Source organism: Acetobacter thailandicus, assembly GCF_011516655.1.
Taxonomy (GTDB): domain Bacteria; phylum Pseudomonadota; class Alphaproteobacteria; order Acetobacterales; family Acetobacteraceae; genus Acetobacter; species Acetobacter thailandicus.
On record NZ_WOSV01000008.1, the window covers coordinates 56,870 to 111,670 of the forward strand.

The 54,801-nt window shown below is 49.0% G+C and carries 56 protein-coding genes, 1 tRNA gene and 1 pseudogene (1 of these 58 running past the window's edge); 28 read left to right on the top strand and 30 right to left on the bottom strand.

Annotated elements, in window-relative coordinates; translation table 11 throughout:
* From GOB58_RS10475 to GOB58_RS10485, 3 genes are all read right to left on the bottom strand, one after another.
* A protein-coding gene (locus GOB58_RS10475; RefSeq protein ID WP_086634896.1) for an Ivy family c-type lysozyme inhibitor crosses the window boundary here: on the bottom strand, positions 1–85 show its beginning. 344 nt of this gene lie to the left of the window's left edge; the window shows 85 of its 429 coding nt (coding positions 1–85); it begins with the start codon at positions 83–85; its stop codon lies off the left edge, out of view.
* 121 nt (positions 86–206) lie between these two features.
* A tRNA-Arg gene (locus GOB58_RS10480) sits at positions 207–283 on the bottom strand.
* Between the two features lie 59 nt (positions 284–342).
* Positions 343–798 (bottom strand): hypothetical protein, encoded by a 456-nt coding sequence (locus GOB58_RS10485; protein WP_233127520.1) that lies wholly within the window; start codon positions 796–798, stop codon positions 343–345.
* Between the two features lie 238 nt (positions 799–1,036).
* Between GOB58_RS10485 and guaA the strand changes: the two genes are divergently transcribed.
* The 3 genes from guaA (at position 1,037) to GOB58_RS10500 (ending at position 3,106) form a co-directional block, all read left to right on the top strand.
* On the top strand, positions 1,037–2,638 hold the full coding sequence (gene guaA, locus GOB58_RS10490) for a glutamine-hydrolyzing GMP synthase (protein ID WP_086555456.1): 1,602 nt from the start codon (positions 1,037–1,039) through the stop codon (positions 2,636–2,638).
* Positions 2,625–2,792, top strand: coding sequence for a hypothetical protein (locus GOB58_RS10495; protein ID WP_158092829.1), 168 nt, complete (start codon positions 2,625–2,627; stop codon positions 2,790–2,792). Before guaA ends, GOB58_RS10495 begins: the two co-directional genes overlap by 14 nt.
* A 206-nt stretch (positions 2,793–2,998) precedes the next feature.
* Positions 2,999–3,106: an Arm DNA-binding domain-containing protein gene (locus tag GOB58_RS10500; protein WP_456304153.1), complete on the top strand. Its 108-nt coding sequence runs from the start codon at positions 2,999–3,001 to the stop codon at positions 3,104–3,106.
* A 65-nt stretch (positions 3,107–3,171) separates the two neighbouring features.
* Here GOB58_RS10500 and GOB58_RS10505 read toward each other — a convergent pair.
* Positions 3,172–3,936: pseudogene (locus GOB58_RS10505) on the bottom strand (IS5 family transposase).
* Between the two features lie 772 nt (positions 3,937–4,708).
* On the opposite strand from GOB58_RS10505, the gene GOB58_RS10510 reads away from it, so the two are divergent.
* On the top strand, positions 4,709–5,323 hold the full coding sequence (locus tag GOB58_RS10510; protein WP_173560158.1) for a hypothetical protein: 615 nt from the start codon (positions 4,709–4,711) through the stop codon (positions 5,321–5,323).
* Positions 5,324–6,580: 1,257 nt separating this feature from the next.
* Here the strand turns inward: GOB58_RS10510 and GOB58_RS10515 are convergent.
* Both GOB58_RS10515 and GOB58_RS10520 read right to left on the bottom strand, forming a co-directional pair.
* Positions 6,581–6,733, bottom strand: a complete 153-nt coding sequence (locus GOB58_RS10515) for a hypothetical protein (protein ID WP_173560159.1) — start codon at positions 6,731–6,733, stop codon at positions 6,581–6,583.
* Positions 6,733–6,996, bottom strand: a complete 264-nt coding sequence (locus GOB58_RS10520; protein WP_086555275.1) for an HNH endonuclease signature motif containing protein — start codon at positions 6,994–6,996, stop codon at positions 6,733–6,735. The genes GOB58_RS10515 and GOB58_RS10520 overlap by 1 nt, the downstream gene beginning before the upstream one ends.
* An 81-nt stretch (positions 6,997–7,077) precedes the next feature.
* Here GOB58_RS10520 and GOB58_RS10525 point away from each other — a divergent pair, with 81 nt between their 5' ends.
* The 3 genes from GOB58_RS10525 (at position 7,078) to GOB58_RS10535 (ending at position 9,675) form a co-directional block, all read left to right on the top strand.
* A complete protein-coding gene (locus GOB58_RS10525; protein ID WP_198911785.1) occupies positions 7,078–7,461 on the top strand; it encodes an IS5 family transposase in 384 nt (127 codons plus the stop codon).
* A gap of 199 nt (positions 7,462–7,660) precedes the next feature.
* Positions 7,661–8,548 (top strand): DUF2272 domain-containing protein, encoded by an 888-nt coding sequence (locus GOB58_RS10530; RefSeq protein WP_086634893.1) that lies wholly within the window; start codon positions 7,661–7,663, stop codon positions 8,546–8,548.
* An 89-nt stretch (positions 8,549–8,637) separates the two neighbouring features.
* The gene (locus tag GOB58_RS10535; protein WP_173560160.1) at positions 8,638–9,675 is read left to right on the top strand and encodes a cysteine synthase A; all 1,038 of its coding nucleotides are present in this window, start codon (positions 8,638–8,640) and stop codon (positions 9,673–9,675) included.
* A 63-nt stretch (positions 9,676–9,738) separates the two neighbouring features.
* Here GOB58_RS10535 and GOB58_RS10540 read toward each other — a convergent pair whose 3' ends face one another.
* The gene (locus GOB58_RS10540; protein ID WP_173560161.1) at positions 9,739–10,848 is read right to left on the bottom strand and encodes a glycosyltransferase family 61 protein; all 1,110 of its coding nucleotides are present in this window, start codon (positions 10,846–10,848) and stop codon (positions 9,739–9,741) included.
* A 31-nt stretch (positions 10,849–10,879) separates the two neighbouring features.
* Complete coding sequence (locus tag GOB58_RS10545) at positions 10,880–12,097, bottom strand: glycosyltransferase family 32 protein (protein WP_173560162.1); 1,218 nt, start codon at positions 12,095–12,097, stop codon at positions 10,880–10,882.
* Positions 12,098–13,006: 909 nt separating this feature from the next.
* On the opposite strand from GOB58_RS10545, the gene GOB58_RS10550 reads away from it, so the two are divergent.
* Positions 13,007–13,840 (top strand): integrase core domain-containing protein, encoded by an 834-nt coding sequence (locus GOB58_RS10550; protein ID WP_173560163.1) that lies wholly within the window; start codon positions 13,007–13,009, stop codon positions 13,838–13,840.
* On the opposite strand, the gene mtnA is transcribed toward GOB58_RS10550, so the two are convergent.
* Entirely contained in the window at positions 13,788–14,915 is a 1,128-nt protein-coding gene (gene mtnA, locus GOB58_RS10555; protein ID WP_173560190.1) for an S-methyl-5-thioribose-1-phosphate isomerase, read from the bottom strand. The two genes, GOB58_RS10550 and mtnA, sit on opposite strands and share 53 nt — an antisense overlap.
* A gap of 297 nt (positions 14,916–15,212) precedes the next feature.
* Here mtnA and GOB58_RS10560 point away from each other — a divergent pair, with 297 nt between their 5' ends.
* A complete protein-coding gene (locus GOB58_RS10560) occupies positions 15,213–15,902 on the top strand; it encodes a histone (RefSeq protein WP_173560164.1) in 690 nt (229 codons plus the stop codon).
* Positions 15,903–15,936: 34 nt separating this feature from the next.
* Here the strand turns inward: GOB58_RS10560 and GOB58_RS10565 are convergent, their stop codons facing one another.
* Positions 15,937–16,476, bottom strand: a complete 540-nt coding sequence (locus GOB58_RS10565) for a transcriptional repressor (RefSeq protein ID WP_173560165.1) — start codon at positions 16,474–16,476, stop codon at positions 15,937–15,939.
* A 255-nt stretch (positions 16,477–16,731) separates the two neighbouring features.
* On the opposite strand from GOB58_RS10565, the gene GOB58_RS10570 reads away from it, so the two are divergent.
* From GOB58_RS10570 to GOB58_RS10580, 3 genes are read left to right on the top strand one after another with little or no spacing between them, the layout of a single operon-like run.
* The gene (locus tag GOB58_RS10570; protein ID WP_233127518.1) at positions 16,732–17,556 is read left to right on the top strand and encodes a metal ABC transporter solute-binding protein, Zn/Mn family; all 825 of its coding nucleotides are present in this window, start codon (positions 16,732–16,734) and stop codon (positions 17,554–17,556) included.
* Positions 17,553–18,371, top strand: coding sequence for a metal ABC transporter ATP-binding protein (locus GOB58_RS10575; protein ID WP_173560166.1), 819 nt, complete (start codon positions 17,553–17,555; stop codon positions 18,369–18,371). Before GOB58_RS10570 ends, GOB58_RS10575 begins: the two co-directional genes overlap by 4 nt.
* Positions 18,358–19,155, top strand: a complete 798-nt coding sequence (locus GOB58_RS10580; RefSeq protein ID WP_173560167.1) for a metal ABC transporter permease — start codon at positions 18,358–18,360, stop codon at positions 19,153–19,155. Before GOB58_RS10575 ends, GOB58_RS10580 begins: the two co-directional genes overlap by 14 nt.
* A gap of 187 nt (positions 19,156–19,342) precedes the next feature.
* On the opposite strand, the gene GOB58_RS10585 is transcribed toward GOB58_RS10580, so the two are convergent.
* Positions 19,343–19,681, bottom strand: coding sequence for a hypothetical protein (locus GOB58_RS10585; protein WP_173560168.1), 339 nt, complete (start codon positions 19,679–19,681; stop codon positions 19,343–19,345).
* A gap of 92 nt (positions 19,682–19,773) precedes the next feature.
* On the opposite strand from GOB58_RS10585, the gene GOB58_RS10590 reads away from it, so the two are divergent.
* On the top strand, positions 19,774–20,799 hold the full coding sequence (locus GOB58_RS10590; RefSeq protein ID WP_173560169.1) for an enoyl-CoA hydratase/isomerase family protein: 1,026 nt from the start codon (positions 19,774–19,776) through the stop codon (positions 20,797–20,799).
* Positions 20,800–20,816: 17 nt separating this feature from the next.
* Here GOB58_RS10590 and GOB58_RS10595 read toward each other — a convergent pair whose 3' ends face one another.
* Complete coding sequence (locus tag GOB58_RS10595; protein ID WP_086555263.1) at positions 20,817–21,263, bottom strand: hypothetical protein; 447 nt, start codon at positions 21,261–21,263, stop codon at positions 20,817–20,819.
* Between the two features lie 99 nt (positions 21,264–21,362).
* Between GOB58_RS10595 and GOB58_RS10600 the strand changes: the two genes are divergently transcribed.
* Entirely contained in the window at positions 21,363–22,439 is a 1,077-nt protein-coding gene (locus GOB58_RS10600) for a glycosyltransferase family 61 protein (protein WP_173560170.1), read from the top strand.
* Between the two features lie 7 nt (positions 22,440–22,446).
* Here the strand turns inward: GOB58_RS10600 and GOB58_RS10605 are convergent, their stop codons facing one another.
* The 5 genes from GOB58_RS10605 to GOB58_RS10625 form a co-directional block, all read right to left on the bottom strand.
* Positions 22,447–23,238, bottom strand: coding sequence for an META domain-containing protein (locus tag GOB58_RS10605; protein ID WP_173560171.1), 792 nt, complete (start codon positions 23,236–23,238; stop codon positions 22,447–22,449).
* A gap of 51 nt (positions 23,239–23,289) precedes the next feature.
* Positions 23,290–24,309: an SDR family oxidoreductase gene (locus GOB58_RS10610; RefSeq protein ID WP_173560172.1), complete on the bottom strand. Its 1,020-nt coding sequence runs from the start codon at positions 24,307–24,309 to the stop codon at positions 23,290–23,292.
* A gap of 101 nt (positions 24,310–24,410) precedes the next feature.
* On the bottom strand, positions 24,411–25,022 hold the full coding sequence (locus GOB58_RS10615; RefSeq protein ID WP_086634883.1) for a YqaA family protein: 612 nt from the start codon (positions 25,020–25,022) through the stop codon (positions 24,411–24,413).
* Between the two features lie 138 nt (positions 25,023–25,160).
* Positions 25,161–25,760: a histidine phosphatase family protein gene (locus tag GOB58_RS10620; protein WP_086555258.1), complete on the bottom strand. Its 600-nt coding sequence runs from the start codon at positions 25,758–25,760 to the stop codon at positions 25,161–25,163.
* A 6-nt stretch (positions 25,761–25,766) separates the two neighbouring features.
* On the bottom strand, positions 25,767–26,699 hold the full coding sequence (locus tag GOB58_RS10625; RefSeq protein ID WP_086555257.1) for a ribose-phosphate pyrophosphokinase: 933 nt from the start codon (positions 26,697–26,699) through the stop codon (positions 25,767–25,769).
* A gap of 371 nt (positions 26,700–27,070) precedes the next feature.
* Between GOB58_RS10625 and GOB58_RS10630 the strand changes: the two genes are divergently transcribed.
* Positions 27,071–28,528, top strand: a complete 1,458-nt coding sequence (locus GOB58_RS10630) for an MATE family efflux transporter (RefSeq protein ID WP_233127517.1) — start codon at positions 27,071–27,073, stop codon at positions 28,526–28,528.
* Between the two features lie 114 nt (positions 28,529–28,642).
* Here GOB58_RS10630 and GOB58_RS10635 read toward each other — a convergent pair whose 3' ends face one another.
* Complete coding sequence (locus tag GOB58_RS10635) at positions 28,643–30,697, bottom strand: glycosyltransferase (protein WP_173560173.1); 2,055 nt, start codon at positions 30,695–30,697, stop codon at positions 28,643–28,645.
* Positions 30,698–31,843: 1,146 nt separating this feature from the next.
* Between GOB58_RS10635 and GOB58_RS10640 the strand changes: the two genes are divergently transcribed.
* The 3 genes from GOB58_RS10640 to GOB58_RS10650 all read left to right on the top strand — a co-directional run bounded on the left by GOB58_RS10640 (position 31,844) and on the right by GOB58_RS10650 (position 34,353).
* Positions 31,844–32,401 (top strand): DUF1643 domain-containing protein, encoded by a 558-nt coding sequence (locus GOB58_RS10640; RefSeq protein ID WP_173560174.1) that lies wholly within the window; start codon positions 31,844–31,846, stop codon positions 32,399–32,401.
* Between the two features lie 188 nt (positions 32,402–32,589).
* Positions 32,590–33,807 (top strand): aminopeptidase, encoded by a 1,218-nt coding sequence (locus GOB58_RS10645; RefSeq protein ID WP_242005317.1) that lies wholly within the window; start codon positions 32,590–32,592, stop codon positions 33,805–33,807.
* Between the two features lie 18 nt (positions 33,808–33,825).
* The gene (locus GOB58_RS10650) at positions 33,826–34,353 is read left to right on the top strand and encodes a hypothetical protein (protein ID WP_086555252.1); all 528 of its coding nucleotides are present in this window, start codon (positions 33,826–33,828) and stop codon (positions 34,351–34,353) included.
* A 5-nt stretch (positions 34,354–34,358) separates the two neighbouring features.
* Here the strand turns inward: GOB58_RS10650 and GOB58_RS10655 are convergent, their stop codons facing one another.
* Both GOB58_RS10655 and aspS read right to left on the bottom strand, forming a co-directional pair.
* A complete protein-coding gene (locus GOB58_RS10655; RefSeq protein WP_173560176.1) occupies positions 34,359–35,180 on the bottom strand; it encodes an EipB family protein in 822 nt (273 codons plus the stop codon).
* 62 nt (positions 35,181–35,242) lie between these two features.
* Positions 35,243–37,045: an aspartate--tRNA ligase gene (gene aspS / locus GOB58_RS10660; protein WP_173560177.1), complete on the bottom strand. Its 1,803-nt coding sequence runs from the start codon at positions 37,043–37,045 to the stop codon at positions 35,243–35,245.
* Between the two features lie 216 nt (positions 37,046–37,261).
* Between aspS and GOB58_RS10665 the strand changes: the two genes are divergently transcribed.
* The 7 genes from GOB58_RS10665 (at position 37,262) to GOB58_RS10695 (ending at position 42,669) form a co-directional block, all read left to right on the top strand.
* On the top strand, positions 37,262–37,882 hold the full coding sequence (locus GOB58_RS10665) for a 50S ribosomal protein L25/general stress protein Ctc (RefSeq protein WP_086555249.1): 621 nt from the start codon (positions 37,262–37,264) through the stop codon (positions 37,880–37,882).
* Positions 37,883–37,956: 74 nt separating this feature from the next.
* Positions 37,957–38,538 carry an aminoacyl-tRNA hydrolase gene (gene pth / locus GOB58_RS10670; RefSeq protein WP_173560178.1) on the top strand — a complete coding sequence of 194 codons (582 nt, stop codon included), beginning with the start codon at positions 37,957–37,959 and terminating at the stop codon, positions 38,536–38,538.
* On the top strand, positions 38,538–39,632 hold the full coding sequence (ychF, locus tag GOB58_RS10675) for a redox-regulated ATPase YchF (protein ID WP_086555247.1): 1,095 nt from the start codon (positions 38,538–38,540) through the stop codon (positions 39,630–39,632). The genes pth and ychF overlap by 1 nt, the downstream gene beginning before the upstream one ends.
* A 63-nt stretch (positions 39,633–39,695) precedes the next feature.
* Entirely contained in the window at positions 39,696–40,982 is a 1,287-nt protein-coding gene (locus GOB58_RS10680; RefSeq protein WP_173560191.1) for a glutamate-5-semialdehyde dehydrogenase, read from the top strand.
* A gap of 5 nt (positions 40,983–40,987) precedes the next feature.
* A complete protein-coding gene (locus GOB58_RS10685; protein ID WP_255406290.1) occupies positions 40,988–41,656 on the top strand; it encodes a nicotinate-nucleotide adenylyltransferase in 669 nt (222 codons plus the stop codon).
* Entirely contained in the window at positions 41,653–42,168 is a 516-nt protein-coding gene (rsfS, locus tag GOB58_RS10690; RefSeq protein WP_086555246.1) for a ribosome silencing factor, read from the top strand. Before GOB58_RS10685 ends, rsfS begins: the two co-directional genes overlap by 4 nt.
* A 45-nt stretch (positions 42,169–42,213) precedes the next feature.
* Positions 42,214–42,669 (top strand): 23S rRNA (pseudouridine(1915)-N(3))-methyltransferase RlmH, encoded by a 456-nt coding sequence (locus GOB58_RS10695; RefSeq protein ID WP_173560179.1) that lies wholly within the window; start codon positions 42,214–42,216, stop codon positions 42,667–42,669.
* Positions 42,670–42,676: 7 nt separating this feature from the next.
* Here the strand turns inward: GOB58_RS10695 and GOB58_RS10700 are convergent, their stop codons facing one another.
* Positions 42,677–43,591, bottom strand: coding sequence for a LysR family transcriptional regulator (locus tag GOB58_RS10700; RefSeq protein ID WP_173560180.1), 915 nt, complete (start codon positions 43,589–43,591; stop codon positions 42,677–42,679).
* Positions 43,592–43,844: 253 nt separating this feature from the next.
* On the opposite strand from GOB58_RS10700, the gene GOB58_RS10705 reads away from it, so the two are divergent.
* Genes GOB58_RS10705 through GOB58_RS10715 form a run of 3 tightly spaced genes read left to right on the top strand, consistent with a single transcriptional unit; the run spans position 43,845 to position 46,563 of the window.
* Positions 43,845–44,588 (top strand): (Fe-S)-binding protein, encoded by a 744-nt coding sequence (locus GOB58_RS10705; RefSeq protein ID WP_173560181.1) that lies wholly within the window; start codon positions 43,845–43,847, stop codon positions 44,586–44,588.
* A complete protein-coding gene (locus GOB58_RS10710) occupies positions 44,585–45,976 on the top strand; it encodes a lactate utilization protein B (RefSeq protein ID WP_086635505.1) in 1,392 nt (463 codons plus the stop codon). The genes GOB58_RS10705 and GOB58_RS10710 overlap by 4 nt, the downstream gene beginning before the upstream one ends.
* Entirely contained in the window at positions 45,976–46,563 is a 588-nt protein-coding gene (locus GOB58_RS10715) for a LutC/YkgG family protein (protein ID WP_173560182.1), read from the top strand. Before GOB58_RS10710 ends, GOB58_RS10715 begins: the two co-directional genes overlap by 1 nt.
* 37 nt (positions 46,564–46,600) lie before the next feature.
* Here GOB58_RS10715 and GOB58_RS10720 read toward each other — a convergent pair whose 3' ends face one another.
* The 9 genes from GOB58_RS10720 to GOB58_RS10760 all read right to left on the bottom strand — a co-directional run.
* Positions 46,601–47,674 (bottom strand): hypothetical protein, encoded by a 1,074-nt coding sequence (locus GOB58_RS10720; protein WP_173560183.1) that lies wholly within the window; start codon positions 47,672–47,674, stop codon positions 46,601–46,603.
* Between the two features lie 91 nt (positions 47,675–47,765).
* Entirely contained in the window at positions 47,766–49,028 is a 1,263-nt protein-coding gene (gene murA / locus GOB58_RS10725) for a UDP-N-acetylglucosamine 1-carboxyvinyltransferase (protein ID WP_086635503.1), read from the bottom strand.
* Positions 49,029–49,037: 9 nt separating this feature from the next.
* Positions 49,038–49,592, bottom strand: a complete 555-nt coding sequence (dcd, locus tag GOB58_RS10730; protein WP_086555238.1) for a dCTP deaminase — start codon at positions 49,590–49,592, stop codon at positions 49,038–49,040.
* 1 nt (position 49,593) lies between these two features.
* A complete protein-coding gene (locus tag GOB58_RS10735; RefSeq protein WP_086555237.1) occupies positions 49,594–49,785 on the bottom strand; it encodes a hypothetical protein in 192 nt (63 codons plus the stop codon).
* Between the two features lie 86 nt (positions 49,786–49,871).
* Positions 49,872–50,714 carry a hopanoid biosynthesis-associated protein HpnK gene (gene hpnK / locus GOB58_RS10740; RefSeq protein WP_173560184.1) on the bottom strand — a complete coding sequence of 281 codons (843 nt, stop codon included), beginning with the start codon at positions 50,712–50,714 and terminating at the stop codon, positions 49,872–49,874.
* Positions 50,715–50,841: 127 nt separating this feature from the next.
* The gene (hpnJ, locus tag GOB58_RS10745; RefSeq protein WP_086555235.1) at positions 50,842–52,266 is read right to left on the bottom strand and encodes a hopanoid biosynthesis associated radical SAM protein HpnJ; all 1,425 of its coding nucleotides are present in this window, start codon (positions 52,264–52,266) and stop codon (positions 50,842–50,844) included.
* Positions 52,263–53,519, bottom strand: coding sequence for a bacteriohopanetetrol glucosamine biosynthesis glycosyltransferase HpnI (gene hpnI / locus GOB58_RS10750; RefSeq protein WP_086635501.1), 1,257 nt, complete (start codon positions 53,517–53,519; stop codon positions 52,263–52,265). The genes hpnJ and hpnI overlap by 4 nt, the downstream gene beginning before the upstream one ends.
* Before the next feature lie 76 nt (positions 53,520–53,595).
* A complete protein-coding gene (locus GOB58_RS10755; protein ID WP_086555233.1) occupies positions 53,596–54,258 on the bottom strand; it encodes an ABC transporter substrate-binding protein in 663 nt (220 codons plus the stop codon).
* A partial coding sequence (locus tag GOB58_RS10760; RefSeq protein ID WP_277876805.1) for a transketolase C-terminal domain-containing protein occupies positions 54,255–54,801 on the bottom strand: 547 nt, incomplete at its 5' end. The genes GOB58_RS10755 and GOB58_RS10760, both read right to left, overlap by 4 nt.

The window sequence follows — 54,801 nt, forward strand, 5'->3', positions numbered from 1 at the left end:
CTGACAGAGGAGCAGGGGTGCTTTGTGCCTGGGCAAGGCCCGGAGCAGCAATACAAAAAGCAGCAGCTAATGTAAGGAAACGCATTTTTTATCCAGTCATTTTGCAAGTCGTGACCGAATACTAAATAAAATGTAAGGCGACAATAAGATTACTTGCAAAAGCTCTTATATATCAGAAATTATTTTTTATTTTTGGGATTTTTTATTGGCGCACCCGAAAGGACTCGAACCTCTAACCCCCAGATTCGTAGTCTGGTGCTCTATCCAGTTGAGCTACGGGTGCGCCGTGAGGTGGGTTCTATTATAAGAACGGGGGTGTGGCAACCCCCTTTTTTTGTTTTTTTAATTAATATCGAGAAAATTTTTCCAGGCATTATGTTCAGGCCTGGTCAGAGTGATATGAGCTCTGCATTCGGGGGTGCCGTAAACCCCCTCAAATGTTGTTCCTGAAGGGTGTGCTTCAAAAACTATCGGGAGGGGTTTGTGGGCTGCGTCTTCCAGCAATAACTGCGCATGATAATGTTGCGTGGCTTTATTAGGGACCCCGCGTAAAATTAAAGAGCCGGTGGCTGGCACGAAAACCATACGATGTGGTTCAATCTGCATAAGAGACTGAGCATATGTCGGGCAGTTATGCCCTTTTTCGGCAACAAGTGTCCCTACCCAGTCACCATACGGGTCGTTAGCGGCCAGAGAGGCCGCAGCAGCCGTGTGTGCCCAGGCTGAGCTGAGCATCAGGCCAGCCATGGTAAAGATTCGCCAGGATGAGGCTTTTTTTGAAACACGAAAAAAAGGCATATCTGAAGGTCTGTCCCGTTATGATTTGCTTAAGTGCTCTGCCAGATGTGATGTTTTTACAATCTGTCTTCAAGGTAACATCGCCACAGGTGGCAGGATTGTTTGGTTGTTGCGAGATATTGGGTGACGTCGTGCTGTTGTCGCTTTATATCGGCACAGAGTGCTGTGTTACATTATGTAATGCGGTTTTTTTGATCTGTTATGCCGTTCAGGCCCCGACCAGAAAGACGAGTAGTCCATGTCCGTTGATGACACCACGTCAGCCACTTCCGCCAGGCTGGATGAAACTTTGCACCAGGACCGGATCCTGATCCTTGATTTTGGAAGTCAGGTGACTCAGCTCATTGCACGACGTGTGCGTGAGAGTGGTGTTTATTGTGAAATCTGGCCCTTTACCGTTGATCCTGCCCGTATCGTTGCTTTTGCACCGCGTGGAATTATTCTTTCCGGTGGTCCTGCCAGTGCGATCCAGGCAGATGCTCCACGTGTACCCGATGTTGTTTTTGAAATGGCGATCCCTGTTCTGGGTATCTGCTATGGCCAGCAGGCTATGTGTCTGCAGCTTGGTGGTAAGGTCGAAAGTTCTGACCACAGAGAGTTTGGCCGGGCTTTTGTTGATATTGTTGAAGATTGTTCTTTGTTTCGTGGGGCATGGGCCCGTGGTGGTCGCGAACAGGTATGGATGAGCCATGGTGATCGTGTCACCAGTCTTCCTCCTGGTTTTCGTACTGTGGCAACCAGTGAAGGCGCACCGTTTGCCGTGATTGCCGATGAAGGTCGTCATCTTTACGGCGTGCAGTTTCACCCTGAAGTTGTGCATACTCTGCATGGTGCAGCGCTGCTGCGTAACTTTACTCATAATGTTGCTGGTTGCTCTGGCACATGGACGATGGCTGGTTTCCGCGAGATGGAAATTGCCCGCATCCGTGAGCAGGTTGGCACAGGTAAGGTGATTTGTGGCTTGTCAGGTGGTGTTGATTCATCCGTTGCAGCTGTTTTAATCCAGCAGGCTATTGGTGATCAGCTGACCTGTATTTTCGTTGATCATGGTATGCTGCGTGCCGGTGAAGCTGAGGAGGTTATGGAAACCTTCCGTGGTCGCTTCAACATTAATCTTGTGCACCGTGATGCGTCTGATATCTTCCTGAAAGCTCTTGACGGAGTTACTGACCCTGAAGTGAAGCGTAAGACGATTGGTCGCCTGTTCGTTGAAGTGTTTGAAGAGGAAGCCTCTCGTCTTGGTGGTGCGCAGTTCCTGGCGCAGGGCACGCTTTATCCTGACGTGATTGAGAGTGTCAGTTTCACAGGTGGTCCTTCAGTTACAATTAAGTCTCACCACAATGTTGGCGGCCTGCCCGAGCGCATGAACATGAAGCTCGTAGAGCCGTTGCGTGAGCTTTTTAAAGATGAAGTGCGTGCGCTTGGTCGTGAGCTGAATATTCCTGAGGTGATTGTCGGGCGTCATCCGTTCCCAGGTCCTGGTCTTTCCATACGTATTCCTGGTGCTATTACCCGCGAAAAACTTGATTTGTTGCGTCGTGTTGACACGGTATTCCTTGAGGAAATCCGTGCGGCAGGCCTGTATGATGCGATCTGGCAGGCTTTTGCTGTTCTGCTGCCGGTGCGCACGGTGGGTGTGATGGGAGATGGCCGTACATATGATCAGGCCTGTGCTCTGCGCGCTGTAACCAGCACGGATGGTATGACGGCTGAAGTTTACCCGTTTGATATGGGTTTTCTTAACCGTGTGGCAAGTCGCATTGTAAATGAAGTACGTGGTATTAACCGTGTTACTTATGACATTACGTCTAAACCACCAGGAACGATTGAGTGGGAATGATCTCACGTCTGGCATAGGTGGTATTGCCCGGCATGAAAGTGCCTTAAAGCCCGCAGAAATGCGGGCTTTTTTGTTTTTGGGTCCGGCATTGTCTGGCACCAAGCGGTATCGCCAGGCAGCAACTTTTTATGGCATGGTGCATGGCACTGACTGAGTCTGATGCTATGTTTTTTATAGATACCATGTCAGGCACTCTATGGGTGTTATGGTATCTATAAGAAGTAACTATATGAATAATAAGATTTTTAGCCAGTTATTTTAATGGTTTTCAATCATGGTATCGCTGTTTGGAGTGCCACGAACTGATGTTGACCGATACCAAAACTGCGCAACCTTAAGCCGACGGATAAGCTCTACAAGGTGAACGACCGCGATGGGTTGTACGTCGCCGTGACGTCTGCGGGTAGCATTTCATTCCGATACAACTACGCAATCCACGGCAGGCAGGAGACCCTGACCTTCGGGTGATATGGCGTTGGGGGCATCACTCTGGCCGAGGCGCGTGAGCAGCTGGGAGAGCCTAGGCTCAGGACTCATTCTTTGAGATAGGAAATGAAGCTTGCTGCGATATGGATTGCAGACATGAAGGTATGAGCGCAGCGGTCGTATCGTGTTGCCACCCGTCGCCAGTCTTTGAGCTTTGCGAACATGTTTTCGATCAGATGGCGCTTTTTATACAGATGCCAGTCGTAAGGTAGTTTTAATTTTCGGTTTTTCTTCGGCGGAATACAGGCTGTGATAGTGCGTTCTGCAAGCCATAACCTGATCCTGTTGCTGTCATAACCTCTGTCCCCGATGATTTCTTCTGTCTTGTCGGGGAGATCTGCCAGCAGCACGTCCGCGCCTTTGAAGTCACTGACCTGCCCTGCAGTCAGATAAAGTCGGACTGGTCGCCCCTGATCATCGGCAAAGGGCATGAAGTTTTGAGTTCAGACCGCCTTTTGTGCGTCCGGTATGGCGGGGAAAAGCCCCTTTTTGAGAAGGGACGCTGCCGTTCTGTGCGCTTTAAGGTGCGTCGCATCGATCATCAGGCGCTTCGAACTGCCCGCCTGTTCTGCCAGGGTTTTAAAGATCCTGTCAAAGACACCCAGGCGGCTCCACCGGATAAAGCGATTATATAAAGTCTTGTGCGGGCCATACGCTTTGGGAGCATCTTTCCACTGAAGCCCGTTGCGGATCACATAAACGATCCCGCTCAGAACACGTCGGTCATCCACACGGGGCATGCCGTGCGCCAGAGGAAAAAACGGCTCAATCCGCTTCATCTGACGTTCAGACAACAAAAATACATCACTCACAGGCTCATCCCCCATCGGTAAGCCTGTGAATCACAATCTCTCGCTCAGTTCAATAAATTAACAGGCCCTGAGCTTAAGTGCCATTTTGTCAGCGAATATAATTCTCAAAGAAATATTTTATTAGAAAAGCCCCGTTCAAAGAATGAATGGCTCGATCTGATAGCTTCATGGAACGCTTTTCCATCGAGCAGTTAACTCATTTTATAAAAAATCATCTCAATGACAGATCAAAAACTGTTCAGAAAAAAGAGCCTGTAAAAACCTATACCGTGTTGTTATAACTGTACGGGGTACAAAAAGACTACAACGTAGCTACGTCAGGGATATAATTGTATCGTTCACACATATTTTTCTATCTGGATAATCATATGATGAACATCCGTTATACCTATCAGCAGCTTGCAGAGCAGTGGGCTATAACTGTTCCGGCCGTTAAACAAAGAGTCAGGCGATCAGGGTGAAAAATATGGAGTGAAGTAATAAAAACAGTAGTTTATGATTTTGAGAGTAATGAAGAAGAAATATATTATTTTTAAAAAAAATTATAATATTGTAAATGAATTATCAATTCATTTAGATAAAATGGAATCATAGAAAAGATCTCAAAACTAAGAATTTTTTAGAACCCTCCAGGTTACAGTGCAAATTTTGCACAATAGGGAATGAAGATATAAGAAAAATACCTCATAGACTTGAAGAATATCGGCATATTATCAGGTTGATTTTATTAGGATTGCCTTCTGAAGAGGCTGGATACAGAGAAAGTTAAATTATGACATCAATGAATAAATTATTTGATGAAATGGGATATGGAGTCTGGGATGTTGTAACATCTCTTTTTAATGGAATATTAAGAACTCTTGATGATATTGCTCCATATACATCATGGGGGGATTTAAATCCTGAAAGAACATATAATCAAGTAAAAATTAATGATGAAGAAGATAAACGAGCTTGGGAAATTTTTAAAAAAATAATTAGAGATAGAAATCAAATTATAAAAACATTAAAAAAAATCATTGAATATAAAATTAAACATATGAACTATCAAAAATTTAAAGAAATTGAAGATAAGATGGAAGAAAAAGGGGTTAAATTTGCCACAAAAACACAACTTAATAGAATAATAACTGATAAAATATTAATGTATATTATTAATGATGCATCAGTATCTCTTACTATAACAAGAATTTGTTCTATAGGAGCATCAAGCATGTTAATGATTATTAATATACAAGGGTTACTTCAAACAGCTGCCAATGCATCTCATCGTCTTAGATTAAAAGATCCTGGACTTTGGTATCAGCTTTCCACAGATGGTTCTGATATGATATATTTCATATTTGAGGATAGTTTTGAACAATTAAATACCATTGTTGAGAAATAAATCATTAAAATGATAAAAAAAACATTGAAATCATTAAAAGAATTTTTATTGTCAATTTTAATAGGGTTAGTAACTTTGGTTACTACATTTTTTATGTTATATACAGCAGCTTTTTTTGATGGATGGAAGAAATTTTTTCTTCCTTTAATTGTTTTTTTATTAGGTTGTTTAATTTATGTAATTCTAGATTATTATAGAAAAAACGATTAGATTTTTTTTACTACATATTTTCTCTTAAAAGATTTTTTTGTTCCTTGTTATAACTATATTATTTATTTTTCAGTCATTACTAATGTCTTATAATTTTCTAAAAACTCTGTCTAGGGTTTTTAAAGCGGGTTCAAAACTTCTTTTTTGACTGATGATTATAGTCTCGAAGGAGCTATAGATAAATGATAATAAAAAATTTTCATTTTAGAGAGTATTGTTTTTTTTCTTTCTGCTTTTTGTTTGATTTTAGGCGCACTATTACATGTAAGTGCCTGGTTGGCTGGACCTGAGTGGATGGCTGAATTAGGTGCTCCACCGTCCATAGTTTTATCTACAGCTGCAAGAAGTTATCTGGCAATATTAGTGACCTTAGGTATTACTTTAATTCTTTGTATTCTGTCTTTGTGTTGCGTCTTAATCGCCCGTAATTCAAAAAAAATATTTTAATTCGTATATTACTAACAGTATGGGAAATTATGTGCTTATTACGAGGCTCTATAGTTTTCCCTGTTATCATTACTGGAAAAAAAGATTGGTACACGCTATTTGGTAATTTTTCTATTGCAGGACAATGGTTTGCAACAGAAAGTATGGCCGTTCTTATAATTGGAATTTTAATAAGTATAGGCCTCGTATTACCTGGAAAATGCACATAGGTTGACAACTCATTTAGTATAAGGTTTCTCATGCTATGAGCGAACTTTATAAATTATTGTTTTACGCTTCCATAGAGAATATATTTTTCAATAAAAATTACATTAAGATAATTATTCTTTTATTGAATTTATAATAAGCTCTTCAGGAGTTTCATATCTTTCAAATACATCGTAACATATTGGATCAACAACTTTCTACTCTTTATTTTTAATATTATAAACAAAATATGAAACATCATCTATTTTACCAAAAAATATACTCTCCATTATTATTTTCTTTGAATAGTTTGTTTGCTTCAATAAAATAATCAATAAAAGATCTAGATACTTCTCTTCTTCTGCCTGCTATATAGAAATTTAATCCGTTTTCACTAATGCCATCAGACCTAAGTCAAATATCTGGCCAAATTTTAGGGAGAGTAATCTTAAATTTTTTTATTAAATAATCATTTACGATATTAATATCTTCTTGTGTAGCAGGTGGCTCTGCACATCCTCTTTGCTTATCGATTTTATCTAAAAGTATTGAAATTTCAGGAATCATTAATTCTCTCCTTTCGAAAATGTAGCAGATAAATTATTTGATGGTGGCCATATAAGATATCCTTTACGTGGATAGGGCCACTCAATTAAGCGACTATCTCCATGTATCATACCTTTTGTTGTTAAATTTTGATAATTTGTAAGTAACTTATGCTCTGGATTTTTTCTCATAAGAATAAGATTTGACGAATTATTTGTACCGCCATCATCTAAAGGCTCTATATGATGAAGATCATACCTTTCGGGATTTAATCCATTTTTCATTCTTGATATATCATTCCTGCTTAAAAAAGGGGCTTCCCCCCCATACCGGGCGAACCAAAGGCGGTCTGAGCTCAAAACTTCATGCCCTTTGCCGATGATCAGGGGCGACCAGTCCGACTTTATCTGACTGCAGGGCAGGTCAGTGACTTCAAAGGCGCGGACGTGCTGCTGGCAGATCTACCCGACAAGACAGAAGAAATCATCGGGGACAGAGGTTATGACAGCAACAGGATCAGGTTATTGCTTGCAGAACGCACTATCACAGCCTGTATTCCGCCGAAGAAAAACCGAAAATTAAAACTACCTTACGACTGGCATCTGTATAAAAAGCGCCATCTGATCGAAAATATGTTCGCAAAGCTTAAAGACTGGCGACGCGTGGCGACACGATACGATCGCTGTGCTCATACATCCATGTCTGCAATCCATATCGCAGCAAGCTTCATCTTCTGTCTCAAAGAATGAGTCCTGAGCCTAGATAAGGAATGAGACCTCTGCGCGACACTGCAGAGGTCTTTTTTTACAACAGGTAAAGAATCTTCATCCCCCTCTTTTCCCATGGTTCTGAGCAGCCTATGCTCAGCCCAGATGTTCATTTTTCCTGTTTGCAATACAATCTGATATTGCAATGTTGCCCAAATCACTGTGTCTGTCTGGAGACAAGATGTCACGTGCTCTCTCTGCCATAGCCCTGCTGGTACCCCTGTTTCTGACAAATTGTGCCAGTCGGCCAGATCAGGAGCACTCTGCCACAACCGCCGGGGCAGGATCATCTTACAGCTACAACCCTCATGTGCCAGATTTTGCGACGCACAATTTTGAGCCTTTTAACCGCCAGGATGTCGTCGCTATCGCTTTACGCGAATGGCGCATGTTTGGCAGCCCGGTCAATGATGATGACCCGACTACACGCCCTGAACCACAAAATGCTTCCCTGAAGCCCGAGCGCACCCCCGGCCTGTGGCAACGCGTTGGCGAATACTGGTGGGTAGGTATTGATCCTGACTCAACAGAAACAGCATGGACCGGCAAACACGATGCCAGCGGCCGAATGACAGACTTTGTGCATGATGGCGACTATGCCTGGTCAGCAGCCTTTATCTCCTATGTGATGCGTATTGCCGGGGCAAATAACCGCTTTCCCTACTCGCCTAACCACGCCACTTATATCAATGCCGCAGCTTCGGGGCAGTCACCTGTTTTACGGGCACAGGACCCAGCGCGTTATGCTCCCAAGCCTGGTGACCTGGTATGTGTCGCACGAGGCAAAGCAAAATCTCTCATTCGCTACTCCAGCCTGCCAACCTCTTATGGTTTCCCCGCCCATTGTGGTTACGTTGTCGCCACCAACCAGCAGGGGCAGCCTTTTGGCCATCAGCTGAGCACAATCAGTGGCAATATCGACGACAGCGTTGCGCTGACTCATGTACCAACAGACACTGAGGGGCACATAGCCGCACCATCAGGAAAAAGCTATGATGAGCGCTACCCGTGGTGTGTTGTACTGGAAGTGCTGTATGACGCTGAAGCAGAACCGGATGCTGGCAGGTAACACAAACTGACTTTTGCAGTTTTCTGTTGAAGTCACCTGCACGCGACCCTACCTATGACTTCGTCGGAACTCTATTAAGGTGTAACCAGATGACTGAAAGCGCACATTCCTCTCTGCCGGGCTGGAGCAACCCTTCCTTCTCCATGCCTGGTGCTATTGGTGGCACGCCTCTGATCCGCCTGCGCAAAGCATCTGAACTCACCGGCTGTGAAATTTATGGTAAAGCCGAATTCATGAATCCTGGCGGCTCGGTCAAAGATCGTGCCGGACTGGCGATTATAGAGGACGCTGAAGCACGTGGCCTGCTTAAACCCGGGGGGACATTAGTTGAAGGAACGGCCGGGAATACCGGTATTGGCCTGACCCTGGTTGCTAACGCACGCGGTTACCGCAGCATTATTATTATGCCCGAAACGCAAAGTCGCGAAAAAATTGATTTTTTGCGCATGATCGGCGCTGATCTGCGTCTGGTACCAGCTAAACCCTATAAAGATCCGGGTAATTATGTGCATGTCTCGCGCCGTCTGGCGGAAGAAGAAGGACATGTGTGGGCCAACCAGTTTGACAACCTGGCAAACCGTGAAGGACATCGTCAGACAACAGCTCCTGAAATCTGGCACCAGCTTAACGGCAATGTTGATGCATTTACATGCGCATGCGGCACCGGGGGTACATTAGCCGGTACAGCTATGGGGCTGCATGACGCAGCAAAACAAGCCGGTCGAAAATTACCTCATATTGTTCTGGCAGATCCGGAAGGCTCTGGTCTTTACGGCTGGGTTAAAAATAATGACCTGTCAGCCAGTGGCTCATCCATCACTGAAGGGATTGGCCAGTCCCGCGTGACCGGCAACCTGGAAGGAGCGCCAATTGATGATGCAGAGCGTATTCCTGACACTGAAGCACTGGACATTATTTATAGTCTGCTGATTGATGAGGGGCTGTCGGTTGGAGGATCGTCAGGCATTAATGTTGCTGCCGCCATTCGTACAGCACACAAGCTTGGCCCGGGCCATCGTATTGTAACCATTCTGTGTGACAGCGGTGCACGCTACCAGTCAAAACTGTTCAACCCTGAGTTTCTGCACAGCAAAAACCTGCCTGTCGCTCCCTGGCTTAAATCGTAAGCCCTGCTACCACATAATTAAAAAGCCCTTTTTATAAGGGCTTTTTAAAATTATACACCAGACTTAGGCTGATGCAGCCTCTTCTGATGCTATGGCCTCTGTTTTATCAAGAAACGACATCAGATCAGCATCTGAGCAATCAATCCAGAATTCATTACGATCTGGTGTGGGCCACTGGCAGCCTTTGGTCAGATAAACATTATGATGTTCCATCAGGTAGCCAATGTGAAGCTGCACAGCGTTCCAGAAACCCAGGCACCCGACAACAGTTCCCTTACCTGCAAACAACGCATTATGCATACCCGAACCGTGCTCACCAATAATAATGGCAGCTTCAGAAAAAACTTTAACCTGCTCTTCTAAAGAAAGCTCCTCAGGACGTATAATTTCATAACCGCGCTGTACTGCACTGGCTTCAAAAGCAGCACGCTGAACAAACTGACGGTTACTGTGTAAAAAATCTCCCCGGGAAACCAGAATTTTACGTGTTTTTTCTGTCGGAGTGAATGGCCGGGTGATGCCATTATAAAACTCTCGGACAAAACTATGAAAAGAAAATTCTCTCGTATAGCAATATGATGGCAGAATAGCTTTTTTGCACAGCACAATATCTGTGTCAGGGTTATAGGTAATAATATTCTCTCGTTTAACATCACACGTCACGATAAGGGTGTGATAAATCCACTCAGGTGTATAAGAAGGCAGGAGAATTTTAAGATCTGAAAAACGTTCCTCCAACGCGCTTTTAATCACACCATAACGAGGCAGATAATCAACAAGCCAGTGCCCCCAGACATTAAAAGCAACACCATCTCCTGCGATCACATCCGCCTCAATAATAATTTTATTTTTTGGCGAACCCGAAAAATAACTCTGGTGCTCTGGTATACTTCTCTGCGTATCAAGGCCGGTCGCACAATTAAAACCAAAATGAGTGCTTACTATTGTACCCCCGGGCTGCGTAACTATCAGATCATCTATCTCATAGAATCCTACAGGTTTCAGAAGAGATGATGGTTTTTTCCAGTGATAATCATGAACCCATCCACGACTATCCGTCAGCTCCCACACCTTAAAAGGCCCCTGCACACGCTCGCCGGGCCTTACCTCACGAAACTCTGAAATGCCACAGGTAACAGTTTTTTTGCCAGAAGAGAGGTCGAAGAACTTCATGATATAAACCTCACTATAATGAAACCGCTTATCATAAAGGAAATTTATAAATCACTTTATCAAATGCTGCTTCATCATAAATTTTCAACGTCTCTTTAATCTTAAAACCCTGTATTTTACGCCAGATACGACGATTAACAGCCCGATTAAAAACCCCGGATCCTGTTTTGTAGGCTGTAAACATTACAGGGTGTAAATAGCAGTTTCTGTAGAGAGAAAGGAGGCAATCCTCTCCGATCATACTCCCCGGTATTGTACCATAACAGTCAGTATGAATAATATTATTGCCAGTTACAAAGAAAACATCAGAAGCATCCTGAGATGTCATAAAATCTGCTGCAGCGTCATCTCTGATGCGATGATCTGCATTCATCCACCAGCCACCATACAGCTGCGTTACATGCACTCGCAGTATATCCGCGGCTTCAGCAGAGTTGCGGGCATTAAGAAAGATCGAGCGGGCTTCAACGCCATAGTTTGAATATAACCACTCAGTAGCTTCTTCTTTATCAAAAATACGAAAATTAAACTGCTTCATATTTCTATGAATTGCGAAATTATCAAGAACTTCAGGAGGCGGGCTTTTATCCCAGTACATGAAAAGGTTATTAGGAATTTTTTCTTTTTTCTCTGCCTCCGGAGTAGGGTCGAGCAGCTGCGGTGCAGACTTCAGAACAATCTCGAAATAAAGTCTGTCAATCTCTTCACCGGTATGAAACTCTTCATAAGCATTTTTCATATGCTTCAGAGCTTCCTCGCCCTTATTCTCTCTCCATGCGAGGGCAATACCTTCAATATAATTTGCATACGGAATATTATATCCTCGCAGCAGATCAATTTCATGCCTGGGAGGCTCTATCCCCGCTTTAAGCAAACAAAGAAGCCGTTTTTGTAAAAAAGTCTGAGCAAGCGGATATTTATTTGGCTCTTTTGAATGAAGTCTGAAACCAAGGCCATAGATAACAGCAGCTTCTTTGACACTCTTGTTTGCATGCAGTATATTGGCAATATTGAAAGAATCTTCTATGCTATTAATACCATTTTTCTGAAAATATTCTTTTGCATTTATGTCGAAACCGATTGACTTAATATCAAATTCAGTTACGGATTTATTATCCGAAGAAACAGGAATTTCTTCCTCTAAAGGCGGGGTGTTAATACTTTCATTTATCGGCGTATTATTTCTGCTTCTGTTTCTGTAATTTCTAAAAGTATGAATACTTGCAGAAGTCTCAATAATTTCTGACATTACACAACCCTTAAATATGCAGGAATGAATTTTTCTTGCCATACCTGAAAATAGTTTACAACTCATTTCCCAGGTGGGTGAAGATATGTTTCAAACTCGAAATGTAAGCGACTGAACAACAAAGTCTTAATGACCGGGATGGTATGCAAAACAAGACGTTTTTTACGAAAACCAGCCGTTAAAACAACGAATACACGATACCCCTGATGCCCGATGGCAAGGGAGCAGAACGTATGTAAAAAACCTAAGGAAACAACAAAAATACATCACTCACAGGCTCACCTCCATTGGTAAGCCTGTGAATCACAACGGCTCGTTCAGTTCAATAAATTAACAGGTTCTGAGCCTAACAATACGAGTTAAGTATGAAGTTTCCAGTCAACTTTTTTGTTCAGTAATTTTCTTTAGAATAACTTCTAATCTTTGAGCGTCATTGGCCATATCTGACTATTTATCCGCTGTTTCATCATTTGGTGTAATGCTACATACATATTTAATCCAAGATGATACAGCATCTTCCACAAAAACCCATTTTTTATCCGAAAGAGTTATAGAGAGCTTGCTCGGGTCTGGCGAATTTTTAAGCATTTTGCAGCTATCTCCCCCAGGTATCCAATAAATTTAGAAAGTGGCATAGTTTTAACTGGAACTATCATATAATGATCAGAATGATTGTTATATATTTTTACATAATTAATAATATAAGTCCATTTTTTAAACACTAAGTATATGGTTTATTGCTGTCAGTATAAAATAAATATATTCCATTGTTGTCTGCCATTATGTGATTAATACCATTTATATTAACAATGGTAATATCTTCTGGCCTTACATTAGAAAGCTTAGAACTAGTTGTTTGGTCCCGGAGTTTGATGGTGTGATATTTTCACGAGAGTGGAAAGAAGCCTTATGAGACAGATACGTCATGGGAGCGCCACGACCACGCACGCCGTGCGGGCAGCAATACAGCGATCGCAGGCTTCGCTCGCGGCGCTGAGCAGGGAGTTCGGGATTAATCCAAAAACAGGTGCAAAATGGCGGAAGCGTCAAACGGTTGAGGATCAGAAGGCAGGCCCCAAAGAGCCGCGCTCAACAGTCCTTTCCGAGACTGACGAAGCGATGATCGTGGCCTTTCGTCGGCACACCTTACTGCCGTTGGATGATTGCCTTTACGCATTGCAGGCCAGCATTTCTCATCTGACACGCCCGGCCCTGCATCGCTGTCTGCAGCGTCACGGAATTTCACGCCTGTCTGATGTCGAAGGAGGTAAGCCGAAACAACAGCACTTCAGGTGCTATCCGATCGGGTTCTTTCACCTCGATATTGCCGAAGTCCAGATCGCTGAAGGCAAGCTTTACCTTTTCGTTGGCATAGACCGCATAAGCAAGTTTGCGGTAACGCAGCTTGTGGACAAAGCCAACAGACGAACAGCCCGGGAATTTCTCGAACATCGTCTGACGAAACTCAATCATCCCTGGGCCAATGGTCAGGTCGAGCGAATGAACTGCACGATCAGGGAAGCAACTGTCAAACGCTTCCATTACGACAGCCATGAGCAGTTGAGGACACACCTCAACGACTTCATGGCGGCTTATAATAACTTCGGGCGACGGCTTAAGACACTCAAAGGCCTCACACCCTATGAATACATCTGCAAAATATGGACTTCAGAGCCAGAAAGATTCATTATCAATCCAACCCATCAAACTCCGGGACAAACAGCTGGTTTTCAGGAAACATAGCACGTAGCCCTTCCGTTGTTGCCGGGCAGCAGCCCCGTTCGGTAATCAGGCCGGTAACCAGTCGGGCTGGTGTGACATCAAAGGCAGGGTTAGCAGCTTTGCTGCCATCCGGGACCAGTTGCACAGAGGTTATTTCACCTTTGGCTGTACGTCCTGCAATATGTGTCACCTCACTGGCTGAGCGCTCTTCGATAGGAATTTCTTTCACACCGTCAGAAACGGTCCAGTCAATGGTGGTGGAGGGCAGGGCAACCCAGAAAGGTACATTGTTGTCTCTGGCGGCCAGTGCTTTGAGGTATGAGCCAATTTTGTTGGCAACATCGCCCGTGCGGGTAACACGATCTGTTCCTACAATAACAAGATCCACCTGCCCGTGCTGCATCAGGTGCCCGCCTGCGTTGTCGGCAATAACGGTATGCGGCACGCCATGGCCACCAAGTTCCCATGCTGTCAGAGCAGCGCCCTGGTTGCGCGGGCGGGTTTCGTCAACCCAGACATGCACCTTCAGCCCCTCGTCATGTGCCATGTAGATGGGGGCAAGAGCTGTGCCCCAGTCAACGGTTGCTATCCAGCCGGCATTGCAGTGGGTAAGAATGTTAACCGGTGACTGGTTTTTACGTTTGCTGGCAATGTCACGTATCAGTTCCAGGCCATGGCGCCCGATAGCTTCGTTCTGGGCTACATCTTCATCACATATTTTTCCGGCCTCTGCATAAGCCGCTTTTACGCGTTCTTGCTCTGGAAGAGGGCGCAGATATGTCAGAAGCCGGTCAATGGCCCAGCGCAGGTTAATGGCGGTGGGGCGTGTGGCCGCGAGCATAGCCGCCTGTGTTTCCAGAGCATGGTCTGATGCGTTATTGCGCAAAGCAAGAGCCAGACCATAAGCGGCAACTGCGCCAATCAGCGGTGCACCTCTGACCTGCATGCTGCGTATTGCATGCGCAACATCATCAGGTGTTGTCAGTCGCAGGATGTTTCGTGAAAAAGGAAAAAGAGTCTGATCAAAAATGTTTACTGACCACCCATCTTCCTCATTGATCCAGACGCTTCTGTAAGAGACACCATCAATTTTCATTGTCATAGCTTTCGAGTGAATATTTGCATATAGCATCGCAATTTCAGGTTATTCTGAAAAGCATTTTACAGCCTGACTGTCAGCTTATTTTTGTTTGTGACGCTGAGGGTCATAATCTGGAACATTCTTAATGTCTGAAAGATAAAAGTATTTTTTGCAATTTTCCTGATATTTGTTATGTAGGGGAAGTAAACCGGGTTCATTATGAACTCCGGAGTGCGTTATGTACATTGCTGTATATTCGTCATATTTTAAAACATGCTGATGTTTTTTATAATTTAAAAAAGAGAGGGTTTCATGAGCGGCAGAGAAAAACGTAAAGTTACAACGCGTGCAAAAGCAACACCGGTAAAGAAAACAACGTCTTCTCGTCGTAGTCGTGTTGTGGAGGCAGTAGCTGAGGAGGATATTTCTTCTCAGCGTCCATCACGTCGTGCAACTGTTAAAAAAGTAGCAGCCGCTAAAGCTGAGGCACCTGTTAAGACAAAAACTTCTAAAAAAGTTGCACCTGCAAAAAGTGCAGCGCTGGCTCCGGTTAAAAGCAGCAGGGCTGCGCCGGTGAAGAAAAAAGCAGCTGCGCGGGTTGCAGCTCCTGTGGTGAAGGAGGAAGTTGTCGCGCCTGTGGTTGTGAAGAAGAAAAGAGTGGCAAAGGCAAAGCCTGAGGTTGCTGCTCCTGTACCGGCAGCGCGTGGCCGGGCAGCTGCCACGACCAAAAAAGTAACAAAGGCAGTCAAAATTATTGAGCCGGTTGTTGAAAAGCCCAAAGCGGTAAAGAAAAAAGTGGTTCAGGCTGAAGAGACCAGAGTTCGTCTGTCAGCTGTAGAAAAGCTGCGTATTGTTCAGGAAACACGGCGCCGTAAGCGTTATGAACGCCTGGCCGCTGAAGCCGAAAAAGCCAGTGCAGCTAAGACATCACGCAGCCGTAAGGTTGCGTCTAAACCTGCCGCCAGAGCAAAGACGAAAACAACCCGCAGTCGTAAAGCGTAAAATTTCTTTATAGTTTTTGTGTTTCCAGGGGGCGTCATTTTTTTCCGGCGCACCCTGAACACAGCCCCTCAATTTCTATAAAAGCATTTTGTGCGATAAAGCCCCGGGGCTGGCATGATTGTTTTATGGCTTCAAGAATATGTGGTGTGCTGATCTCTGACGTGCTTTTGCATTCGCGGCAGATCAGAAACTGCGCTGTATGTAAATGAGGCGTGTCATCTTTATATTTTTGTGAGCAGTCGTCTGTATGATGCGCATGCAGCAGATGCACACAGGGAACAAAAGCAGAAAGACGCTCAATACGGTGAATGAGACCGTGTTCAAGCAGAAATTCTAAAGCACGGTAGACCGTCGGCGGGGCTGGCTTACGTTCTGGTGTTTTAATTTGCTCAAGCAGATCATATGCCCCAACAGGCTTGCCTGCGCTGAGGATAAGGCTAAGAATTTCTCTGCGTTGTGGTGTAAGGCGACTGCCATTGCGGGCACAAAGTGCTGCGGCTTTATCGAGTAATTCTTCTACAGGTGTTGTTATCTCGCTCTGACAGTCAGATGAGCAGGATGTGTGGCCGGGCATGATGCAGGGTGTCCCTTATCGTTTTTGACTGATGTCAGAGCTTATAAAGCAGATATGTGTAACAGGCGATTCAGTTCAGCATATGAAGCGTTTTGTCTTGTTTACAAGATATGTTATAATATCACATTCTCTGAGTGATGCCGTTTAGTAAGCAGTCACTGTATATAAGGGCCGGAATAGCCGGGGCAGGGTAGTTTTATGCGGTTTTTGTCACTGACGGTGCTTGGCTTAACCGTATGGAGTTTTCTGCCGTCTATGGTTTTGGCTTCTGTGCAGGATAAGCCTTCTGTTGTTGCAGCTGAAAATATGTGGGCTGACCTGGCTGCCCAGATTACCGGCCCTGATATGACAGTGACCTCTGTTCTGTCGCGACCTGTGTCAGATCCGCATCTTTATGAGCCTGGCCCGGCAGAAGGGCGTATGGTGAGTGATGCCACTCTCGTTATCGCCAATGGTGCCGGGTATGATGCATGGATGGAGCGCCTTGCCCGTACACGTTCTCCCGCTGCATTCCCTGTGCTGCGTGTGCAGGATGTGGCTGACTGGCATGAGGGGGATAATGTTCATTTATGGTATAATATCAGTGCAGTTGAGGCCTTCATAAAGGCTTTTGTCGCGGCGTGTCAGAAGGCTGATCCGTCACATGCTTCGGCTTATGCTGTACGGGGGCAGAGGCTGCAGGCAGCAGTGGATCAGGTTAAAAATGTAATAGCTACAGCACGTTCTGAAGTGTCCGGGCAGCCTGTTGCAGCGACTGAACAGGTTTTTACGCCTCTGGCTGATCGTATGGGCCTCAGGATGAAACGGCAGGGTTTTCAGCTTGCAGTGATGAATGATGTCGAGCCGGCACCATCCGAAGTGGCGATGTTTGAAGATGATATCAGGCAACATCGGATTAACCTGCTTATTTATAATTCCCAGGTTAATCGTCCTTCAGTTGAACGTCTGGTCGCAATGGCAAAGCAGGAGGGAGTGCCGGTTCTGGCTGTGTCCGAAACGATGCCACAGGGTTTACACTGGCAACAATGGGTGAGTGATACAGTGGAGCAGGCTGCCGGCTTGCTTGAGGTAAAAAAGTGACGATACCTGCACTTGAGTTTTCACACGTGACACTTTCACGCGGTGGTCACGATGTTTTGCGGGATGTCAGCTTTAAAGTTCCCCAGGGGAGTTTTGTTGGCGTTCTTGGTGCTAATGGTGCGGGAAAAACAACTCTGTTTCGTGGTATTCTGGGGCTTGAGGCACCAGGAGCCGGCACGATATTGTTTGAAGGTCGCAAGGTCCGCCGTGGTAATTCTGCTGCCGGCTATATGCCCCAGATGAGAAACATGCCGGGGGGGCAGCTGAGTGGTCTGAGCATGGTCGAGGCGGCTTACCGCGGGCAGGTGCCCGGGCTGCCATGGGGAGGGCGCAAGGGGCGCGCTGCCGCCGAGGCTGCTCTGGCGGCCGTTGATGCTCTTTCTCTCGCTCATCGTCCAGTTGCTACTCTTTCTGGCGGGCAGCGTCAGCGCCTGCTTCTGGCGCAGGTGTTGCTTGATGATCCGTCCCTCCTGCTGCTTGATGAGCCGATGGCCAGCCTTGATCCGGCCAGAATGTCTGACACAGTCACACGTATCCACACTCTCGCCCGCAAGCGTAATATGACCGTGTTGCTGTCAGCACATGATATTAATCCGCTTCTTGGGTTTATGGATTACGTTTTATACCTGGCCGGAGGCAAAGCCTTACTTGGGCCGGTGCGTGAGGTTATTACGTCAGAGACCCTGACGGCACTTTATGGTGCACCGGTTGAAGTGCTTAAGGTTGGTCAGCGTTTATTTGTTGTTGCTGAAGGAGGCGGTGGCCTTTTTCAGTCTCATGATTGTACAGGGCATCACCATAATGCTTCATTATGAGTTTATGCAGATTGCATTTCTGGCGGCCTTTCTGGTGGCTATGGTGTGCGGGCCTGTTGGCTGGTTTCTGGTGTTACGTGGGCAGACTTTTGCCAGTCATGCACTCTCTCATGTTGGTTTTGCCGGCGCGACCGGTGCTCTGCTGCTTGGTTTGTCGCCTTTAACAGGCATGGCTGGTGGAACGCTCGCCGGTGGCTTGCTTATGGGGCTTGCCGGTGAGCGTATTGCTGGGCGAGATGTTGTGATCGGGCTGGTTCTCTCGCTTGCTCTGGGGCTGGGTGCCTTGTTTCTACACTTTTTTACGCATGCAGCAGGCGCATCTGCAGCTTTGCTTTTTGGTGATATTTTTGGTGTGAGCTGGTCTGTACTCACCTGGCTCGCAGCTTTAAGCATGTTGAGTCTGGCTGTCCTGGGTTTCTTGTCGCGTCCGCTTTTATTTGCGACGCTTCAGCCTGAGCTGGCAGAAGCCAGGGGTGTTAACCTGCGTGTAATGGGCATTTTGTTTTTGATGCTCGTGGCTATTACAACGGCTGAGTGCGCTCAGGTAACCGGCATATTGCTTGTTTTTACGTTGATGGTCGCACCGGCGGCGGCTGTTCTTCGTCTTGGTCTGCCACCATTCGCAGGCTTGCTCTGTTCTGCCCTTCTGGCTGTTACGGAAGCCTGGGCAGGGCTGGTGCTTTCCTGGTATACGAATGCACCCGTGTCATTCTGGATTGTCCTGATGGGAGGGGTGTTCTTTGTTACGGCAGAGACCGTTATGCGCGTGGTTCGCAGGGCATAATGTCGCCTGAAATCTGATCGTTATTGCGGTATAGACCAGCAGACCCAGCTGCCTAATGCCAGAAAAATTGCGATGAATATATGAATAATGATAAGCGCTTTTACTGTAATGACAGGTACATCCTGGCTTGGAGATTTATTGTCGGGTTGCTGAGCCATCTTTTTTCCTTAAAGGGTGTCCGGGCAGGTTATGAAACCGGAGTATGTAGCAGCGGGTGATGATTACGGTTGAAATAAACCAGCCCTGCGGCTTTTTCATGAATGGTCAGAGCCTGCACTGTATAAATACATACACTATGTATGCTGTCTTCTACAACACGCTGAAGAAGACAGTCAAAAAAGTTCAGGCCGCGTTCGGGACAGGTGCGTTTGTGGTCAAAGCTGCGTGTATTTGATAGTTGCTGTTGACACCGGCCCGTAAAATAGGTGGCATATTTGTATATTGCATACTGCTGAAGAAGTGCTGTCCGTAACATTGCAGAGTTATCCGTCATGATAACATTAACGGCAGCATCAGGGCGCGACATAGCAGTGTGGCAGGAGTGACTTTGAGGGAATATTTATCCTCCTCTGGTATAGTATTCGGGTGTTTTGCGTGTAGGAATAAAGAAGGAAAGTAATGACAGAAACGCATCTTTCTCTCACCCCGGTGGTGCTTACACAGCAAAAAGGTCACCTTGGCCGCATCATTCTTAACCGCCCCCGCCAGCTTAATGCTGTTGATTATGAGATGGCCTGCGGTATTGGTCGCGTGCTTGATGCCTGGGAACAGGATCTTTCGGTTCGTGTTATAGTTTTACAGGGGGGTGAAGCCCGCGCTTTTTGCGCCGGTGGAGACCTGAAAGCGATTTATGCTCATATTGCCCGGGGTGAGACGGCAGAGATCTATCAGAAAATGCTGGCAACCTATGCTGTGATGAGGCGCATTGCTGCGTTTTCCAGGCCGGTTGTATCGCTCATGGATGGTATTGCCATGGGGGGTGGTATTGGTCTGGGTGGTCATGCTGCTTATCGCGTTGTTACAGAGCGTTCTGTGCTGGCGATGCCGGAAACGGGAATAGGTTTAACGCCTGATGCCGGCGGATCATGGATTCTTTCCCGCGCGCCCGGTTTTTTTGGTCTGCGGCTTGCTGTGACAGGTGGAGTGATGACCCCTCAGCAGGCTGTGACCAGTGGTTTTGCTGATTACCTGATGCAGTCTGACACTCTGCCTGCTCTTGTGTCAGAACTTGAGCATCGTATGCCTGAAGATGTTTTTGCTGCTGTGCCGCATGTTGTGCCTGCCAGAGCATCAGAGCTGGATGCCTGTTTTGACGCCCCTGACCTGCCATCAGCTTTAGAAAAGCTTGCCTGCATATCGGGGGAGGAGGCGCAGAAAGACCGCGATCTGATTGCACGGGCCTGTCCGTTCTCATTATGTCTGTCGTGGGAAGCCTGGCACCGGGCCAGAACACTGCCTGCGCTGGCGGATGCTTTCTCTCAGGAGGAGTGTCTTGTTGGGCATCTCCTCAGGCGTCACGATTTTTCAGAAGGTGTGAGGAGCAGGTTGATTGATCGTGACAATACTCCGCGCTGGTCTCCGTCTGTGCTGGACGCCGTGAATGATGAAGAGATCATGCAATGTTTTGAAGCATTGCATGAGTGAGCGACAGGTATAAAATTTTATTCTTTTTTTACGGAGGGACGAAGAAAGGCTTTCCAGAGTTCGTATTCATCACTGAGTTCGGGTGAAGGGCATCTCCATTCCGATTTGCCATATAAGTGGTAGTGTTTTTTGCCTGAAATGATTTCCCCAAGACGTACCGAGACAGCGACGTCAGGGTTTTGTCGCAGGTACCAGTCTTCAGAAAATTTATACGAGCCGCCCTCGCGCTCTTCCCAGTACCCTGCATTGAGAAAATGTGTCAGGCCGGAATCTATAGCGCCTCTGTGTACAGCTTCGGCCACATCCGGATTTGTTTTCAGATATTGTGCTTCATTAAAAGGTTGCTGCATCATGTAAGTATGAAGCAGAAATATAAAAAGATCTTTGGGGACAGAAATTATCTCTTTTTGTGTTGATAAAGGGTTTTCACCAAGAATTTGTATAAGTAGAGAAGAGGGTATCATGAAAATCGCCAGGTTATATATTTATTAAAATAATATTTATCTAATGAGGGTTATTATTTAATTTTTATTATTAAAAGTAAAGAAGAAGATAATTATAAGATGAAAAAAGATCTGTCTTCTGTGAAGACTGTTGATTTGAAAGCCGCAGCCGGGCAAACTCTGGCAGAGCTCTTCTCTCCCGCATTTTTTCAGCCTTCTCCCGCCGTACAAAACCTGCATCTTGTGCCGGATGATGTTTTACAGGCTATGCATGCCGGGTGGCATACAGGGCAGCATATGCCCCGCCCTTTTATTATACGCCGTCTTTCAGATGTTTATGTGACTGAAGAGGGGCTGGTTTTTACCCGCGATAATGAGCTGATTATACAAACAATAGCGCAGCATAGTGCGGCAGAGTGTCAGCGAGCGTATGAGCGTGTTCTGTCAAAAACCGAGAGTGTGCCGGAAGAAAAACCCAGCCTGCTTTTGCGAAAGCGGGGAGATCATAATTATGGTCACTGGCTGGTTGAACTTTTGCCCAGGCTCTGGCGGGCTGAGCGGGTGGGGTCTTACAGCTGTCTGGTGGTGCCGCAGGTATCAGGAGCAATGCAGGCAGTAATACGTGATTCTGTCGCCCTCTCTTCACCACGGTATTATCAGTATCTGTCTCTTGGAAATGATGAGGTTCGTTATTTCAGAACTCTTACACTGGTTGAGGGGCTGACAGATCACGGTGTGTATATGTCTCCTCTTTGCTTTGAGCGTAATGAGCAAATGAGTGCGGCAATGTTCTCTGGTTCTCCACTCAGATTATATATTGCTCGTCCCGGGAGCCGGCGCAGCCTTGCTCATGAAGAGCAGATACAGGCTCTTCTGATACGCTATGGCTTTATAACGGTTGACCCCGCAGCTTTAACATTGCTTGAGCAGATTAAGCTTTTCCGGAATGCCGCCTGTGTTGTGGGGATGATGGGAGCAGGCATGAGCAGCATAGTATTTTGTGCGGCCGGGACAAAGGTTGGCATTTTAGCACCCGCGACTATGCCAGATACATTTTATGCTTTTATTGCAGGTATTCGTGGCCTGACATATCAGGAAATACGCGGTGAGACGGAGCATCCCTCAACGACCTGGGATGTTCCGTTTGTCATTCTGCCCGAGCAGCTTGAAGCCCTGCTCATGCAGTGGGCATTATAGCGCTTACTTACTTCAGTGGCAGGTGAGACTGGCGATGAAAAACGAGCAGAGGTTCTTTTGCCTGATTACTCAGGGTCAGTATTTCACCCTGTGAACTGATTTCCCAGTTTTTTACAGTTTCCAGGCTATGCAAAAAAGCTCTCTCGCGCTGGGTTGCTGTGCTGTCAGCACAGGCCATTTTTGTGCTTGCGATTGCAGAAAATGCTATTGTTTGACCCGTGGCCGTATAGCGGCCTTTTATGGTGTTACAGACTGTTGATCCGCTTACAGTACCGTCTCCATGCAGGTCCAGAGTTGGTGTGATGGTGCCGTCACGCAGTGAGGTCTGGCCAATTTTATCGGTGTGCCATGAACCTTTAAGAGTATGGGGTAAGGGCTGTGTCACTTCTCTGCGCAGTATGATCGTGATGTCTTTACTGGTTTTTAAACTGACCGGAGCTGGTGAGGGTGTTTTAAACCAGGGCTGTCCATCAACAAAAATAACGGCAGATAAAGCGTAGGTGTGTCCAGGCTTAAAAAGGTTGCGGTTTATACTCAGATGAAATGGTACCGGTACCTGCTGGTTAATATCCATGCTGTCAGTCGAGATGACAGCCGGCGCCTTTGAAATTGTGCTGACATCAAGCAGGCGAACCTCAGCCCGGGCTGCAGGCAGTAATATGCGTTCACGGTAGATCAGGTTTCCCTGCAGTGTCAGAGGGGTTGTCTGAGCCTGTGCCCGGGATGACTGAAAGCCACAACCAAGTAGCTGGGCAGACAGGGCAAGTGTTGTACGACGACGAAGCAACAGCAAAGACATCAGAACTCTCCGGGTGATACAGGATCAGATGTTATATGAAACGCAGTTCTCTCAGTGGTGGTTTTGTTTTTCTTTTGTGTTGATAAAATGCGTGACCAGGCTGGTCAGGCCGATCGCCAGGAGTGCCCCCTTTAACCCTGCAAGAAGGCTTGAGGGTATATAGAATGACAGAGGGCTGTCAGCGCGTCTTGTTTTACTGTCAAAGTCGCCATGTGCACCCATAATGCCCGCAGGTGAGGTATAGAGGTTGTCTGCTGCGTGGTCAGGTGCATAGACTTTACTCAACTGTGTTTTGTACCCTTTTTGTACCCGTTTTTTGATGCTGTAACCGGTACCGGTAATTTTATGTAAAAATGACAGGATTGCTTCAGGACCGACCGATATTGTGTCGCTGGTTGTAAAAGCAGCGCGGCAAATAGCTTCGGCAGCGACTTCAGGCTCATAGACTGGCCCTGCAGGGCGAAGTGTCTGGCCTGTTGTGTTACGTGTCCACCGGTAGCGCGGTGTATTGATTGCAGGCAGATCAACAGTCACTACACGAATGGCATCAGCATCGTGAAGCAGTTCAGCGCGCAGGCTGTTACAGAAAGCACGAAGAGCCGCCCGGGCGCCATTCTCAGCAGCCTGAAGCGGCATATCACGTAAAGACGGGGCCAGATCGAGGTTAATAATAACTCCCTGGCTGCGTCGGCGCATATGCTCCAGTGCAGCGAGGGTGCCATTGACGCTCCCCATATATGTGATGTCGGTTGCGCGCTGAATGTCCTGTGCGCAGAGTGATGTGACCTGCCCGATAACTGTTGCACCGGCACAGTTTACCCAGACGGCAATCGGGCCAAGTTCGTTTTCGATCTGCTCAGCAGCCTGACGTAAGGCCTCAGGGCTGGTCACATCAAGGGCAAAGGTCATCGTTTTAATGGCGTGCTCATGCAGGTCTTGTACGGCTTCAGCCAGTCGTTCTTCATTGCGTCCGATCAGCGCAATGTCAAAGCCGGCTCGTCCCAGAGCCCGGGCGGCAGCACGACCAATGCCTGTACCGGCACCAGTGATAACAGCGATCTGAGAGGGCATAATGAAGCTCCTGCAATAAAGCGGCATCAGAGAATAGGGAGTCTTGTGTGCCTTTTCCTGCGTTTTACTGCAAGAGCTGAGCCCGGATACGTTCTTTTCTGTTACAGGTAATGTAAGAGAAGGAAGCCGCTGATAAAGACAATGGCTGCAGCCCCCATGACCAGAGGCAGGCGGGTTTCGATAAATTTTTCAATGGAGGGGCCAAACTGTTTCAGCAGGCCTGCGACCAGAAAAAAACGTAGCCCGCGTGTCACCGTACAGGCTACAATAAATGGCAGTAATGCAAAATGCGCCATACCGCTGGCAATAGTAACCAGCTTGAAGGGTATGGGTGTGAGTCCTTTGAGCAGAATAAACCAGACACCCCACTGACGAAATTTCTCCTGCAGCGAGATCAGTGTGTGTTCAGCATGGTAAAAATGCACAATAGGGCGTGCTATGAGGTCAAGCAGCATGGCCCCGATCAGCCACCCCAGTAAGGCCCCGAATACGCTGAACACAGTGCAGATAAAGGCATAACGCCATGCATATTCACGGCGTGCCAGCACCATAGGTATCAGCAGAGTTTCGGGAGGGAGGGGGAAAAAGCTGGCTTCGCAGAATGTCAGAAAAGCCAGCCATGCAGGTGCATGAGGGCTCGCGGCGTGGGCACAAACACGGGTGTACAGACGCTGAAACCATGATGGCCGGGAATGAGAGGAGGCATTTTGCATGATGCTGAGCAATGCCACGTCCAACTACCAGAGGCCAGAGTTATTTAGTTGTAAATTCTTTTCGGGACGTATCACGGAGGGCGGTTAACCAGCACAAACAGATTAACCGCCTTTCGTCACTTAATAATTTTTAGCTGGTTACTCAGACATCATGGTCAGATGCCATGGCAGGTTCGGGGCACGGCCAGGCTCAAGCCATAAAGGCGTTGCATTGGGCAGCCTGACATTGGCCGGCAGGTGCATGGCAGCGCGCAGAGCCCTGAATACGGCACCATGGCCAACGATCAGCGGTACACCGCCTCCATGAGTGGCGCGGTTTACAGCTCGTACGGCCCGTTCGCGCAGGTCAGAAAATTTTTCTGCACCATCAGGCGTATATTCGCCTGCAATCCAGCTGTCATACCAGTCTCCCATTGGCTGGCCTTCCTGCTCACCAAAGCAGACCTCCTGCAGGTGTTCATCTGTGGTGACAGGCATTGGCTTTAAACCGCGTTCAATCAGCCCGTCACGCACGGTGACGGCCGTCTGAAAAGCACGGTCAAGCGGAGAGCTGACAATATGGGTGAAGGGCACGTGTTTCTTAAGCCCGCCCAGAACCAGCTCAACGGCAGCCTGTGCCTGCGCGGCACCCGTTATATTCAGGGGAATGTTGGTTCGTCCCTGAGAGAGACCATCACGATTCCAGTCAGTCTGGCCATGACGCAGGTACCAGTATGAGCGTAATTCAAGTAAGGGCATAGATCCTCAGTCGAAAAGAGACGAGACAGAGCTTTCGTCAGCCACAGCACGCATAGCGCGGGCGAGCAGACCAGCAATAGTAACCTGACGGATATTTGGCGCGGCTGCAACTGCTTCTGTTTCTCTGATGCTGTCGGTGAGCGTCAGCATTTCAATGCAGGAGTTTGCAATACGTTCAACAGCATTACCTGTCAGGACACCATGCGTTACATAAGCACCAACTGAGGCGGCCCCATTATTGGCAATAGCCTGTGCTGCGTTGCACAGTGAGCCACCGCTATCAACAATATCATCGACCAGCAGGCAATGGCGGCCGCGTACATCACCAATAACATTCATGACCTCAGAGACACCCGCACGTTCACGGCGTTTATCGATAATGGCGAGATCTGTGTTCAGTCGCTGGGCCAGCTGACGGGCGCGCACCACACCGCCGACATCAGGGGAGACAATCATCAGGTCGCGTTTACCGTAGCGGTCCAGAATATCGCGTACAAAGAGAGGCGCGGCATAAAGGTTATCAACCGGAATATCAAAGAAGCCCTGAATCTGCATAGCGTGGAGATCAAGGGTCAGAATACGGCTGGCACCGGCTTCAACCAGAAGGTTGGCAACAAGCTTGGCACTGATAGGGGTGCGGGGGCCTGATTTGCGGTCCTGGCGGGCATAACCGAAATAGGGGATGACTGCTGTGATACGACGGGCCGAGCCACGACGCAGCGCATCGAGCATGACCAGGAGTTCCATCAGGTTATCATTGGTGGGTGTACATGTGCTCTGGATAACAAAGACATCCTCGCCACGCACATTTTCATGGATCTCTACAAAGACTTCCATGTCAGCAAAACGCCGCACAGTGACATTGCAAAGGGGCAGGCTGAGTTCTTTTGCGACGGCTTCAGCCAGCGGGAGGTTGCTGTTACAGGCGACAATCTTCATGATGGTGATGGTTCCCTGCTCTTTTCGGGTGAGCTTTAAACAGGCGGTGAGACGGGCCGGTCTTTAGCAACCACAGCGCCGGTTGTCATCTATCAGGTCAAAAAAATAGCAACAAAATCTGTAAGGCGGCACGTGTGCCCTTGCGTCATAATCAAGGGTTCTCTAACGACTGGTCACATCATGAGTATTGCGCCACCTGTTTTCCCCGCCGCTTTTTTTGCCCGAGTCTGTAACCGGCACTGAGCCTGTTCAGCATCCTGTTTTTTCGCCGGATCGGGCAATTTCTGCCCCATGCTCTGGCTCGCGCGGAGAAAAAACCTTAAAGTTGAATTTGTTATAATGGTGCCAGTAAGCACAGAAGTGGAAGAAATATGTCGAAAGACGGCCTGACATCCGGACGCAAAGCCTGTTTTACGACTGGCAGTATTATGCGGCATGTTCTGGTTATGGCAGGTACCGGGGCAATTGGTCTCATGGCTGTTTTTGCCGTTGATATGCTCAATATGGTCTATATTGCGCATCTGGGACAACCAGCGCTAACGGCAGCCATTGGTTTTGCCGGGGCTGTGATAGGCCTGCAGATTGCTGTTTCTATTGGTCTGACTATCGGAATAAGTGCCGCAACCGGGCGTCTTATTGGTGCCGGCCATCATGATGATGCCAGGGGAACAGCATCTTCAGCTCTGACTGTGACGTTGCTTTTAACGGCTTTACTCGGTGTTTTAACCGCTTTTGCTGCACATCCTCTTTTGTGCCTGCTTGGGGCGAAGGATGAGGCTCTGCGTCAGGCGACGCATTATCTGTGTGTTGTCAGTCCATTTCTGCCGCTGATCTGTATGGGGATGGGCTGTTCTTCCCTCATGAGAGTGGTAGGTGATGCCAAAGGGTCCATGCATATTACGCTCGTCGGGGCGGTGATATCGGCAATCCTTGATCCGATTATGATTTTTGGGCTGCATGAGGGGCTGACCGGTGCCGCCATCAGTACGATCCTTTCAAGGCTGGCTGTGGCTGCTCTGGGCCTTAAAGGCGCATTACGGCATGATATGCTGTGCTGGCCCGTTCCGTCCCGTATTCTGGCTGATACCAGGCGCGTTGCCTCAGTGGCTATGCCTGCCATTCTTACAAATCTGGCTACACCTGTTGGCGGTGTTTACGTGACTCAGGCGATGGCGCGCTTTGGTCTGGATGCTGTTGGTGGTCAGGCCTCTATTGAGCGTACAACCCCTGTATTATTTTCTCTCGTATTTGCGCTGACAGGGTCAGTGGGACCTATCATGGCGCAAAATATGGGAGCCGGCCTTTATCACCGTGTCAGAGAGACACTGACAGCAGCTCTGAAGCTTGTTCTGGTGAGTATTGGCGTGACGTGGGTTATTCTGGCCAGTCTGCAACATTATGTTGTCGTTATTTTTAACGCCCAGGGTGATGGGGCCATGCTTATTCACCTGTTCTGTTCGCTGACCATTGGTAGTTATTTGTTTGTTGGTATGCTGTTTGTGGCGAATGCGGCCTTTAACAATCTGGGACACCCGCTGTATTCGACGGCCTTTAACTGGGGGCGGGCAACTTTGGGTACAGTGCCTTTCGTCTGGGCCGGGCAGCATTATGGTCCTGGTGGAGTGCAGCTTGGTCAGGCTGCCGGGGTGATTATTTTTGGTACACTCGCTGTTGTGACGGCATTTCGTGTGACACGACACCTGGCAGGTTCAGTGCCTGAGCATGCTGGTGCAGGTGTTATGGCTTCTGATGTGCCGGTTATAAGTGCAGAATCTGCTATGGCTGAACTGGATGAACTGGCAGCGCCTTTGTCGGATGAGTGTCAGTAACGGGGTGATGTTATCCCGTGCTGCCTGGGTGCTTTGAGAACCAGACCTCGTCATAACATTATAAAAAATATGACAGACAAGGGGCAGCTCTGAGAAAAAGCGAGTCTGGTGGGGCTACGATCTCAGGGGTGGAAGAGTATTTTCTCCCGGAGAGGGTAATGATTGTTGTGTCGCCCACAGAGAAGGGTTGTGCAAAACTATGAGCAGCTGAAGTGGCCGGGTATGTAAGGGTACTACGGTGCCATTATGTGTTTTTCTGATACGTTCAGCCTGTGCCCCGATATCATATGCTATGACAGGGCGCATTGCTGTCCATATCTGTGTGAGAACATATGACCATGTTTCAGGCCAGACTGAAGGCAGAAAAAACCAGTCGATGCAGTGCTTGTTTGTCAGCTCTGTAATTTCATATTCCTGGTAGGGGCCTGTGATGGTTACTTTCCCTGTTGCCAGAAGCTCCTGGTCATTACAGCTGTAACCCACAAGAATAAAATGCACAGGGGCATTAATGGTGGCTGCCAGTTGTGCCAGATGGAGGAGCTGATAGTAGCCTTTTTCAGGCCCGATAGCCCCCATTATACCGACATGGCGGTTTTTTCCTTTTGTCCGGGGAGTGAAAGTCAGTGTTTCATTTCCGGATATTTTTTCCCAGGGGCGTATGCTCGGTTTGATATTCAGCTGCCGGCAGATGCGCTCTCCTGCATCTTTTGAAGGAGCATAATTTTTTTGTGCATTTTTTAAAATTTTATGAGTGTATTGTTTTAATATTTTTATTCTGGTGGTGTCACCGGTTGTGTCGCCCTGTGAGCTGGAATTAAAGCACGCCTGACAGCAGGTCAGCCCGGGCTCTCCGCAATAATGTGCAGACGGTGTTGTTAATGTAATGCGCGGGCAGAACCACGAGTAATCATGAATAAAAACGTCATAGGGAATATCAAGGCTAGTAAGTTCGTAAATTTTTTTAATGCCGTGACCAATGTAGCTGTGAATTTCAATTTTTGAGCATTTAATTTTTCTCAGAAGTGCATTTAGTGCTTTGGCACTGCGTGGTAAAATCAGATTGCGATAATCATTGTTGGGAATGTCTTCCAGCTTCCATAAAGGGACACCGGATTCAGAGGTAATGGGTTTGAGTGAAAAGGGATGGATATTGTGAACCAGGTAGTGTTTTGCACGTTCGCCAATATGTTTTGATAAACCACCAGCACGGTCATGTGTGACAAGTAAAACTGATTGTGAAAACAGACTATTTTTTGAAAAAAGAGCGATGTCCATCATACGACGAAAAGGGAGAAGCGGGTCGCACCGCAGCCATGACTGTACAAGTTCATCGTAGCCAGGATGCATGGCGTTAAGAATTTTTAAATTATGCCTTATCAGATCTTTTTTCACGGAGCTGAAAGACTGTCCTTCTGCATGTCCGACATAAACACCAGGACAGGCAACGTGGCGCCAGCCTAAAGCAGCGGCGCGCCGTGAAAAATCGTTTTCTTCTCCATATCCCTGTGCAAAGGCATCATATCTGAAAAGTCCTGTTTCCTGCAGGCACTCTTCTTTTATATACATACAAAAGCCATGTGCGGTTGGTACTTCCGGCACCTCGCTTTGCCAGATTTTTTCAGCCAGCTGATCAAGTTCGGCGCATTTTTTTACAGTGGGAACGGGTGTACTAATATTGATTTCGGGATAACTGAATATTGTTGCACTGTTGGATAGAGGTGTTACCGTGCCGATGTCTGAAGTTATATAGGCTGTCAACTGAAGTTTTTGAAAAAATCTTTCTGAAACAATAGTATCGCTATTGAGTAAAAGAACATCCTCATTTTTATAACGGGCTTTGAGGCCGGTATTGGCAGTGGCAGGAAAGCCCTGATTTCTCTGATGCTGAATAATAACGGTATCAGGTATAAGTTTTTGATATAAAAAGAGAAGTGAATGAATGCGTCTATCTGTAGAGGCGTCATTGACCAGAATCAGGCGGACCGAAGCCGGTTTAAATTTTTTGAGTTGCTGCAGGCAGGTTTGTGTGGCGGTAAAGCCATTATAAACAGGGACGATAATGCAGGCGGGTTTTAGGTCGAGTGGTAATGTTTCCCTGGTGTTGTCAGGGGCGGTCAGGAATATAGCCGGGAAATTTCTTTCTGTTTCTAACGCATAACGATATGCCATGTTTTGAAATAATGAGAGAGAGACAGGACTACCATACAGATTTTTACCATTGTCAGTTTTTACAAATAAAAGATTCGCGTTTTTTCTTAAGTCAGAAAGAAAAAAAGAGAAATAATGCTTTTCAGAATCTTCTTTGAGAAAACTAACATCAGAGTATTTTTTTTGCGAAATTTTTATTCTTTTCAGAAGAAAATCTTGTTTATCCTGCATAGATGATATCAGAAGGCTGATATCGCGTTCAGGATCAGTGTCGCAGCATACCCAGCCAGTGATATGGCCACCAGAGATTTCTGCGAAGCCTCTTACATGAAGAAATGTGGGAATGTTGAAAGTATAGCGAATATTTTTTTTATTTTTTGCTGAAACTGTAAGAATTTTTGCACTCTTCCAGTCAGAGGGGAGGCGTATAATTATTTTATTTCTGGCTGGTTGTAGCACGAATTTATACTGATCAAGGGTAACAGTCAGGTCATTTAATTGTGCATAATCGTGGCAGTAAAGTGTTATTTTCCCTGTGAGTGAAAATGCCGTAAAAAAAACATCTGGTATATTCTTAATGATTAAAGAAAGAGTTTTTTCAAAAATCGGGTGTGAAGGAGGCGTAAACTGGCTAAGAAAATTTTTACATGCATCGTGTGCGAGAGCCCAGTGTGAAAAAAATGTATGGCTCGCAATAAGTAAAAAATGGCAGAGACTGGAGGGATATTTCTGAGCTAAAAAACCAAAGGCCTCTGACGCTGATGCCTTGCTTTGTAACAGGCGCAGACAGCCAATTATCATTGTAATGCGTGCATCACTCGGAGCAATTTTTTGAGTGTATTCACAATAAAGAAGAAGCTCTGGTGTGATATTTTTTTTTTGATAGAGATTCCATAGCAGGGTATAGTCAGTTTTTGATATAATTAAGGTTTTATGCAGTAAATCCTCAGTAAATTGACGTAACATTCTGATAAAATTCAACATAATTATCATCAGTAATTTTATTATAAGTAAAGTTAAGAAATTTATATAAAAATACAAAAAAATAAAGAATTTTATATTAAATAATTAACATTATATATAATTTTAAAAATAACATATTGAAATAAAATAAAAAATTATATTTTATAAAGTATTTATAGGTTTGTGTGGCATGTAAGGAATATAATGACAGATCTTTTTGACGGGCATTATGTCGGGGCTTCCCGACCTCTTGGTCTGCCGGGTGATTGTGTTAGCACTGCTACGTATGGAGGCGCGGATAACTGTTATCGTTATACACTCCGGCGTGTATGGGATGAAACTTTGCCGTCGGTTATGTGGCTGATGATGAACCCGTCTGTTGCGACTGAATATGGCGATGACAGAACTGTTGCAAAATGCCAGCGTTATGCCCGGGCATGGGGGTACGGTTCCGTCCTTATCGGGAATAGTTTTGCTTACCGCTGTACAGATCAGATGCGCCTGGCTGAAGTGTCAGACCCTGTAGGCCCCCGGAATGATACTGAATTGCTCAGCATGGCGTCTGAGGCAGATAAAGTGATAGCGGCTTATGGCTCTCCCAGAATTAAGGCGTTACTGGCGCGCGGGCCTGATGTCGTGCGTCTTTTCCAGTCTCATAATATACCGGTTTATGCACTGAAGGTGGGTCAGAACGGGCGACCCTGCCACCCTTTATATTTATCAGGTGATCTGTTGCCGTTTCAGTTGCCTGACCAGCTGTAGCCGGGTCACATGTTGCGTTATGTTAATCTTTTATAATAAAGATTTTTTTCGTTAATTTTGGTGCCATGAAGATGTCGCAAAAACAAGAGAGAGTATCTCTTCCATATGAGGGGAACCGGATGACCAGCATATCAGATAAGAAAAATTTTCTTCAGGATGGCCGTGCCGGGGATAACAGGTTTGCTGCCATGCTTGATCGGCTTGGCGAGGTTGCCGTTCGTACCGGGCTAAATATTAAACCAGGACAGCAGCTGATCATCACCGCGCCGCTTGAGAGTGCCTCTCTGGTGCGTCGCATTACCGAGCATGCTTACAAAGCAGGTTCATCTCTGGTCACCACATTTTATTCAGATGATGAAGCAACCCTGGCGCGCTATCGCTATGGGCATGACGAGACGTTCGATACAGCTGCGGGCTGGCTGGCGCATGGTATGACAGAGGGCTTTCGTGAAGGTGCGGCCCGCCTGGCTATCACAGGCTCTGATCCCGTTTTGCTCGCTGACCAGGACCCTTCCCGTATTTCCCGTGCAGCCCGTGCTGCTTCTGTGGTGAACCGGCCTGCAATGAAAATTATAACCAGTTTTGATGTGAACTGGACAATTGTTGCAGCCTCTACAGTCGCCTGGGCACGTCAGGTTTTTCCGTTTCTGCAGGATGATGAGGCTGTCAGTGAGTTATGGCAGGCTATTTTTAAGGCCTCGCGTATTACAGGAGGGGATCCGGTAGCAGAGTGGGCGGCTCATAATACACAATTGCATAAACGGGCAGCTTTCCTGAACGATGCGCGTTATGAGGCTTTGCATTTTACCGGGCCAGGTACTGACCTGACCGTTGGTCTGGCAGATGGACACCACTGGGCTGGTGGAGCAGAAAAAGCCGGTAATGGTGTGATCTGCAATCCCAACCTTCCGACAGAGGAGGTGTTTACAACGCCTCACCGCCTTAAAGTTGAAGGGCACGTTGTCAGCAGTAAACCGCTTTTTAATCAGAGTTCGCTGATTGATGGCATTTCTGTTCGCTTTGAAGGCGGCAAAATTACTGAAATGCATGCTGTTAAAGGGCAGGATGTGCTGGCCCGTATTCTCGATACAGATGAAGGTGCCCGCAGGCTGGGGGAGGTCGCTCTGGTTCCTCATTCCTCCCCTATTTCTCAAAGCGGTGTCTTGTTTAAGAATACATTGTTTGACGAAAATGCAGCCAGTCACATTGCCCTTGGGCAGGCGTATTCTAAATGTATGCGTGATGCTGAAGGGCTTGATGATACAGCTCTTGCGGCGCGTGGAGCCAATAACAGCATCCTTCATATCGACTGGATGATCGGCTCCGGCGAAACTGATGTTGATGGCCTGACGTCTGACGGGCAGCGCGTAAAGCTAATGCGCAAGGGCGAATGGGTTATTTCTTAATAGCGGAAAGGTAGCGCAATGTTTAACCAGAAAAAAACTCTCTTTCATCCGGTGAAGATGCTGGCCGTTGCTGCTCTGGCTGTGTCCTGCTCAGGTTTATCAGCTTTTGCCCAGACAACAGCCGCCGGAGGAAATGGTGCAGCGCCCGCTTTGTCAGCGCAGCAGGTTCTCGCTATGCGCCAGGAAATGACTTCAGCGCTGAATTATAAGCTGTCACCTGATGTTTTGCCGCGGCTGACAAGCACGCTTCAGGCTATTCATGCCGCTGGTATTCAGCCACCCGGGCGTGCAGGCATGTCTCTTGCACAGCAGATTGATATGGTCTCGAAAACAGATAAGCTTGAGCCCATTCTTAAGGCGAATGGTTTTACAGCGCGTGACTTTGTTATGAGCCTGACCTGTGTGGGCCTAACTGGCAGCCTGATGAATGTGCAGGGGCATAGTGGTATCCCGCAGCCTGATGCGCAGAATGTTGCCTTGCTAAAAGCACACCCTGATCAGTTGCAGGCTCTTATTGCTGTGCTGCGTTCTGAAAGCGGGCAATAACCGGCTTATAATTTCTGGTCTTTTATGACTGGCAGAGACAGGGACTGTAATGTCCCTGTCATGCTGAAATCGCCAAAATCGAGTGTTATCGTGTCAGATACACCATTTTTAAAATAACTTTGCTCAAGCGTGTAGTCTGGCATCATTTCTGTGGTGTCATGCGAAAAATAAGCAAGTGTCACCCTCGTTTCAGGCAGGTTTGTCAGTGCAGGGAAAGCTGGTCTGGTAGCAGGTTTTTGCCAGCCAGTGAGAGTTGCAAACGTATAGAGCGAACCGTCTTCATCTGTTCCGTCAAAAAGCCTGAGTGCAAGACTGTTTTTCCCACCTGAGGCAGCTGACAGGATGGCTGCTGTATGATGAACCGGGAACAGCACATCTGCTGATAAGGGAAGAGTTTTTTTCAGAGGCTGAGCATATTCGATATATCCGTCTGTGCCGGTGCGTGTTGCCTTGCCTGAGATCGTACGAATAATAGCATTGTCTGCCTGCTGGCGTGTCTGAAAAATAAAGCTGTGGCCATCTTTACTTTCTGTCGCGGTGTAATCCGAGACAAGATGTTCGGTTTTTCCCGTTGCCGAGGTACGTTCAACATCAATGCGCTGGTGGGTTAGCCAGTTCGCTGGTGTTTCTTTAAGCTCGTAGTGCATCGTGCCACTGGCGGAGCGTGTGCTGTGCCCGGTTGATGTCACGAGAGTCAGCTTATAGTGGGCATCCTGGCCGGAGAGCCACGACATAGTATTCTGTGCCGGTGTATCAGCCAGTGTAGCAGGAGAAAAAATCAGAGAAACGAGAAGTGTGCGGGTAAGGCACCGGACGGAAAAAAACATACGTTATAAAAAACGATGCGGGGTCATCATGCAACCACCCCGCATCATAATGTTCAGAGTGTTCAGGCCTTGTCGCTGTCTGTTTTAACTTTGGGTTTAGGCGGGTTAATTGTCAGTGACAGTTCTTTCAGGCGTTCAGGCGTTGTCGGGGCCGGGGCATTCATCATCAGGTCTTCGCCCTGCTGGTTGAGCGGGAAGAGGATGACCTCACGAATGTTAGGCTCATCTGCCAGCATCATGACAATACGGTCTACACCAGGGGCTGAGCCACCATGTGGTGGTGCACCATAACGGAACGCATTGAGCATACCGCCAAAGCGGGCTTCAACTTCGCTTTCAGGATAACCGGCGATTTCAAAAGCGCGGATCATCACTTCCGGCAGATGGTTACGCACCGCACCTGAAGAGAGTTCAATACCGTTACACACAATGTCATACTGGTAGGCGTTGATGGTCAGCGGGTCCTGTGTGTTCAGGGCCTCAAGGCCGCCTTGTGGCATAGAGAACGGGTTGTGTGAGAAGTCGATACGTCCGGTCTCTTCGTTGAGTTCATACATTGGGAAGTCGGTGATCCAGCAGAAGCGGAAGGCATTTTTCTCAATCAGGTCGAGTTCTTCAGCAATGCGGGTGCGCACCAGGCCAGAGAATTTCGCGACATCGTCTCCTTTACCTGCAGCAAAGAAAACAGCATCACCACTTTTCAGCCCCAGCTGTGTGCGGATCGCTTCAACACGGTCAGCTTCAAGGTTTTTCGCAATCGGGCCTTTGCCGCCCTCTTCAGTAAAGGTGATGTAGCCCAGGCCACCAGCACCGTTTTCGCGGGCCCAGTTATTGAGTTTATCAAAGAAGCCACGGGGTTTATCGCCCGCACCTGGTGCCGGAATGGCACGAATTTCGCCTTTATCCGCAGCGATTCGGGCAAACAGACCAAAGCCTGATTCAGCAAAGGCTTCCGTTACATCCGAGATCAGCAGCGGGTTGCGCAGGTCAGGTTTGTCAGAGCCATAAACCTTCATGGCACGGGCGTATGGAATACGTTCAAATGGTGCCTGACTGACGGTGCGGCCATTGCTGAACTCTGAAAAAAGACCAGACATAACATCTTCAACCACAGCAAAAATTTCATCCTGCGTGGCAAAGGCCATTTCAAAGTCAAGCTGGTAGAACTCACCCGGTGAGCGGTCTGCGCGTGAGGCTTCATCGCGGAAACAGGGTGCGATCTGAAAATAGCGGTCAAAGCCTGCTACCATAGCGAGCTGCTTAAACTGCTGAGGGGCCTGAGGCAGTGCGTAGAACTTGCCAGGGTGCATACGGGCTGGCACCAGAAAGTCACGTGCGCCTTCAGGTGAGGAGGCGGTGAGGATGGGCGTTTGCAGCTCAACAAACCCAAGGCCTGTCATACGTTTGCGCATGCTCTGAATAACACGGGCACGCAGCAGCATGTTACGGTGCACACTGTCTCTGCGCAGGTCGATGTAGCGGTAGCGCAGGCGCAGGTCTTCAGGGTAGTTTTCGTGGCCGGCAACCTGAAAAGGCAATACAGCTGCGGCTGACTGCACAGTAAATTCGCGGGCGCGCAGTTCAATATCACCTGTCGCCAGTTCAGCATTGCGTGTGCCGGCTTCGCGTTCAACAACTTCACCAGTAACAGTCACAACGCTTTCAGCGCGAATGCTCTCAGCCTGTTCGAGGACGGGTGATCCTGCAGGAATAACAATCTGAGTAATGCCTGTTTCATCGCGCAGGTCGATAAACAACAGTCCGCCGTGGTCCCGTTTGCTATGGACCCAGCCAGACAGGCGAACTGTGGAGCCGGCATCGCCCGCACGAAGTGCTGAGCAGCTATGGGTACGGTAAGGGTGCATTCTCTCGTCCTGCGTTTCTGGCCCGGCTTTCTTTATTATGCCGGGGCGTGAATCTTTGTGTTCAGCCGTATAGCCGGTTTTTATGTGTGCTGTCAGCCTGCTAAGCAGAGTCGTTCTCCGGCATTGCTTCTGAGTGTTTTTTTATGGTAGAGCCGCACACGCTGTGCAGACACCCCTGGAGGTCTGCCGCGTTATTGTTTTTTAGGAGAGTTTATCGTGTCTAAATTTGTATCGATTGAAGCTTCGAAGCGTGCGAAGGCTGGTAAGGGGGCAGCGCGTGCAACGAGGCGTGCTGGTCTGGTACCCGCAGTTATCTATGGTGGAAAAAAAGAGCCGGCTCTGATCGCTCTTGACCCGCGCATTATCATCAAAGGCATTCAGACCTCTGGCTGGCGTTCACGCGTATACCAGATTAAAATTGCAGATGGTGGTTCTGAGCGCGCGCTGATTCGTGACATTCAGTTCCATCCGGTTAAAGATACTCCTGAGCATGTTGACTTCCTGCGTCTGTCAGCTGGTCAGCGCGTTACAGTTGAAGTTTCTGTTCACGTGACCGGCGAAGACGATGCTCCTGGCATTAAGCGCGGTGGTGTTCTGAACCTTGTGCGTCACACGGTTGAAGTTGAAGCTGACGCAGAGCACATTCCTGAGTTCTTTACTGTTGATCTGTCAAAACTCGACATCAACGATAACGTTCGCTGGGAAGACCTCGAAGGCACACAGCACGTTACACCTGTTCTTCAGATCCCTAACTTCGTTATTGCAACGATCGCTGCTCCGACAGTTGAATCTGCAGGCGAAGAAGGTGAAGGTGCTGCTGAAGCAGGCGAAGCCTGATCTGAGCGCGTTTTGGGGGTGCACCTTTTCTGGTGCACCTCTTTCCGTTTTATCACGAGAATACAGGACCAGTTATGTTGCTCTGGGCCGGGCTTGGTAATCCTGAGCCGTCGATGTGCCGGCAACGGCATAATATTGGTTTTATGGCTGTCGGGGCAATTGCCCGCCGTTATGGTTTTGCACCGTGGCGCAGCCGCTTCAAAGGGGAAACAGCCGAAGGCCGCATAGGTGCGCATAAGGTTATGCTTCTCCGCCCTATGACCTATATGAACCTTTCAGGCGAAAGTGTTCAGGAAGCAATGGCTTTCTATAAGATTTCTTCTGAGAATCTTACAGCGTTTCATGATGAGCTTGACCTGGTGCCAGGTAAGGTAAGGGTAAAGCGCGGTGGTGGTGCTGCCGGCCATAATGGACTGCGCTCGATTGATAAAATGATTGGTACCCCCGACTACTGGCGTGTCAGGCTGGGCATAGGTCACCCTGGTGCGAGAGAGCGGGTGAATTCGTGGGTTTTAGGAAATTTTTCAGAGGCTGAGCGTCAGGAATGGCTCGACTCGCTTCTGGAGAGAGTTGCCGATGCGGCACCGCTTCTGGCTGACGGAAAGCTGGATAAGTTTACAACTGAGATTGCATTGCCAGAAGGGAACCGGGGCTGATGGGATTTAACTGTGGTATTGTGGGTTTGCCAAATGTTGGAAAATCTACTCTTTTTAATGCCCTGACCGCGACAGCCGCCGCACAGGCTGCTAATTATCCTTTCTGTACCATTGAGCCTAATACGGGCCGTGTGGCTGTGCCTGACCCACGCCTTGATGCTCTGGTCAAAATTGGTAAATCGCAAAAGACTGTTCCGACAAGCCTTGAGTTTGTTGATATTGCCGGGCTGGTACGTGGCGCGTCACGGGGAGAAGGTCTGGGGAATCAGTTCCTCGCTAATATTCGTGAGGTTGACGCGATTATTCACGTTCTGCGTTGCTTCGAGGATGAAGATATTACGCATGTTGAGGGCAGTGTAGACCCTCTGCGTGATGCTGAAATTATTGAAACAGAGCTGATGCTCGCTGACCTGGAGTCGCTTGAAAAACGCCTGCCAGGTTTGCAGAAACGCGCAAAAAATCGTGATGCGGAAGCACTGGCACAGATCGCCCTGGCTGAACCTCTGATTGAAGCCCTGAAAGAGGGACGACCAGCCAGAACGGCTATTCCGGAAGGGCAGGAAGAGGCTGTAAAACGCCTTAATCTGATGACCAGCAAGCCGGTTTTGTATGTTTGTAATGTTGAGGAAGATTCCGCTTCAACCGGCAATGAGTTTTCTGAAAAAGTGCTGGCAAAGGCTGCCTCTGAAGGTGCGGCAGCGGTGATCGTTTCTGCTGCAATTGAGGCTGAAGTGAGCCAGCTGGCAGATGATGAGCGTCGTGAATTTCTCGATGGTCTTGGTCTGAAGGATAGCGGCCTCGACCGTGTTATTGCAGCGGGTTACGCTTTGCTGGGGCTGCGTACATACTTTACAGTCGGTCCTAAAGAAGCGCGTGCCTGGACTATTACTGCCGGAACTAAAGCACCACAGGCTGCCGCAGTTATTCACAATGATTTTGAACGCGGCTTTATTGCCTGCGAAACAATCTCGTATAATGATTATGTGCAGTGCAACGGAGAGGCCGGGGCAAAAGAAGCCGGGCGTCTGCGTATTGAAGGGCGGGACTATGTTGTGCAGGATGGAGATGTTCTGCTGTTCCGCTTTAACGTATAGTCAGACTTTTATACTATCCGACTGACTGCAACCGAGTGAAAGATGGAGATGGAAAGCGCCATTATGACGGCGGGTGAAGAACGAGCTGAGACCGGGCAGCTGACTGAAACCGAAGGGATGACTGACCTTGCGCGTCGGGCCCGTCGGGCTACGGTGGAGCTGGCAGTCTGCCCGGCTTCGACGCGTGATAAGGCGCTGTGGGCCGCGGCTGCAGCCCTGCGCGAGTCTTCGCAGGCTATTCTTGAGGCAAATACTCAGGATCTTTCACTCTCCTCCGCCACGAGTGAGGCGTTTCTTGATCGCCTGCGGCTGACACCTGAACGTGTTGAGGCTATGGCGCGCGGCCTTGAGGATATGGCCGACCTTCAGGATCCGGTCGGGCGTGTACTTGAGGAATGGACCCGCCCAAACGGTCTGCGTATTCGCCGTGTTGCGACTCCGGTTGGTGTCATTGGTGTGATTTATGAAAGCCGCCCTAATGTGGGGGCTGATGCTGCGGGCCTCTGTATTAAATCGGGTAATGCTGTGCTTCTGCGCGGTGGCTCAGAAAGTATCCACACCGCACGGGCTATTCATAAAGCGATGCAGGCCGGGCTGCGGGCTGCCGGGTTGCCTGAAGATGCTGTTTTGATTGCCCCTGATGCTGATCGTAAGCATGTGGCTGAAATGCTGAGTGCCGCCGGTCTGATTGACCTGCTTATTCCGCGTGGTGGCCGCTCTCTGGTTGAGCGGGTTCAGCGTGAGGCACGGGTGCCTGTGCTCGCACACGCTGAGGGGCTGTGTCATACTTATATCCATGCCGCAGCAGATCATAATATGGCACGTCGTATTGTTGCGAATGCCAAAATGCGTCGTGTTGGTATCTGCGGTGCGACAGAGACACTGCTGGTTGATGCTGCTATTGCTCCGGCCATTCTCCCTCTGATCGTTTCAGACCTTCAGGAGCTGGGCTGTACGTTTAAAGCCGATAATGCTGCGAGAAAGATTGTGCCTTCTCTGCCTGCTGCGACAGAGCAGGATTTTGATACAGAATGGCTTGATGCAATTCTGAATATTGCTGTTGTTGACGGTGTTGATGAAGCACTGGAGCACATCAGGCAGCATAGTTCCTCCCATACTGAGGCGATCATTACAGCAGATGAAGTGGCAGCAACGCGCTTTATGAACGGCACAGACAGTGCTGTTGTGATGTGGAATGCCTCAACCCAGTTCTGTGACGGCGGCGAGTTTGGTTTTGGCGCAGAAATTGGCATTGCAACCGGGCGTTTTCATGCGCGTGGGCCTGTTGGTGTCGAGCAGCTGACAACCTTTCGCTATGAAGTCATCGGTACGGGGCAGGTCAGGTCCTGACAGCTGTGTGCTCTGGTCAGGCTATACCGACATATGGCGATAAACGCCGTATGCGGATTGGTCTTCTCGGTGGGTCCTTTAATCCGGCGCACAGAGGGCACCTGGCCCTTGCACATATCGCTTTGCGCAGTCTGGCTCTTGACCAGGTGTGGCTGATGGTCTCACCAGGTAACCCGCTTAAAGCCGGGCGCGATATGGCTGCATTTGAGCAGCGTATGGAGTCGGTTCGTCATCTGGTTGACGATCCCCGTCTGGTTGTGACAGATATCGAGCCTCGTCTGGGCACCCGCTATACGGTTGATACAGTGCGTAAGCTGCACAGGCGCTTTCCTTTAGCGCATTTTGTATGGCTGACCGGGGCCGATGGCCTTGTTACCCTGTCACGCTGGAAAGGGTGGCATCAGCTGGTTAAGGCCATACCTGTGGCAGTTATGCCAAGGCCCGGGCACAATTATGCGGCTTTACACAGTGCTGCTGGCCGTTATATGGCCCGGTGGCGTATACCTTCACGATGTGCTTCTTTGCTGCCTGAGCAAAAACCCCCTGTATGGGTGTTTATGTCAGGCCCGCAGGATGAGATATCGTCAACATCTATTCGACAGAGAGGGCATTTCAGGGTGGCGCAGGCCACACCACAGCCTCTCGGTAAGTTATTTTCAGGAGAACGGTCATAACCACTCAGCCACCCTCTGATGCGCCAAAGGGCGAGCATCCCCCTGTTACACCTGCAAAAAAAACCAGCACCAGAGCGGCTGCGGGCACAGGCAGAAAAAAAGCGGCAGCAGCCGGCCCGGCAGGTAAAGTAAAAAGCCAGCGTGTCAGCTCAGGTCTGCTTGAGCAGTCTCTTGCTGTTATTCTGGCCAGTCTTGATGATGACAAGGCTGAGAATATTGTGACGATTGACCTGACTGGTCGTGCGTCATTTGCTGATAAAATGGTCGTTGCAACCGGTCTGGCTGACCGTCAGATTGCGGCTATGGCACAGCATATTGAGCGTAAACTCAAAGAAATTGGCCTGAAACGTATGATCGTTGAAGGAGCTAATGGCTCTGACTGGGTCCTGCTTGATACAGGTGATATTATCGTTCATCTGTTTAAGCCTGAATCGCGCGAGCTGTATGGTCTTGAGAAGATGTGGGGCGCAGAGTTTGACGATGAAGCCGCGCAGCCTGTCGCAGGTGCCTGAAACCTGTTCTGATTGTCTGACGTTTCAGGAGGTCATGCTGTCGTTATGAAGCTCGTTGCTGTTGGTCGTATGAAAGACAAAAACGAGCGGGCCCTTGTTGAGCGGTATCTGAAGCGGCTTCGTCCGGGGCTTGATATCGCTGAACTCGCAGATGGTCGCGGCAGCGCTGATGAAATAAAGCGGCGGGAGGCGCAGGCAATTTTGTCGGCCTGTCCGCCTCAGGCGTTTGTTATTGTGCTGGATGAATCTGGTCGCAATTTTAGTAGTCCTGCTTTATCAGAAGCCATGGCAGGCTGGTCAGCTCTGGGTCGCCCGCTTTGTTTTGTAATTGGCGGAGCCGAGGGGCTTGATGCTTCAGTTATGGCAAGAGCTGATGCCGCGTTGTCTTTTGGAACGCTTACCTGGCCGCATATGCTGGTGCGGATTATGCTGGTCGAACAGATTTATCGTGCACAGATGATTGCCTCAGGGCACCCGTATCATCGTTCCGGGCGCCCCTGACAGAGGTTTATTGCTGAACAGCCGGGTTTTCCCACTTTTTAAAGTGTTCGCGCAGGGTGTCAGTAAAGCTGGTAATGACCGGTATATTTTCACCCTCTCTTACCGCAATCGCAAGGGTCGCATACGGGGCTGGTTCACTTATCGTGTGAAACGTTACGCCCCCTGCGTGAATTTGCCTGAGGGAGTCCGGTACAACTGACACACCAAATCCTGCAGCGACCAGTGGCACGATACCAGCAATCTGCGGAGCCTGCTGCCCCAGCTTAGGCGTAACCCCCGCCCGCTGATAAGCTGAGAGAATGGCATCGTGAAATCCAGGACCAAGCTCGCGCGGAAAGAGGATGAGCGGGTCGTGCGCCAGCATATCCAGGCTGAGTGTTGTGTGGTGCGAAAGTGGATGTCCGTGTGGCAGGGCAATGACGGTTGGTTCATCAAGCAGATGCGAAACGGTAAGGCGTGACAGATCAGGCGCTGACGGACGAATGATGGCAACGTCAATGGCCGAGGCATGGAGGGCTGCACACAAAGCCGGTGTGTTACTTTCTTCCATTGATAAGGTGACATCAGGAGCGGCATCGCGAAATGCCCGGATGGCAGAGGGGATAATGGGGAGAAGAGGTACAGCTCCTGCCAGTCCAAGCCGGATGTGCCCGGCTTCACCCCGTGCCATACCTCTGGCAGTAATCAGAAATTGCAGTTGTAATTCGAGGATGGCCTGAGCGCGGGGCAGGAGGGCTTTGCCGGTGGGGGTGAGAGCAACACCGCGTGTCTGCCGCTCAAAAAGCTGAACGTCGAGTTCATTTTCAAGCTGACGAATTTGCTGACTTAATGGCGGCTGTTCAATGCCAAGCTGCTTTGCTGCCCGTGTAATGCTGCCCTGTTTTGCAACGGCTGTGAAATATCGTAATTGCCTTATATCCATAATTATTAACAGTTTATCCTGTTACTGGTCATGCTGGTATCTGCCGGGGTTCTTCCTATCATAAAAATGTGCTGAGGGCATTTTTAAAAAGCGGATGCAGGATATGGTATCAGGTATTTGCAGCCTTATATTCTGGCTTTGATATATTTTTTATGTATGTATTTTGTTTTATCTATAGGGTGTAGTATATGTCACGTGAGGCAGATTTACACCATGCTTTTGCGTGTTCTGTTTGCGTAACGGAGAGGTTTTGATGAAAATTGGTTTGTTCATTCCGTGTTATATCGATGCGTTTTACCCAGGCGCGGGTATTGCGACGCTTGAGCTGCTTGAAAAACTCGGACAGGACGTTGACTACCCGTTAAATCAGACCTGCTGCGGTCAGCCTATGGCGAACTCAGGGTGCAATTCTGATGCTGCCGGGGCTGAAGACCTGTTTGTAAAGAACTTTGCACAATATGATGTTATCGTTATGCCGTCGGGCAGCTGTGCGCATCATGTACGTGATAATTTTGATGCGATCCCGCAAAGTGAAGCCGTAACGCATGTGCGTCAGAACACCTATGAACTTGTTGAATTTTTGCATGATGTGCTGAAGGTCGATGCATTTCCATGGGCTGAATTTCCGCACAGGGTCGGGTTGCATAACAGTTGTGGCACGCTGCGGTCTCTGCGCACAGCAAGTATGTCAGAACTGGGTGAACCTTTCTTTTCAAAGCCGATGGATCTGCTTCAGAAAGTTAAGGGTATTTCGTTTGCTAAGCCTTCAAGGCCTGATGAATGCTGTGGTTTCGGTGGTACCTTCTCCGTGACGGAAGAAGCCGTATCAGCGCGTATGGGCCTTGATAAGGTAACAGACCATTATAACGCCGGGGCAGAGTATATCGTATCGGCTGATACCTCGTGCATGATGCATCAGGAAGGATGTGCAAAACGTGCGGCTGTGCCTGTTCGTTTTATTCATATTGCTGAGATTCTGAACGGAGCACGTTCATGAAGGTTAAGCCAGTTAATCACGCAAAAGCCGCTGAAGTTTTTTTGCAGGATGAGCCGCATCTGAAGTTCCATGATGAAAGATTGTGGGATATGCGCCAGAAGCGCGATCAGCAGATGCATATTCTGCCTGAATGGCAGGAGCTGCGTGCCCGCGCGTCAGAGATCAAAGAGCATACTCTGGCGCATTTGCCTGAATATCTTGAGCAGTTTGAGGCGAATGCGAAAAAAAACGGTATTCATGTACACTGGGCCGCAGATGCCGGAGAGCATAACCGTATTGCCGGCGAAATTCTTGAAAAACACAGAGCGAAATCTCTGATCAAGAGTAAGTCCATGGTGACGGAAGAATGCGATATGCGCGGTTATCTTGAGCCACGGGGCATCACCGTGACCGAGACAGACCTTGGCGAACGTATTCAGCAGCTTGATAATCAGATGCCAAGCCATGTTGTTGTGCCGGCTGTGCATAAGCTGATTCCCGATGTTGCAAAGGTTTTTGCGGAAAATTATCAGACTGACCCGAACGAGCGCGACCCGCATGCTCTGGCAGAGGCCCAGCGTGAGGCCGCCCGGCCGGTTATTCTCTCAGCTGATGCGGGGATGACGGGTGGCAATTTTCTTGTCGCAGAGACAGGTACTTTTGTTGTCTGTACCAACGAGGGTAATGCGGACCTGAGTTCAACTGTTACCGGCCTGCATATTGCAACCCTCGGGATTGAGCGGATCATACCGCGTATGGCCGACTTAGGTGTTTTTGTGCGCCTGTTATCACGCAGTGCACTTGGTTCGCCTATTACTCAGTACACAACGCATTTTCGTGGCCCGCAGAAGGGGGGCGAAATGCATGTGATACTTGTCGATAACGGGCGTTCGCAGCGTCTGGGTATGGATGATTTCTGGACATCTCTGAAATGTATTCGCTGTGGTGCCTGTATGAATACCTGTCCGGTCTATCGTCGTTCAGGCGGGCTGTCATACGGCGCTGTTTACTCCGGGCCTATTGGTTCTATTCTCGACCCGACATTTAACGAGCGTAAATACAGCACGCTGCCATTTGCCTCGACGATGAACGGCAGCTGCACCAACGTCTGCCCTGTCAAAATTAATATTCATGAGCAGCTTTATAAATGGCGCAGAGTGCTGGCAGAGCATCATGAAATTCCGTTTGTGAAACGTGAGCTGATGCGCATGGCCGGCAGGATCATGGGCAAGCCTGTGCTGTATCGTGCGGCCATTAACAGCACTAATGCAGCGTTGGGTAATCTGCCACGTGTTGCTTTGTATAACTGGATGAACCCCTGGGGTAAGAACAGAGAGCTGCCTCCTGCTGCAAAACAGAGTTTTCACAGCTGGTATAAAGAAAATCGCCTGAAGAAGGAGAAAGCATAATGAACTCTCGCGAGATGATCCTGGCCAGGCTGCGCAGCAATCGTCCTGATCCTGATGTGTATCTTTTACCGGATATTGCCATTCTTGGTGACCAGGATCGCAGCCGCGCGCGCTTTGAAACCTCTCTTGCAGGTATGGGTGGAGCAGTGCTTGAACGACAGGGAGAGGAAACCTTGGCGGCAGCTGTGGCACGTCGTTTTCCTGATGCAAAAATCATTTGCTCAGCCGTGCCTGATTATGAAGGTACGCTGCATATTGAAGATGTGACCTCACCTCAGCAGGCCGCTGAGACGGACGTGATGGTTGTGCGTGCCCCTTTTGGTATTGCAGAGACGGGATCAGTTTTTCTCAGTGAGGCACAGCTTAATCATCTGAACTCTGCGGCACATCTGGCTCAGCATCTTGTTGTCATTCTTTCAGAGCAGAACATTACAGCGAATATGCACACGGCTTATACCGAGCGGCAGGAGTTTCATACCGCGCATTATGGTGTGCTGATGAGTGGCCCGTCAGCAACGGCTGATATTCAGGGCGTGCTTATTCGTGGTGCCCAGGGGGTACGCAGCCTGTCTGTCTGGTGGGAATAATTTTTTAATGATCTGCGTTGCAGATTTTGCCTGAGCGTTAGTTATTAATCGGAATTGTCACGATTGCCCCGGGGTTTTTCGTGGTTTTTGAAAGCTCAAGCAAAATTTGCAGCATGGTAAAAGCCAGCTTGCTGTCAAAATCATTATCAGAAATCCAGTAATAACGATTTTTATAATCAACGGTGGCGAATGACGTGGCGGGTGGTTCACGGCTGACATTCACATTGACAATAGGCTTGGTTTCACGTCCGACCAGCCTGACCCGTGCCAGCGTTTTGCCTGAGGTAACGTCTTCAGGTGGCACTTCAATCTGATAGGCAATCTGACCCAGCACACTCAGCATGGTGCGTGTCAGTAGTCTGATTTGTCCTTTGCGCGGGCTGCCTGCACCATAAACGACTTCAACACGTTCATCATTCTGCGGCATGCTGAAAAAACGGCGGGTTTCAAAAACAACTTCTGAGAGAATTGGGTCTTTTGTTGAGGAAATGCTCAGAAAGACGTGGTTCGCGGCTGATGACTTGCCGCTCGCATCAAGAGTTTGTTCAAGCTGAATACCTAAAAGCCCTGCGACCTGAAGCAGGCGAAGGTCGTGAATAAGCTCGAAAAACTCTGGTGAACCACGGCCGACGTCACCGCCAATTGCACCGGCGTTACTGATCATATTGACTGATTGTACGGATAGTCGAAACAGCACATCAATGGGCAGCCCTCCCATAGCGAGCGGTAACAGGCTGGCGGGCGGTAACGGGCGCAGAAAGCTTTGTGCGTAGGCATCACCCGTGACGGGCTGGAAGGTAAAAGTCGGGCTTTCCTGCACCTGTACAGACAGAGCACCGCCGGGACGAAACGGCACGACGTCTGTGTTGGCATTGAGCGATGCAGAGCGCTGGAGCTGATAGCCGGAAATAAGCTGTGTTGTGTCAAGAAAACCAGGAGTGTCAGCATAGCGCAGGCTGACAACATTGAGCAGTGTCTGGCGTTTGTTTGATTCAGTCAGAGCCCGTGAGTAGCTGTTCTGGTCTTTATCGAGTCTGTAGGCCCCCAGACCCAGGCAGCCATTGAGAAGTAAACAGGAACAACACAGGACTGTTTTGAAGAAAATATGCATCCGTCTCTATGGGGCCTGAGAGATGTGAGTAGTCGCCAGGAGGTCATATGCCTGACACAGTAAAGACGTGCTGTGTCAGGCTGAGAAACACCTATTCTCTTATGCGTTCGATCTGAGCACCACAGGCTGCCAGTTTACGCTCAACGGCCTCATAGCCCCGGTCGAGATGGTACACACGGCTCAGAGTTGTTTCCCCCTGAGCGGCAAGACCAGCAAGAATCAGCGAGAAAGAAGCCCGCAGATCTGTTGCCATAACCGGAGCCCCGGAGAGAAGTTTTACACCACGAATAATGGCTGATGAACCATGAACATTGATGCGAGCACCCATGCGCACCAGTTCAGGCACATGCATAAAACGATTTTCAAAAATCGTTTCTGTGAGCATAGAAGCACCCTCAGCCACAGAAAGCAGTGTCATAAACTGGGCCTGCATATCGGTGGGGAAGCCGGGGTATGGCTCGGTCATAATATCGACGCCACGAAGCGGGCCTGTACGACGCACCCGCAGAGCATTGTCCTCTTCACTGACTTCTACGCCGGCTTCTTCAAGGGTGCGGATAACTGCACCCAGGTGCTCGGCCTGTCCGCCAATCAGCCGCAGGTCGCCGCCTGTAATGGCTGCAGCACAGGCATAAGTACCGCATTCAATACGGTCAGCCATAATGTGGTGTTCAGCACCATGCAGAGCTTCAACACCGTCAATAATAATGTGGCCGGTGCCTGCGCCGGTAATCTGTGCTCCCATGGCATTCAGGCAAGCCGCAAGGTCAGCCATTTCAGGCTCGCGTGCGGCATTGAGAATTTCGGTGCGTCCCTTTGCCAGGGTGGCTGCCATCATCAGGTTTTCTGTGGCCCCGACAGAGGCAAATGGCAGAGCGATACGGTCTCCGGTCAGACCGTTGGGAGCGCTGGCGTTAATATAGCCATTTTCAAGAGTAATTTCTGCGCCGAGAGCCTCAAGCCCTCTGAGGTGCATATCTACCGGGCGGGTACCGATGGCACAGCCGCCGGGCAGAGAAACCCGCGCTTTACCACAGCGTGCCAGCAGCGGGCCGAGAACCAGAATAGAAGCCCGCATTTTAGAGACGATGTCATACGGGGCTTCAGTATTGGTGATTGTGCCACTGATGCACAGAGTGCTGTCATCACCATTGACGGCTTCAACTGTCATGCCATGCTGCGTCAGCAGGTCGCGCATTGTTGCGATATCATCAATGCGCGGGACGTTGCTGAGTATCAGACGTTCTGATGTTAACAGCCCGGCCACCAGGAGCTTGAGCGCAGCATTTTTTGCCCCGCCAATTGTGATGTCGCCGTGGAGAGGCCTGCCACCCCGGATGATAAATCTGTCCATCGGTTTTACTCACATACGCGGGGTGGTGACACCAGATTGTTTCATATATTTGCCTGTGCGGTCAGCGTAGCTGGTTTCACAGGGTGTCTCACCTTTAAAAAAGAGAAACTGGCAAATACCTTCATTGGCGTAGATACGTGCCGGCAGAGGGGTTGTATTGCTGATTTCGATCGTGACCTGACCTTCCCACTCTGGTTCCAGAGGGGTGACATTCACAATAATACCGCAGCGTGCATAAGTTGATTTGCCAAGGCAGACGACCAGCACATCGCGGGGAATACGAAAATATTCAATGGTATGTGCCAGAACGAAGCTGTTTGGCGGGATGATGCACTGGTCTGCCTTACGTGAAACAAAGCTGTCAGGTGAAAAATCCTTGGGGTCAACAATGGCGTTGTTGACGTCAGTAAAAATGCGGAACTCATCAGCAATACGCGCATCATAGCCGTAAGAGGACAGGCCATAGGAAATGACGCCATCGCGCTTCTGAGATTCGACAAATGGCTCAATCATACCGTGGTCCTGGGCCATCTGACGTATCCATGTATCGGGTAGCACGGGCATGTCAGTTCTTCTCCGGTAGTGCAGATTGTATCTGGTTATTTTGTTCTTCCTGCCGGGTGCGTGCCTGTTGTTTGCGACGTCGAAGGTTCGCACGCAGGGCAGCAGCCTCTTTTTCAGCACGCGCAGCTTTTGCTGCAAGAGTTTTTGCAGAAACGTTGGTGCCGGCAGAAGGGGGTAAGGACGAATCGGTCATAGAGTCCGAGGTCTGATGAGGTAAAACATTCACTGTGGTGAGTAGCAGAGCCTGGCAGATATGCCTAGCGGTAAGCGTCTTTTACGTCAGATATCCTGCCAGGTGCAGGGTGTGACGTGGCCGGTGCGCAGGCTGTCTTTGAAAGAAGAGGCGCAGAGAGCTTCAAATTCAGCTTCGTGCTCATAAGCTGGCATGAGTTTTTGTATCAGCGCATTTTTATGCGTCGCCGGATGGAAATAAATTTCCGAGATGCCATCAGGTAAGTGTGTTGCCAGGGCGGAGACTCTTTGTGCTGTCATGTGACCGCTCCATGCCAGACCAAAACACCAGTCGTTGGTGACCATACCGGCCGAACGGATCTGATGGCGGAGCAGGCGTGTCCACTGCCTGAGCACGGCATCGCCAAAGCTGTCAGAGATTTTTTCTGAAGCTGCCAGAGGGGCTGGTGGTTCAAGGGGGGTACGAATGGCTCTCAGACCGTAGTTTTTGCCAATATCAATCATCATACGCGCTACAGTAGGGTGCAGGTGCATATGTTTATGGGCATTGGCGTGGTCGAGTGTCAGCCCTGTTTTACGGAAGGCTTCAAACTGCGCAGTAATTTCTTTGTGCAGCTGTTTGCGCCCTTGTGGACGAAAAAAATAATCTACCCCGAGACCCAGTTGTGAAGAGGAAAACCAGCCGTCAGGCTGAGTGATCAGCGGCAGGCTGGTGTGTGGAAGAACCGAAGCGCCCTCAATTACCACCAGGTGCAGCCCGACATGCAGGCCGGGCAGGCGTTTGGCACGCTCGACAGCATCGGCGGCAGCCGGGCCGGCAACCATCAGGCTGGCAGTTGAAAGAACGCCTTCACGATGAGCAATTTCGATGGCTTCATTGACTTCGACAGACAGACCAAAATCGTCAGAGGAGATAATGGCACGCTTCATGGAGAGGTCTCCTGTCATATCGAAAGAGGCAGATGTCAGAGATATTCTGGTCGTGCAGAAAAGAGTTGATAAAAATAAGGCCGGTGCACCCGTGGGAGTGCGCCGGCCATTATTACATCAGGAAAAGTCAGCTTGCCTGACGATCTTTAAGGAAGTGGAAGAACTCCACACCTTCGCGCAGGCGGCGCTTCATCATCTGCGGGGAGCGTACCATTTCACCAACAATGGAGGCAATTTTCGGAGCGCGGAAATAGAATTTTTTATAGAATTCTTCAACGCTGTTGAAAATTTCAGTGTGTGACAGGTGCGGGTAATGCAATGGCGCCATCTGCACGCCGTTCTCGTCAATCAGGTCAGCATTGCTTTCATCAAGCCAGCCGTTTTCTGATGCCTGCTTGTGCAGGGCGGTGCCAGGATAAGGCGCAGCCAGAGAAACCTGCAGTGTGTGCGGATTGATCTCTTTAGCAAAGTTGATGGTTTCCTGAATGGTCTCTTTGGTTTCTCCGGGGAGACCGAGGATGAAGGTGCCATGAATTTTAATGCCAAGTTCGTGGCAGTTTTTCGTAAATTCGCGGGCAACTTCGACGCGCATACCTTTTTTGATGTTATGCAGAATCTGCTGGTTGCCGCTCTCATAACCTACCAGAAGCAGGCGCAGGCCGTTATCACGCAGTACTTTCAGTGTTTCGCGAGGCACGTTTGCTTTTGCATTACATGACCATGTGATGCCCATTTTTCCCAGCTCGCGGGCAATGGCTTCTGCGCGTGGCAGATCATCGGTGAACGTATCGTCGTCAAAGAAAAATTCTTTGACCTGTGGGAAATACTGGCGGGCCAGGCGAATTTCAGCAGCAACATGCTGTGGGCTGCGTGTGCGGTAGCGATGTCCGCCCACAGTCTGTGGCCACAGGCAGAAGGTGCAGCGAGACTTACAGCCACGTCCCGTATAGATAGAAATATAAGGGTGCATCAGGTAACCGATGAAGTAATCTTCAATCCGCAGGTCACGCTTATAGACTTCGGTTACGAAAGGCAGGCTGTCCATGTCTTCAATCATGGCGCGGTCGCGGTTCGTAACAATTACACCGTCTTTATTACGCCATGTGATGCCATCAACATCTTTGAAATCACGGCCTTCAGCAATTTCTTTGATGGTGTAGTCGAACTCATTGCGGGCAACGAAGTCAATCGGTGCACCTTTGAGCAGGCTTTCATCAGGCTGCACAGCAACTTTAGCACCAACCATACCAATTTTAAGGTTGGGGTTTACGTCCTTGAGCATCTGAGCGACTTCAACATCCTTCGCGAAAGAAGGGGTTGATGTGTGCAGAATGACCAGGTCGCGGTTTTTCACATCTTCAAGGATAGGCTCCATGCCAATGCCAGCCGGAGGTGCATCAATCAGGCGGCTGCCTTCAACCATGGCGGCAGGCTGTGCCAGCCATGTCGGGTACCAGAATGATTTGATTTCCCGTTTTGCCTGATAGCGGGAGCCTGCACCACCATCGAAACCATCGAAAGTCGGAGGCTGAAGGAAGAGAGTTCTCATCATGGGAAGTTTGATCCTGACAAGGTTGAGAGGGCACGGCCTGATGGGGTGGAGGTCAGATCATCGGAAGGGACGTTGTCCTTTGTTTCCGGGGAGATGTGACGATTTGAAGATTTACGAGCAGAGTGTGGGGTTACATGCATTGTTTGGCCGCGCCAGTCAACCTGTGTGCCATGAACACTTCCTGCCATAATACCGGCAGAGAGCAGGTCACGCAGAGGAAGAAACAGCAAAGGCCACCATGCTTTTTCACCTGTAATCTGATTGATACTGCGTGCTGTTATGGCACGAATACCCCAGCATGAGAAAAAGAAAATCCACGCCTTGCGTGAGGTGGGTTTGAGAAGAACTGTCAGTAACGCCCAGAAAAGTGACAGCTGAATTGAAGATGCTGCATAGCCTGCAGGTGCCAGAGAGCGCACAGTACGCCCCCATCGCAGTTCGTGCGCTATGAGTTCAGGAGCTGACTGCTCAGCTACAGTTGTCCAGGTCAGGCAGTCAGCAATAGTAATATCATGTCCCTTTTGCCTGACCAGCTGCCCCAGAACGCCGTCATCGGCGACATGAGGTAATAAGGCCTGAAGGCCTCCGACAGACTCCAGAACTGAACGCGTCAGTGCCATTGTGGCACCCAGACAGTCCTGACGCCCCAGATGGCGGGACAGAATAACACCAGGCAGAAAATTGTGGTTGATCTGACTGGCAGCCATACGCTGAACAAAAGAGTTCTGTGCCGGGCGACCAGCGTACAGGGTTGTGACAAGGCCTGTTCCGGCTTTGTTAAGAGCTCTGACAATGTGGCGCAGGTAATCCGGTCGCACATGAATGTCAGAATCAGAAATGATCAGTGTCTCATATTCTGCATATGGCAGCACATTCATCAGGTTACTGATTTTGCGGTTCAGCCCGTAAATGCCGGGGTGACATATGACCTGCATATCAAGGTGGGGGTAGCGCTTTTTCAGGCGTTCCACCAGAGCAATTGCCGGGTCTGCTTTATCCTGCACACCAAACAGTATCTGAAAGCGTGGATAGTCCTGCTGGCAGAAGCTTTCTATGGCTTCTTCGAGCAGAGGTTCTGTTCCGCACAGAGGTTTGAGAATAGTAACCGGTGGCAGCGGCTGCTCCCCCGCTGAGGGGGAGCGCTCTCTTTTGCGGAAACGTCTGAAGAGCAGGGCGCCGGCCACAGATTGCGCACATCCGGCTGCGGCCAGAACAGAACTTGAGAGAGCCAGAACAGAAGAAATGCGAAACATCAGCCAGCAATCATTCCTCTGTGGCAGAGCATGCTTGTTGTCAGTGCGTTTAGTTTCACGATCGGCTTATCCTGATTTATTTAGCTTCAGAGAAGCTTTTAACTTTATTTTCAAGCACTTTTATTAAACCAGCAACCCCACCTGACGTTAAAGTCGAGCGGAAATCAGAACGCTGGGCAGCAGCCTGGCTAATACGTGATTCACTCAGCAGAACGTCAGTAATGCGCCAGCCATTATCTTCATGATGCATAATGTAGCTCAGCGGTGTACCCGGCATGCTATCCTGCGAGCCGATAAATGTGTTTACGATTTTATCGCCGGCAACAGGAGAGTTTTCAGGTTCTGGCTTGATTGTGAAGCGTGCTCCTGCACCTGGTGTAAAGCTGGAGACATAACGGGCAACGGTGAAGTCACGAAATGCTGCGAGAAGTTTTGCTTTGTCTTCAGGTGTCAGAGAATCGTATCGCAGTCCGACAGAGGCTTTAAGTACAGCACTCAGGTCAAAGCTTTTATCGACAGCGGCGCCAACGATAGCTGCCCGGTCGCTGAAGCCTGCATGTGAGGTTTGTATTTGTTCAAGTGCTGCATAGAGTGTCTGAACAGGGGTGATGACAGCAGAGTTGGCGGCTGTCTGTGCCTGAGCTGCTGGGAAAAGGAGACCTGATCCGGCAACGGGAGCAAAGGCTACGCCAAGGCCAAGCAGAAGACCTGCGCGGAAGGCAATGCGTTTTAAGCTCATGGTTTGGTTCCTGTCGAATAATTTGACATGTTTACTGAGGAGGCTCCCTCAATTCCAAGTGCGCTGAGAGCAGTATTTACGATGTATGGAGCGGTAAGGCCAGCCTGCTCATACTGTGCTGCCTGAGTATTATGGTCGATAAAGATATCAGGCAAGGTCATGGGACGAAAGCGCACAGAGTCGAGCAGCCCGGTTCTGGCCAGGTGATGCATGACGAGAGACCCAAAGCCACCCTCTGAACCTTCCTCAAGCGTAATCAGCACAGCGTGGTTGCGTGCCAGATTTTCAACAAGGCCGGTGTCAAACGGTTTGGCAAAGCGCGCATCAGCAACGGTAGGGGCCAGGCCATGGGCTGCGAGGATATCCGCCGCTTTAAGCGCTTCAGCCAGGCGCGGGCCGAGGGAGAGGATGGCGATGCCACCTTTCTCAGGACCGCTCTGACTGCCCATTTCACGAATAATCCGGCCTTTGCCAATTTCGAGCACCTGTCCGGCTGCCGGCAGTTCAAGGCCAAGCCCGCCACCACGCGGGTAGCGCAGGGCA

What these genes read in the sequence shown, in the direction of transcription:
- GOB58_RS10630 (WP_233127517.1), top strand. Translation starts at nt 27,071, where the DNA reads ATGTCGAAAGACGGCCTGACATCCGGACGCAAAGCCTGTTTTACGACT.
- GOB58_RS10695 (WP_173560179.1), top strand. Translation starts at nt 42,214, where the DNA reads ATGAAGCTCGTTGCTGTTGGTCGTATGAAAGACAAAAACGAGCGGGCC.
- GOB58_RS10680 (WP_173560191.1), top strand. Translation starts at nt 39,696, where the DNA reads ATGACGGCGGGTGAAGAACGAGCTGAGACCGGGCAGCTGACTGAAACC.
- guaA (WP_086555456.1), top strand. Translation starts at nt 1,037, where the DNA reads ATGTCCGTTGATGACACCACGTCAGCCACTTCCGCCAGGCTGGATGAA.
- GOB58_RS10560 (WP_173560164.1), top strand. Translation starts at nt 15,213, where the DNA reads ATGAGCGGCAGAGAAAAACGTAAAGTTACAACGCGTGCAAAAGCAACA.
- GOB58_RS10735 (WP_086555237.1), bottom strand. Translation starts at nt 49,785, where the DNA reads ATGACCGATTCGTCCTTACCCCCTTCTGCCGGCACCAACGTTTCTGCA.
- GOB58_RS10600 (WP_173560170.1), top strand. Translation starts at nt 21,363, where the DNA reads ATGAAAAAAGATCTGTCTTCTGTGAAGACTGTTGATTTGAAAGCCGCA.
- hpnJ (WP_086555235.1), bottom strand. Translation starts at nt 52,266, where the DNA reads ATGATGAGAACTCTCTTCCTTCAGCCTCCGACTTTCGATGGTTTCGAT.
- ychF (WP_086555247.1), top strand. Translation starts at nt 38,538, where the DNA reads ATGGGATTTAACTGTGGTATTGTGGGTTTGCCAAATGTTGGAAAATCT.
- GOB58_RS10515 (WP_173560159.1), bottom strand. Translation starts at nt 6,733, where the DNA reads ATGATTCCTGAAATTTCAATACTTTTAGATAAAATCGATAAGCAAAGA.
- GOB58_RS10655 (WP_173560176.1), bottom strand. Translation starts at nt 35,180, where the DNA reads ATGTTTTTTTCCGTCCGGTGCCTTACCCGCACACTTCTCGTTTCTCTG.
- GOB58_RS10635 (WP_173560173.1), bottom strand. Translation starts at nt 30,697, where the DNA reads ATGGCATATCGTTATGCGTTAGAAACAGAAAGAAATTTCCCGGCTATA.
- hpnK (WP_173560184.1), bottom strand. Translation starts at nt 50,714, where the DNA reads ATGAAGCGTGCCATTATCTCCTCTGACGATTTTGGTCTGTCTGTCGAA.
- GOB58_RS10580 (WP_173560167.1), top strand. Translation starts at nt 18,358, where the DNA reads ATGCTTCATTATGAGTTTATGCAGATTGCATTTCTGGCGGCCTTTCTG.
- GOB58_RS10545 (WP_173560162.1), bottom strand. Translation starts at nt 12,097, where the DNA reads ATGTCAGAAATTATTGAGACTTCTGCAAGTATTCATACTTTTAGAAAT.
- aspS (WP_173560177.1), bottom strand. Translation starts at nt 37,045, where the DNA reads ATGCACCCTTACCGTACCCATAGCTGCTCAGCACTTCGTGCGGGCGAT.
- GOB58_RS10590 (WP_173560169.1), top strand. Translation starts at nt 19,774, where the DNA reads ATGACAGAAACGCATCTTTCTCTCACCCCGGTGGTGCTTACACAGCAA.
- GOB58_RS10715 (WP_173560182.1), top strand. Translation starts at nt 45,976, where the DNA reads ATGAACTCTCGCGAGATGATCCTGGCCAGGCTGCGCAGCAATCGTCCT.
- GOB58_RS10605 (WP_173560171.1), bottom strand. Translation starts at nt 23,238, where the DNA reads ATGTCTTTGCTGTTGCTTCGTCGTCGTACAACACTTGCCCTGTCTGCC.
- GOB58_RS10755 (WP_086555233.1), bottom strand. Translation starts at nt 54,258, where the DNA reads ATGAGCTTAAAACGCATTGCCTTCCGCGCAGGTCTTCTGCTTGGCCTT.
- GOB58_RS10510 (WP_173560158.1), top strand. Translation starts at nt 4,709, where the DNA reads ATGACATCAATGAATAAATTATTTGATGAAATGGGATATGGAGTCTGG.
- pth (WP_173560178.1), top strand. Translation starts at nt 37,957, where the DNA reads ATGTTGCTCTGGGCCGGGCTTGGTAATCCTGAGCCGTCGATGTGCCGG.
- mtnA (WP_173560190.1), bottom strand. Translation starts at nt 14,915, where the DNA reads ATGAAAATTGATGGTGTCTCTTACAGAAGCGTCTGGATCAATGAGGAA.
- GOB58_RS10700 (WP_173560180.1), bottom strand. Translation starts at nt 43,591, where the DNA reads ATGGATATAAGGCAATTACGATATTTCACAGCCGTTGCAAAACAGGGC.
- hpnI (WP_086635501.1), bottom strand. Translation starts at nt 53,519, where the DNA reads ATGTTTCGCATTTCTTCTGTTCTGGCTCTCTCAAGTTCTGTTCTGGCC.
- GOB58_RS10570 (WP_233127518.1), top strand. Translation starts at nt 16,732, where the DNA reads ATGGTTTTGGCTTCTGTGCAGGATAAGCCTTCTGTTGTTGCAGCTGAA.
- GOB58_RS10540 (WP_173560161.1), bottom strand. Translation starts at nt 10,848, where the DNA reads ATGAAGTTCTTCGACCTCTCTTCTGGCAAAAAAACTGTTACCTGTGGC.
- GOB58_RS10710 (WP_086635505.1), top strand. Translation starts at nt 44,585, where the DNA reads ATGAAGGTTAAGCCAGTTAATCACGCAAAAGCCGCTGAAGTTTTTTTG.
- GOB58_RS10595 (WP_086555263.1), bottom strand. Translation starts at nt 21,263, where the DNA reads ATGATACCCTCTTCTCTACTTATACAAATTCTTGGTGAAAACCCTTTA.
- GOB58_RS10585 (WP_173560168.1), bottom strand. Translation starts at nt 19,681, where the DNA reads ATGTCGCGCCCTGATGCTGCCGTTAATGTTATCATGACGGATAACTCT.
- GOB58_RS10615 (WP_086634883.1), bottom strand. Translation starts at nt 25,022, where the DNA reads ATGCAAAATGCCTCCTCTCATTCCCGGCCATCATGGTTTCAGCGTCTG.
- GOB58_RS10520 (WP_086555275.1), bottom strand. Translation starts at nt 6,996, where the DNA reads ATGAAAAATGGATTAAATCCCGAAAGGTATGATCTTCATCATATAGAG.
- GOB58_RS10650 (WP_086555252.1), top strand. Translation starts at nt 33,826, where the DNA reads ATGTTTAACCAGAAAAAAACTCTCTTTCATCCGGTGAAGATGCTGGCC.
- GOB58_RS10525 (WP_198911785.1), top strand. Translation starts at nt 7,078, where the DNA reads ATGCCCTTTGCCGATGATCAGGGGCGACCAGTCCGACTTTATCTGACT.
- GOB58_RS10610 (WP_173560172.1), bottom strand. Translation starts at nt 24,309, where the DNA reads ATGCCCTCTCAGATCGCTGTTATCACTGGTGCCGGTACAGGCATTGGT.
- GOB58_RS10530 (WP_086634893.1), top strand. Translation starts at nt 7,661, where the DNA reads ATGTCACGTGCTCTCTCTGCCATAGCCCTGCTGGTACCCCTGTTTCTG.
- GOB58_RS10565 (WP_173560165.1), bottom strand. Translation starts at nt 16,476, where the DNA reads ATGCCCGGCCACACATCCTGCTCATCTGACTGTCAGAGCGAGATAACA.
- GOB58_RS10640 (WP_173560174.1), top strand. Translation starts at nt 31,844, where the DNA reads ATGACAGATCTTTTTGACGGGCATTATGTCGGGGCTTCCCGACCTCTT.
- GOB58_RS10620 (WP_086555258.1), bottom strand. Translation starts at nt 25,760, where the DNA reads ATGCCCTTACTTGAATTACGCTCATACTGGTACCTGCGTCATGGCCAG.
- GOB58_RS10720 (WP_173560183.1), bottom strand. Translation starts at nt 47,674, where the DNA reads ATGCATATTTTCTTCAAAACAGTCCTGTGTTGTTCCTGTTTACTTCTC.
- GOB58_RS10705 (WP_173560181.1), top strand. Translation starts at nt 43,845, where the DNA reads ATGAAAATTGGTTTGTTCATTCCGTGTTATATCGATGCGTTTTACCCA.
- murA (WP_086635503.1), bottom strand. Translation starts at nt 49,028, where the DNA reads ATGGACAGATTTATCATCCGGGGTGGCAGGCCTCTCCACGGCGACATC.
- GOB58_RS10645 (WP_242005317.1), top strand. Translation starts at nt 32,590, where the DNA reads ATGCTTGATCGGCTTGGCGAGGTTGCCGTTCGTACCGGGCTAAATATT.
- dcd (WP_086555238.1), bottom strand. Translation starts at nt 49,592, where the DNA reads ATGCCCGTGCTACCCGATACATGGATACGTCAGATGGCCCAGGACCAC.
- GOB58_RS10625 (WP_086555257.1), bottom strand. Translation starts at nt 26,699, where the DNA reads ATGAAGATTGTCGCCTGTAACAGCAACCTCCCGCTGGCTGAAGCCGTC.
- GOB58_RS10485 (WP_233127520.1), bottom strand. Translation starts at nt 798, where the DNA reads ATGCCTTTTTTTCGTGTTTCAAAAAAAGCCTCATCCTGGCGAATCTTT.
- GOB58_RS10550 (WP_173560163.1), top strand. Translation starts at nt 13,007, where the DNA reads ATGAGACAGATACGTCATGGGAGCGCCACGACCACGCACGCCGTGCGG.
- GOB58_RS10535 (WP_173560160.1), top strand. Translation starts at nt 8,638, where the DNA reads ATGACTGAAAGCGCACATTCCTCTCTGCCGGGCTGGAGCAACCCTTCC.